The following is a 55,089-nucleotide window of genomic DNA, read 5'->3' as shown; positions in this document are numbered from 1 at the left end:
CCGTTGCCTGCCCTTCGATGATATCCGCATGATCGAAAGGCGGCACCATGACGCCGTCGATCTGTTCGACATGTTCACGGGCCGCCTGATAGCACTGATCGAAGAAATCGCCGAAGAGCTTGATGGTGATGAACTCACCGCCGAAGATACGGGTCTTGTCGATCTTCTGCTGCGGCGTTGTAACAGGCATGTAGACGACACCCGGCACACCGAAATGGCGGCAGACGAAGGCAAAGCCCTGGGCATGATTGCCGGCGGATGCGCAGACGAAAGTCTTTCCCGTACCGCCCTCGGCAATCACCTTGCGAAAGAAATTGAAGGCACCGCGGATCTTGTAGGAGCGAACCGGCGTCAGATCTTCACGCTTTAGCCAGATATCGGCGCCATAGCGGGCGGAAAGATGCTCGTTCAGCTGCAGCGGCGTTGCGGGGAAGAGGCCACGCATGGCCTCTGTGGCTTCGAGAACACTGTGTTTGTCCACGGTCTATCCGTCCTTCTTCAATCGCCCTCGCTATGACACAGGAAAGATGAGCAAAGAAAGCCTCTTTATCGCGCTTTCGGTCCTGCAATGGCGAGATTGGCCGCACCGAACAAGTCATTAACCATTTATGCCCCTGACTGTCGAAACCCCTAAATCTGTGAATTGACAGCCAAGCCCCCCCTGCGTCCAATATGACACAGCCATCATGATGATGGTTAGAGGCCCGCCTTAAATCCGATCCGTCGGCTACGGCGGGCTTCGCTTATCCATGTTGGCATTAACTTATACTTGCGCATAGGATTGAGAATCGCGCGAAAGATGTTTATCCCAGTTTTGCTCGAGGGGAGAACATCATCATGCGCCTCATGCGCCTAGCTGTAATCGCTTTCACTCTTGCGGTGCTTGCTTCCTGCGCCTCGCAGGAAAAAAGCTTCGAGAAAAACATCCCCATTATGAAGGAAAGCCCGACGGCACGAGCGCAGGTCATCGACAAGTGCATGTCGCAGCACCTGCCACCGGAAACGCTGGATGAAATCGCTTTCTACGTCAAATCTCAAAGAAGCGACGCAAAGCGACTCTTTTGTCAGCGACTGATGAACGGTGTGGTATCGGGAAAGATCAGCTATGCCGATTTTAAGGCCATGTTCCAACAGAAGAAGGTGACACCGGCGCTTGTCAGTGTTCTCAAGGGTCACTGAGCCGAGCATGTCAGGCTCACGCTGATCGGCCCCTCCTGCAAAACAAGCCTTGACTGAATCACTCAAGTGCTTGATGGGAAAAGGCACGCGGACGTGGCGAAACTGGTAGACGCAAGGGACTTAAAATCCCTCGGCCTTTGGCTGTACGGGTTCGACCCCCGTCGTCCGCACCAAAATCAAATTCCATCAAAATCCTAATGAAAAAGGCGTAGCCTTCGCCGCGCCTCTTCCACATTTGCAAGACTTTCAAATCAAGCTGTGAGCTTGGCCGCGATCTTGGCGACATGGGCGCCCTGGTACTTTGCGGCTTCCAGTTCGATTTCGGAAGGCTGGCGCGAGCCGTCGCCGTTGGTGATAGTGGAGGCGCCGTAGGGGGAGCCGCCCTTGACTTCTTCCGTGCCCATCTGACCCTGGAAGGCGTAAGGGAGACCGACGACGGCCATGCCGTGGTGGAGAAGCGTCGGGATGAAGCCGAGGATGGTGGATTCCTGGCCGCCGTGCTGCGTTGCCGACGAGGTGAAGACCGAACCGACCTTGCCGACGAGCTTGCCGCCGAACCAGAGGCCGCCGGTCTGATCCCAGAAATTGCGCATCTGCGAGGCGACGGTGCCGAAGCGCGTACCGGCACCGACGATGATGGCGTCATAGTCTGCCAGTTCATCCGGGGTTGCGATCGGGGCTTCCTGATCGAGCTTGAAGTAGGAGGCCTTGGCGACCTCTTCCGGAACGAGTTCCGGAACGCGCTTGACGGTGACTTCGGCACCGGCCGACTTTGCGCCTTCCGCGACGGCATAAGCCATCTTCTCGATATGACCGTATGAGGAATAATAGAGAACCAGAACCTTAGCCATAAGAACGTCTCCCGTTTGTTGGACGCGTTGAATGTCGGGGAATGTTGTATCAGCGATGCGACAGGGACGCAGCCCCCACGCTCAGAACGCAGTGTTCATCCTGCGTAGACGGAGTTCACTTGCAACATCTTGTGATGACTGGCTGCCGGCCAAAACGAGCGTTTGCATTCGCCGTAAACAGCGCTACCTATTTCGGACCTTTTTGCGAACGCGCGGATTGCGCATTTTCCTGGATGTCTTCATGTCGAACGAAACCATTGTCACAGCCGCCATGCTCGCCATCGGCGACGAACTGCTCTCCGGCCGGACGAAGGACAAGAATATCGGCCATCTCGCCGATGTGCTACTGCTGGCCGGCATCGACCTGAAGGAAGTCCGCATCGTCGCCGATGATGAGGACGCGATCGTTTCGGCGCTGAATGCCTTGCGCGGTCAGTATGATTACGTCTTCACCTCAGGCGGCATCGGCCCGACGCATGACGATATCACCGCCGATGCCATCGCCAAGGCATTCGGCGTGGCCTGCGAGCACGAGGCCGAAGCCATGAGAATCATGGGGGAAATGTATGCCCGGCGCGAAATGGAATTCACCGAGGCTCGCCAGCGCATGGCCCGCATGCCCGTAGGATCGAAGCATATCGCCAATCCGGTCTCGACCGCCCCCGGCTTCAACATCGGCAATGTCTATGTCATGGCCGGCGTACCGCAGGTCTTTCAGGCGATGCTCGACAATGTCATCCCGACACTCAGGACCGGCGCAAAGGTGCTATCAACAGCGATTTCCTGCCCCTATGGCGAAGGCGAGATCGGCACGCCGCTCGGCCTCATCCAGAAGGCGCACCCTGAAACCAGCATCGGCTCCTACCCGCGCTATGTCGGCCAATTCTTCTCGACCGAGATCGTCGTCAGGGGCCGCTCGGCGGAATTGGTCGAAAGTGTCGCAGAGGAAGTGCGCGCAATGATCGAAGCCATCCGGCAGTCGAAAGCCAAGGAAAATCAGTCAGCTGAGGCCTGACGTTTAACGAAGGTGTGTACTTTCCCGGGAACTCTGAGACCATTCAGAGCATTATCTTGTAGCGGAATGCTGATATCATGATCCGATCCAACCCTTCCGCATGGGAGATCTCTTCATGTCCTACAAAACGATAGTGACCGTTCTCGACAATCCCGACAATACGCGCATCGCTGCCGCGTTTTCGGCGGCACTCGCAAAGGAGCAGGGCGCGCATGTCGTCGGGCTTCATGCGGAAATTGTCTCGACCGTCCCGCTGGTGGCGCCGATGGAGATTCCAGACCCTGTTGCGGTTCAGGCGCTTCAGGACGTCGCCCATAATCAGGCGGTCGAAATCGAACGGGCGTTCCGCTCGAAGATGGAGACCGCCGGTCTCGACTACGAATGGCACAGCTTTGCCAGTACGGTCGGCTACGGCACCGAACCGCTGATCGAAAGTGCCCGCAGCGCCGATCTGCTGGTGGCCGTGCAGCCGGACCCCTCGAAATATGCCGACACGCAGGTTGATGTCGAAACCTTCCTGTTCGATAGCGGCCGGCCGGTCCTGTTGATCCCCTATATTCTCAAGGAGCCGAAGCCCGTCCGCCGCGTGCTGATCGCCTGGAACGGCTCCAAGGAAGTGGCCCGCGCCACCTTCGACGCCCTGCCTTTCCTCAAGGCTGCGGATTCAGTCGAGATCCTTTCTGTCAGCACGTCGGAAAAGGACCCGCATCCGTCCAAGGAAACCGGCGTCCGGATAGCCGCGGCGCTGACACGCCATGGCGTTCGCGCCAAGTTCGAAACGGCAGCCTGCACCGGCAAATCGACGCCGTCGCAGGTCATCGAAAACCGCCTGGCGGATGACAGCATCGACCTGCTGGTCATGGGTGCCTATACGCATTCTTGGCTGTGGCAGATGATCTTCGGCGGCACGACGCGCACCCTGCTGCAATCGATGACGGCAATGACGTTGCTGGCCCGGTGAGCGGCTGAAAGCTCGAATCCTGTGTCAACCGGTGCAAATGTGCATCGGTTGCGCCCCTTGCAGCTATTGCCTTTTGCCCGTAAATCCAGCAGAAAGCAGCGACCGATGACAGAATTCCCGCCAGGGAACCGTTCGCGCGGTCGAAGGGGCATGATCCCGAAAAGCTCAGGCTTTTCCCGGATGAGATCCTGTTCAAGCAGATAGCAAGCGAATCGTGTTCCGGATTTGGTTCTTGGTCCGCGCCCAGCGCGGGGTCTGCTCAGGGTCGCCGGCGCTGCCGGTGTGTTATTATTCCATGCCCCGGAGCTTTCTGCCATGTCCCTGCCCGATAAAGCCTTTCCCGTATCCTGGGATCAGTTCCATCGCGATGCGCGCGCGCTTGCCTGGCGGCTTGCCGGCCTCAACCGTGAATTCAAGGCAATCGTCTGCATCACACGCGGCGGCCTCGTGCCGGCCGCCATCATCTCTCGCGAGCTTAACATCCGGCTGATCGAGACGGTCTGTGTCGCCTCCTATCACGACTATTCCAGCCAAGGCGAAATGAACCTGCTCAAGGGCATCGCACCGGAGCTATCAGTCAATGGCGGCGAAGGCGTCCTTGTCATTGACGATCTCACCGATACCGGCAAGACGGCTCTAGAAGTCCGCGCCATGCTGCCGAAGGCGCATTTTGCCTGCGTCTACGCGAAGCCGACCGGCGTTCCCACGATCGACACCTTCATCACAGAGGTCAGCCAGGATACCTGGATCTACTTCCCGTGGGACATGGGCTTCACCTATCAGGAGCCAATCGCCAAGGGCCATCGCGGCTGATCTCCCGCTGCCGGCGCGCGAATCAGTCACGATTCATGCGCTGTCGCGAAATATGATTCGGATAGTGGTAATAGAGGTGGGCGCTACGGCGCCCACTAGATTTAGTGGGCGTCATAAAGCCGAGAAAGCGTGAGATTCAAGGCTTTCCGCGCGAATCATGATGCGCGACTGCATGAATTTGCCGCGCTGCCAATGGCATCGAGGTCACGGTCACAATTTTGTCGCTTTCGACACCGCCGTTGATGATACTTGCTGCGCCAACAGTCGCGCGAAGGTCGAGCATCCCTCCTCAAGCTCTTGAATCTCTTGGCCTACTGGCGTTTCCCCAGTTTCCACAGGCGAGCCCACAAGATATTGTGGTTAGCAATCCATTACAAACCACCCCTTGACGGAATCGGGTCTTTCAAAGTTAATGGACGACGTTGCGGCGGCGACTGGACCAGGCGGGGTTACGAGGGCTGGTTCTCAATTCGAAATCGGATTTGGATTCAAGGCGATTCACCTGTGCAGGTGGCCCGCCGGGAGGATTTTTGTGTCGATCTCGATGCGGCCGAAAAAACACATGCGGGGACTGGCGGCAATAAGCTGTTAATACTATATTTAGTGTTTGCAGCCACCATCACCACAAGATACAGGAAAGACATCTCCGGGTGACACCTCCTGTCAGAAAGCGGATCAGAGACTGGCTGCGCGTTGAATTCGCGATGCCGGAATGAGAATTTTTGCGCCCTGTTCTCATGCGGGCGCGCACCAACGAATGAAGGATTGGGACCATGCGCATCGAACGTCGTTTTACGAAGGCCGGCCAGTCACCCTATGCGGATATCGAATTCCGCAAGGCGACGAGCGAGATCAAGAATCCTGACGGTTCGATCGTGTTCCGCCTCGAAAACATCGACGTACCCGCGCAGTTCTCGCAGGTTGCCGCCGACATTCTCGCGCAGAAGTATTTCCGCAAGGCCGGCGTGCCCGCCAAGCTGAAGAAGGTCGAGGAAAACGACGTTCCTTCCTTCCTGTGGCGTTCCGTGCCCGATGATGCGGCCATGAAAGATCTGCCCAAGGATCAGCAGAGCGGCTCCGAAACCGATGCCCGCCAGGTCTTCGACCGCCTTGCCGGCACATGGACCTACTGGGGCTGGAAAGGTGGCTACTTCTCGTCGGAGGAAGACGCCTCCGCTTTCCAGGACGAGCTCGCCTATATGCTCGCCACGCAGCGCGTCGCTCCGAATTCCCCGCAATGGTTCAACACCGGCATGCACTGGGCCTATGGCATCGATGGCCCCGGCCAGGGCCACTATTATGTCGATCCCTTCACAGGCAAGCTCACCAAGTCCAAGTCGGCCTATGAGCATCCGCAGCCGCATGCCTGCTTCATCCAGTCGGTCGAGGACGATCTCGTCAACGAAGGCGGCATCATGGACCTGTGGGTTCGCGAAGCCCGCCTCTTCAAATACGGCTCCGGCACCGGCTCGAACTTCTCGATGCTGCGCGCCGAGGGTGAAAAGCTTTCTGGCGGCGGCCGTTCTTCCGGCCTCATGAGCTTCCTGAAGATCGGCGACCGCGCTGCCGGCGCCATCAAGTCGGGCGGCACGACCCGCCGCGCCGCCAAGATGGTTGTCGTCGACATCGACCATCCGGATATCGAGGACTACATCAACTGGAAGGTCAAGGAAGAGCAGAAGGTTGCCGCCCTCGTCACCGGTTCCAAGATCGTCGCCAAGCACCTGAAGGCGATCATGAAGGCGACCGTCAATTGCGAAGGCGACAATAACGATTGCTTCGACCCGGCCAAGAACCCTGCCCTGAAGCGCGAGATTCGCGCCGCCAAGAAGGATCAGGTTCCGGAAAACTACGTCCAGCGTGTCATCCAGTTTGCACGCCAGGGCTACACGGATCTCGAATTCAAGACTTACGACACGGACTGGGATTCGGAAGCCTACCTCACCGTATCGGGTCAGAACTCCAACAACTCTGTCTCCATCAAGGACGACTTCCTGCGTGCCGTCGAGAATGATGGCGACTGGAACCTGACCGCCCGTAAGGACGGCAAGGTCGTCAAGACGCTGAAGGCTCGCGACCTCTGGGAATCCATCTCCTATGCCGCCTGGGCATCGGCCGATCCGGGCCTGCACTTCAACACGACGATGAACGACTGGCACACCAGCCCGGCTGCCGGCCCGATCCGCGCATCCAACCCGTGCTCGGAATACATGTTCCTCGACGACACGGCCTGCAACCTCGCTTCGCTGAACCTGATGACCTTCAAGGACGCAGCGACGAAGCGCATCAACATTGCCGATTACGAACACGCCGTCCGCCTCTGGACCGTCGTTCTCGAAATCTCCGTGATGATGGCGCAGTTCCCCTCGCGCCGCATTGCAGAACTCTCCTACGAATACCGCACGCTCGGCCTTGGCTACGCCAATATCGGCGGCCTGCTGATGTCGTCGGGCATTCCCTATGACTCGGACGAAGCTCGCGCCATTGCCGGCTCGCTGACCGCGATCATGACCGGCATCGCCTATGCGACCTCGGCCGAGATGGCATCCGAACTCGGGACCTTCCCGATGTTCAAGCCGAACCGCGAAAACATGCTGCGCGTCATCCGCAACCATCGCCGCGCCGCTTACGGCGAGACTTCGGGCTATGAGAGCCTGTCGGTCAATCCGCTGGCGCTGATCCACGCCGACAATCCGGACCAGGATCTCGTCGCCCATGCCAAGGCCGCCTGGGACAAGGCGCTGGAACTCGGCGAAAAGCACGGCTACCGCAACGCCCAGGCAACCGTCATCGCGCCGACCGGTACGATCGGCCTCGTCATGGATTGCGATACGACCGGCATCGAGCCGGACTTCGCCCTGGTGAAGTTCAAGAAGCTCGCCGGCGGTGGTTACTTCAAGATCATCAACCGCGCCGTTCCGGAAGCGCTGCGCACGCTCGGTTATTCCGAAAGCCAGATCGCAGAGATCGAGGCCTATGCTGTCGGCCACGGCAACCTGAACCAGGCTCCGGCCATCAACCCATCGACACTGAAGGCCAAAGGCTTTACCGCTGAGAAGGTCGAGGCCGTCAATGTTGCGCTGAAGAGCGCCTTCGACATCAAGTTCGTCTTCAATCAGTGGACGCTCGGCGCCGACTTCCTGAAGGGCACGCTGAAGGTGTCCGACGAGCAGATGGCCGACATGAGCTTCAACCTGCTCGATCATCTCGGCTTCTCCAAGAAGGACATCGAAGCCGCCAACATCCATGTCTGCGGTGCGATGACGCTGGAAGGCGCGCCGTTCCTCAAGAACGAGCATCTGGCCGTCTTCGATTGCGCCAACCCCTGCGGCAAGATCGGCAAGCGTTACCTCTCGGTCGAAAGCCACATCCGCATGATGGCGGCAGCGCAACCATTCATCTCGGGCGCTATCTCCAAGACGATCAACATGCCGAACGAGGCGACCGTCGAGGATTGCAAGAACGCCTACATGCTGTCCTGGAAGCTCGGCCTCAAGGCGAACGCGCTCTATCGCGACGGCTCCAAGCTCAGCCAGCCGCTGAACGCATCACTGATCGAGGATGACAGCGATGAGGATGCGCTGGAGGAATTCCTGCAGGCTCCGGCCGCCGCACAGGCCGTCACCATCACGGAAAAGATCGTCGAGCGCGTGATCGAGAAGGTCGTGCGTACGCAGGAAAAACTGCCGAGCCGCCGCAAAGGTTACACCCAGAAGGCCAAGATCGGCGGGCATACGATCTTCCTGCGCACCGGCGAATATGACGACGGCCGTCTCGGCGAAATCTTCCTTGACATGAACAAGGAAGGCTCAGCGCTTCGCGCCTTCATCAACAACTTCGCCATCTCCGTCTCGCTCGGCCTGCAATATGGCGTGCCGCTCGAAGAATATGTCGACGCCTTCACCTTCACAAAGTTCGAGCCGGCCGGCATCGTCACGGGTAACGACGCCATCAAGAATGCCACGTCGATCCTCGACTACGTGTTCCGCGAACTGGCGATCTCCTATCTCGGCCGTCACGATCTTGCGCATGTCGACACGTCCGACTTCAACAACACGGCGCTTGGCCGCGGTGTTTCCGAAGGCAAGGCCGATGTCGTCTCCAAGGGCCTGACCCGCGGCTACAAGCCGACGCTGGTTCCGACATCGGGCGAGCGTCCGGCAGCCGAAGCCAAGGGTTCGGCAACAGCCGCCCCTGCCCGCGCCGCCTCGCTCGGTACGGTAACGGCTTTCGCCGGCAACACGGTCCGCAAACTGGAGCCGGCAAGCTCCGTCTCGACCTCCGAAGTCGTCGCTTTCAAACGCGATTATGAGGAACGTGCGAAGGAATTGGCCGAAGAGATCGCGGAGGAAGTCATCGCCGAATCCGCGACGGGCCTCTTCACCGATAACGCGGCAAGCGAAGCAGCCAATGCCAAGACGGAGGCCAAGAAGCTCGAATCCGAACGCCGCGCCCGCTCCATCATGCAGGGCTACACCGGTAACATGTGCACCGAGTGCCAGAACTTCACGATGGTCCGGAATGGAACTTGCGAGAAGTGCGACACCTGTGGAGCTACGAGCGGCTGTAGCTGAGTATCGGTACGTGCGAAAGTCTGGGAAGCCAATGGGCTAGCCTCAGGCGATTGAGTAAATTCCAATTGGCACTTTCCGGGCACTTCGGTGTCCGGAAAGTGCAAAGATGAACAAAACAAGAACATATATTCAGTGGATTACTGCCGACAAATGCTTTTACCAACGCCGATGTCGCTCTTCGTGCGCTTGTACGACGCATGTTTCCTTGGCTTCAGTCTGATAACAGCCGCTATCGGCCTGTGACATCGTTCCGTATCTGCAGCGGCATACCAACGCTGGCAGACGTTGCCGATCGCGTTGCAATGGGCGCCCAAAGATTTGCCTTTGATGGCTCGAAATAATCTTTCTCGTCTGCCGCCATGGCGGGAGCAAGCGGTCCGAACCGCATCAATGCAGTGAATTGAATTGTGCCGCGTCGTGCCCGTTCAGCTCGCGCCATTGCAGAGGCGTCAGCCCCTCCCAGTCGCGAAACGCGCGATAGAAAGAACTGCGATCCTGATAACCTAGAAGACATGCGACCTCGTCGATGTCGGTGGACGGATTGGACAGCAATTGCCGCCCGAGTTCCTGGCGCGCTTCCGACAGAAGCTCGCGGAAGGTCTTGCCCTCTTCGGTGATGCGCCGTTGCAGCGTTCGCTCGCTCATGTTGAGATCCTGCGCTATCTGCGACAACTCCGGACGCCCGCTTGCAAGCGATCGCTTGAGGACGACTTTCACCTGGTCGCCAATGGAACTGCGGGCCTGCAGTTCACCCATAGCGGCAGCAAGCGCGGGCGTGAGGATTTCCAGGAGCTCGGGATTGTGGCCCGGAAACGGGCGGTCAAGATCGACCGATTTCAGGATGAGCTTGTTCTGCGGAGCACCATATTTCACAGGACACCCGAAAAAGAGCCGATACAGATCGCTCTTTGGCCCGGAGCGCATGAACTCGACCCGAACCGGCGTCAGGGGTTGGCCAGTCCCGTGGCGGCCAAGCTCGATCAGGAAGGCGAAGGTAACGTCGGTGGCGATCCCAGGCTCAAGCTCGGTTGTGTAAACCCAGTTGGTTGCGATCGAAACTTCGCCTTTGTCCTCATGGAAACTCAACTGCTCGGGCGTGCAGAGCCGCTTGAAGCGCGCAACCCGGTAAAGTGCATCGCGATAATCCTTGGCGTGAAAGGCGGCCAAAGTCGATGGTGGATGAACCGCCGTGTCTGCCTCGCGGACGAGCCGAAGTCCGAGTGCAGGCTCCGGCGCCAACTCCTCAAGTGCCCTGAAGATCGCGAAATACTGCGCGGTCGTCACCATGCCGGTCTCGCCCAGATGCAGCGTAGCGGGCAACCGGGCCTGCCGCAGCACCGCGGAGGGTGGCAAGCCGATCCGCTCGACCACACGCCAGAAGGCCTGAGGCACCTTGCATTTGTCTGCTGGCATCACACTCATCTCAGCCAATCCTCTAAGTCTGCTCTCGCAGAGGTACGCTGGTCTGTCATCCGCTTGCGGCAATGTTAGCGCATCTGGCTCATGATGATGCGATCAAACATCCGATCACCGAGCCATTTACGGATCGCAATCATCGGCTTGGCATATTTACCGGCGACGTAGCGCGTCCGCGGCCTTCTCGCATGCACGGCAGCCGAGACGACATCTGCGATCACCTTCGGATCGGTGCCGCGCCCATGGCCATAGGTCGCCCTCGTGATCTTGGCGACCACCTGCGAGACCTTGGCATAGGGACCTGACCCGGAGCGCTTCACAAGGCCGTCGGCGACCACGTCGCCAAATCCCGTCTCGATCAGGCCCGGTTCGACGACAACGACGTCGATGCCGAACGGGGCCAGTTCCAGCCGAAGGCTGTCCGACCAGCCCTCGAGCGCATGCTTGGCGGCATGGTACCACGCGCCAAGCAACGTATAGATCTTGCCGCCCATCGAGGTGATGTTGACGATGGTGCCGGAACCTCTCTGGCGCATCGCGGGCAAGAGAAGCTGAGTCAGGCGAGCCGAGCCGAAGACATTGACTTCGAACTGATATCTCGCCTCGTCCATGGCGATGTCTTCGACCGGTCCATACAGTCCGAATCCTGCATTGTTGACAAGGACATCGACGCCTCCGCTTTCGGCGAGAATGATTCCCACGGCCGCCTTGATCTCGTCGTCGTCAGACACGTCCATCTGTAGGGCACGTGCCCCAAGGCGTTCGAGATCCAGCATCTTATCGACGCTGCGCGCCGCTACATAGACCCTGAAGCCATCGCTGACGAGACGCTTGGCGATTTCCTTGCCCATCCCGAATGACGCACCGGTCACGAGCGCTGTTTTCTTGCGTGTAATGCTCATATCTGCCTCTCTGTTCGCAAGATCACAAATATAAGCTCGCCAGCGATCGATCATTGACGGAAGATGCCATCGCTGTTGCATATTACGCCAATCGCGAGTGTATGCAAAAGAGAACCAGCAGCACTTCCAAGCTCCCACATCCAAAAGGGACGTAACAAGGTCAACTTGTTCAGCCGCTAAACTCGCGCTAATTAGCATTGCCCAGCGCCTGCAGAGAGAGCAAGTCGGGCACTAATCATGCGCCAGGATATCGCCAATGGGATGGGAAGCACTCGCGCAATGGGGTGAGGACGCAGTTCGCCTCGAAGCACTCACCGGTGGGGTTGCCAACGATGTATGGAGCGTTCGTATCCATGGGGAAATTGCCGTCGCCCGTCTCGGTTCCAGGTCAGATGCTGATCTTGGTTGGGAAACCGCCCTGCTCCAGCACCTCGATCATGAAGGCATGACCGTTCCAGTGCCGATCCCGACGATGGATGGTCGGCTGTTCGTGGATGGTCTGGTGGTGATGAAATACCTTGAGGGCGGACCGCCGGAGACAGGGGCCGATTGGCGTCGGGTTGCCGACACCCTGCGCGAGCTGCACCGGCTGACGCAGGGCTGGCCTCAACGGTCCGGCTGGAAATCGTCGACCGACCTCCTGCATGCCGAAGCCGGAACGAGGATCAATCTTGCCGCAATGCCGCCCGAAGGTGTTGCTCGATGTCGAGCAGCATGGGCGCGTCTCGTCGGGCGTCAGACATGCGTCGTCCATGGAAATCCCAACAACCCTGGCAATATCCGTATGACGGCTAATCGCGTCGCGTTGATCGACTGGGACGAGTCCCATGTTGACGTTCCGGACCTTGACCTCGTATTGCCTGACAACGCTGCCGATCTCACCGATGATGCTTATGATATCGCCGCACAAGCATCCGCAGCATGGGAAGCTGCTGTCTGTTGGCAGGACGAATACTCGGTCAAGCGGCTTGCCGAAGTTCGAGCGGTCTAAGCGATGTCGGCGGCTTGACGGAAGCTCCCGGCTTTATCGCCGTTCACGTCAAAGCATCCCAATTGCCCGATTTCGGCCACGAAACCGGCGGGAAATGATCCATTTTCATTGAAATTGTTGCTGCAGCAATATGCAGCAACAATCGGTCTGCCGAGCCTCAAACCCGTCATGCACGGTGCCCGGCCTTTCGACGCATTTTATCGCTGAATCCGGCCCTTGCGGTATCGGAGATAGCAGTTCAATCGTGTGAGGCACCGCTTTGAAAACCGGCAGCGATATCAAGAGCATTCAATATCTGCGGGCGATCGCCGCAATTTCCGTTCTTTGCTTCCATGTCTGCGAGGCATACGGCCTAGACTTCAAGTTCGGAGCGGCTGGGGTCGATATATTCTTCGTCATCAGCGGCTTTATCATGTGGGTCACGACCGATGGAAGATCGCTCGGTCCGCAGGAATTCATGTGGCGCCGGCTCATCAGGATCGTGCCGCTTTACTGGATTGCGACGGCGGCAACCTTCGTCGTCGCCGTGCTGAAACCACAATTCTTCTTCGACACCAATTCGAGCATCGAGAACTTGATCGGCTCGCTGTTTTTCGTGCCCTTCATGAAGGACGAAGCATTGCATCCCGTCGTCGAGCAAGGATGGACGCTCTCCTACGAGATGTTCTTCTATCTCATCTTTTCGATTTCACTGCTTCTGCCTGAGTTCAGACGGCTATGGTTCCTCATGGTGGCCCTGGGGACCATCGTGATTGGGCATTATCTGCTGCCTTCCGGCTATCTCAGTGTTTTCACGCAGCCGGTCATTTTGGAATTCGCCGCCGGCATCGTCATCGGGCGCCTGTGGAAACAGGGCTTTCGGCTGCCTTTTCCCGCCGCCATCGGCTTGATGATCGTCGGGGTCGTGCTGCTAGTCGCGAGCGACCCGTTGATCCATCTGGAGCGGGCTGTGCGCTGGGGCATACCGGCAGTGTTGCTGCTGTCAGGCGCCGTTTTCGCGGAGCGGGAACGAGGCGTGCCGCAGCTGGCGTTCCTGCATTTCCTGGGAGATGCCTCCTACTCCATCTATGTTTGGCACGTCCTGACCGGCATCCTGGTCACAGCGCTGCTTTTGCGCGTCGGAGTGCCGCACGATATGCAGCCTATGCCTATAGCATTGGGTTCGCTGGCCTTTGCCATCGTTTGCTACTTGGGCATCGAGCGCCCGATGCAGCGAAAAATGCGATCGTCGCGCCCGCGGCCGGTCTATCGCAGCTGACGCATGAAAGTGGCCGAACAGATCTAAGCGGACCGAAACGCATCAAACTGAATTGCATGCAATCGCCATAGGAATCGACCACTCGAGAAAACTTACGGCACCGCTCCGGATACTTTTGCCGTCCCATCGATCACCGGGCAGGATGGCGGCACCGGTCGATCAAACAAAATGGCAATGCCGCAATCCGAGGTGAACATCGCCTCGTCGTCATGCCCTACGCCGGGCACCTCGACGACCTTCTGATTGAGATCGGATGGATGCCGCTTCTTCATGTAGTCGAAATAGGTGAGCCCCCGTGCAAGCCGATAGGATCCTTGCGCCATCGCCCCGCAGGAGCGGTCGATGAAGTGGGTATAGGGATTCGTATCAGCCTGGCCTAGCAGATAGACCACGTTGCGCGCGGCATATCTCGTTTCGAGAAGCTTCGGATCCTGCGAGGATATGTATGGTGGAGCGCCGGCGAGCCCGTATCGCCATTGCGTCGCCTTCGGGCAGGAAGCCAGCCCCGCCTGCCGATCCGGCAAGGCCGGCCGCTCGCTGTCGAAATAGACATAGCTCGACGGATTGGCGACGAGATAGCGAACGGCGATGCCGGCACTCGTCAGATTTTCCGCCTCCCGTCCGACGACGGCATAACGCTGGACCAATTGCGCTCCTGCCGAGTGCCCCATCACGACAATGGTCTTCAGCGAAGGATACAGGCGACGATCGGTAAAATGCCGCAGCAGAGCATCGAGCGCAGAGAAGGAGCTAATCGGTGCCGGCTGACGCGCGGCGTCTCCACTTTTCCAACCGTTCTGCGTCCAGGCCAGCGTCTGCGCAGACAGCGAGAAGGCATTCACATCCGGTCTTATGAGGAATTGCGGCGCGACCACCATCGTACCGTCGGCGAGATCGCCGGCCTTTGCGAGCAGCTCCTGCCCGGTTGCGTAATAGGCATCGGCGTTTCGGAGCGTGCCGTGGACTATGATCAGCACCTTCGTCACGTCAGGCGACGCCGCTTCGATCGCATGATCCGCGTAAACCGGCAGCTCTCCCTTCCCCTCGGACGTATCGAGAAGCAGGCGCTGGTCCGCGACTTCCTTGACGGGTTCTTCGAGCCGCGCGTGTTGGGAAGCCGCATCGGCCGACTGGCCTTCGCCTGACATGCCGATGGCGATCAGTGCTGCGATCGTCAGTCGGGCGCAAACCCGGCCCTGAATGCTTCTCATAATCTTCATCTGTAAAAACTCGGCTGGGACGGATGACAATGAATATAGCGACTTGCAGCCAAGCGGAAGACAGCCGGCGATCCGATCAAGAGCCGACCCTGCTGGAAGATATGCTGCTTGAACGAGCGCGTGGACAAGAATCCGTCGTCCCGGCAAAAGTTTCTCTTCCGCATGGCAAGTGGGCCTCCCAGAAGTTGTCGCCTCTGAACGTCAGTTCGCCATCGATCTCAATTCTCTGCTCGAAAAGCTGCGACAGAGACGATAACCCGTGGCATAAGGCGCCCGAAACACTTTCTTCGGGCCCCGCGTAATCATGATTCGTATCGAGAATATCAGCAAGCAGAACAGCCATCGCATCCTCTTCATCGAGGCATCCGCGGCGCTTAACAGAGGCGAGAGCGTCGGTCTCGTGGGGCCGAACGGCGCTGGCAAGACGACGCTTTTCCGCATGATCACCGGACAGGAGCTGCCGGATGAAGGGCAAGTTTCCGTCGATAAAGGCGTCAGCATCGGCTATTTCAACCAGGATGTCGGCGAGATGGAGGGGCGCAGTGCCGTCGCGGAAGTGATGGAAGGCGCCGGTCCCGTCAGCGCCGTTGCCGCAGAACTTCGCGAACTCGAAGCTGCTATGAGCGATCCGGACCAGGCCGACAGGATGGATGAGATCATCGAGCGCTATGGCGAAGTGCAGGCGCGCTATGAAGAGCTCGACGGCTATGCGCTCGAGGGCCGCGCTCGCGAAGTGCTGGCGGGTCTGAGCTTCAGCCAGGAGATGATGGACGGCGATGTCGGCGCGCTGTCTGGCGGCTGGAAGATGCGTGTGGCACTTGCCCGCATCCTCTTGATGCGCCCCGACGTCATGCTGCTCGACGAACCGAGCAACCATCTGGATCTTGAGAGCCTGATCTGGCTCGAATCCTTCCTGAAGGGCTACGAAGGCGCGCTGCTGATGACCTCGCACGACCGCGAGTTCATGAACCGCATCGTCACCAAGATCATCGAAATCGATGCCGGTAATCTCACCAGCTATTCGGGCGACTATGAGTTCTACGAGCAACAGCGCGCTCAGAACGAAAAGCAGCAGCAGGCGCAATTCGAACGCCAGCAAGCCATGCTTGCCAAGGAAATCAAGTTCATCGAACGCTTCAAGGCGCGCGCCTCGCATGCTTCGCAGGTGCAGAGCCGCGTGAAGAAGCTGGAAAAGATCGATCGCGTCGAGCCGCCAAAGCGCCGCCAGACCGTCGCTTTCGAATTCCAGCCGGCGCCGCGCTCGGGGGAAGACGTCGCCGTGCTGAAGAACGTCCATAAGAAGTATGGCAGCCGCACCATCTATGAAGGACTGGATTTCATGGTACGCCGCCGCGAGCGCTGGTGCATCATGGGTATCAATGGCGCCGGTAAATCCACCCTCCTGAAGCTGGTTGCCGGCTCGGCACAGCCGGATGAGGGCAGCGTGGCGCTCGGCGCCAGCGTGAAGATGGGTTATTTCGCCCAGCATGCCATGGATCTGCTGGATGGAGAGCGCACCGTATTTCAGCAACTCGAACATGATTTTCCGCAGGCAGGCCAAGGCTCCCTGAGAGCCCTTGCCGGCTGCTTCGGCTTCTCTGGCGACGATGTCGAAAAGAAGTGTCGCGTGCTGTCGGGAGGCGAGAAGGCGCGGCTCGTCATGGCGATCATGCTTTTCGATCCGCCGAACCTTTTGGTGCTCGACGAGCCGACCAACCATCTCGATCTCGACACCAAGGAAATGCTGATCGAGGCGCTGTCGCAATATGAGGGCACGATGCTGTTCGTCTCGCACGACCGGCATTTCCTGGCAGCGCTCTCCAATCGCGTTCTGGAGCTGACGCCGGAAGGCATCCACCAATATGCCGGCGGTTACACCGAGTATGTGGAACGGACCGGTTACGAAGCACCCGGCCTCAGAAGCTGATGACAGGCCGAACGAGCACTATTGCGTGTTCGTCGAGGGCGCGGCACCGGCATTGATGATCGCAACGGGCGTCGTCCTGCCGCGCACGCGGATTTCGATGCGGCGGCGCGCTTCGACGGCGCCGCGCTGTCCTGAGGTGACGGTGTCGCCGGGCAGGATGAGCTGCGCGGCGGACATCGGCAGGATGGTGGCATCCTTCAGCTTCGGATTGGCCTTGAGCACATTGGCAACCGCAATGGCGCGAGCAAGGCCGAGACCGGCATTGTCGGCCGGCAGCAGGGCCGAGACCGGCAGCTTGCCATCCATCGCGCCGATGATCGTATCGTCGAGATTGGATTTTTCGCGCGCCACCGGCTGCTCGTCCGTGTGGCCGATCACCTCGACGATATTGGCGCCATAGAGGCTCAGATTGCTGGCGATTTCGTCCGTGATCGTCGTGCTGAGAAGCTGAGCGAAAGTGCCTGTCAGTTCGGCGCTGCCCGATTGGAAATAGTTTTTCTTGGCATCATCGAGATTGATGATGGGCGGCCAGTCGTGTGCGCCCTTCCCACCCGCGTTGCCGGCCAAAAGCTTGTTGACCTCATCGGGTGCCGCCGCCAGCGAGACGCCATGTTCCCTTAGAACGGCAGCAACCTTAGAAAGCGATTGCAGATCGGCCGTTGTCGCGCCCTGATCCGCCATGCTGTCGAGTGTCTCTTTCGCCAGCACCAGCTCCCGCCATTGCTTGTCCACCACGGCCTTATCGGCAGCGGAGAGATCGCCGGAGACGACCTTGGACTGGAGAAGCACGATCTCGGCCGCCTGCTCCGCGCGCTTCTTCTCCAGCACCGCGACTTGCAGCTCGGCCTTCTCAAGCTTCCGCTCGGCCTCGTAGCGCTTGTTTCTCTCCGACGCGATCAAGGCGGCGGCTACGAGCAACAGGCAGAAAACCAGAAGCAGCATGGATTCGGCCATCGTCAGGCCAAGGATGAGGCCACGATTATAGCCCTTGTGCTCCAGTCTCGGCTTGTTGTCCGGGCCTCCAGCTACCATAGATGCCACCAGCGTTTTCGCGGCACGACTTCAGGCTCAGCAGCGATATCACCATTAAGCTTCGGCAGTGGCGTTTGCCCCATCGCTTCGGCCACACGACCGAGCGCCAGCTCGATATTGCGCAATGGCTGTAATTGCGCCTCTGACATCTCCTTGATAGCGGCAATCGCCGGTGCCAGCTCGGCGCGCACGACATCCTCGGGCGAACGGATTTCTTCCAGCTTCTTGCCGACATTCTCGACAGCGGTGCCGAATGTACCGATGATCTCGGACAGCTGCGATGTCGTCGCCGTCAGCTGCGCGGCCGCGTCGTTGATCGGCGTCACTGCCTGCTTTGCCAGCATTTCAAGGATCTTGTTGATTTCCTGGCCGTTACGCTCGGCTTGCCGCGCGATCTCCTCGAATCCTTCCGACAGCATCTGATTGCTGACGCGCCGGTAGTGCGAGAATTCGCGCGACGACGAGTCGAGTTCGGTGCGGACACGCCGCGTCATCTCGGCAAGTTCATGGCGCATGCTGCGCTCGATATCGATCGGGTCGCGCCGCATCTGGTTGAAGAGGATGCGCAGCGTCACGCCGGCAATGGTCGAAGTGACAGCGATGCCGAAATTGCGAACGATGGTCTCGATCGATGTTTCGCCGGCAAAGAGATAGAGCGATACGCCGAGGCTCGACAGGGTGAAGAGGAAACCCATGTAATAGAGGTTGTCACCCGCCTGCTCATTGTGCAGTCGGAACCCGGCAACGGCCAGCGATACGATGAAGTAGATCCCCATCAGCACCAGCGGCACACCGGTGACGATGGGCAGTGACCAGCCCATGAGCTTCGAAGACCAGATGAAGATCATGCCGCCGACGGTGATGGAGGCGAACAGCACCATCGGCCCATAATCCCGGATGAGATATCTGGCGTCGGTATTGGCCATCAGCGTATCCCCTCCAGCCGCACGAAGCCGCCAAAATCACCCTTGTTGTTCTTGATCCATTGCGCCCAGAAGTTCGCAAGATCCTCCATGCTGAACTTCATGTTCGGCCTTTGAAAGGCGAGGATCTTGACCGTGACGCCGTCCAGTGACGTGCGGAAACGGTCATCTGCGGCGCTTTGCTGGTATTTCTGATAGGAGACGCCATCTCGGTAATTGGAGAAGGTGGCCGTATGCTCGATCATGTCGGAAGCGATGTAAAGGCGCTTGGGGATGCCACCTGGTGCATTGGCGAAGACCTCCAGATTGATCTTCTGAATGGCGGCCATGATCGGCGACAGCCGGCCAGACTCGCCCGCCGTCAGCTTGCCGGCAATTTCGGCAAGCGGCTTTTGGAAGCCCTTTTCCCAGCGCGCCTGCGCCAGCCGCGGATTGCTGGTCCATTCGTCGACATTCGCTCCACTTCCAGGATTGCAACCGTGGAAGGTCTGGATCAGCTCCCCTTCCTCCTCGGTGAGCGCATAGATATCGATGGCGCCGCCGATGGGCACACCCGCGACGATCTTCTGGAACTGGTTGCGCAGATCGAGTGCCGTCGTGTCTGATATCGGATCGGTGACATCGAGCAGAATGGCCGTTTCCGCCTTCGGGCCATCCACCGGGCAGAGCGAAGCTTGATCAACGGCGATGTTCCCACTCGCCTTGTAGCGCAGCCAGCCGTATGCACCAACGATCCCGAGGGACAGGACGGCAAGACAAACCGTTGCAATGATGAGACCGGCGGATCCGCCGCGCCGGCTACGCCGCTTGCGTCGCGCCAAGGATGCTCTCCGGGAAAAGATTATCGAGCTGATGGTATTTTTCGATGGCGCGCTCAAATTCGTCGCCGATCCGCTTGATCTGCTCCGAAAGCTCCGCCTGGGCACTCTGGATGCGCGAGCCCAGCACCTTGTCGTCCCATTCCTCTTCAGTGCGGATGACAGGCGTCAGACGCTCCATCTTATAAGCAGTTTTGAAGTAGGATGGTTCCGGCTCGGTGCGCGCGGCGCGGTTCGCATCGCGATAAGAGGTGAGCAGCACATTGGCAGCTCGCTCGAGATGGTTCTGGTGTTCGGCAAAGAGACCCGCGGTCCTGGCGCGATGCGCGATGATGGCAGCCGTTTCCTGCCGGCGCAGCGAGAGGTCGCGGATGATCTCCTCGATCTTGCTGTTGTGCTCGTCGCGGATCTCGCGGAGATCTTCGATCAGATCAAGCTTGCGGTCGATGTAATTGTCTCTGGCCGCATCGAGCCGTTTCTGCACGCCGGCAAAGCCCGGATAGGGATCGGTCAAATAGCAGCCGTCGATGAAGGCGACGAGCGAGAACATCAGACCGATGGCAAAGAGCATCCAGGAGTTCAGCTCCTGCAACCCGAGCGGCGCGGTCTTAAGCCGCTGGATCACCTCGGCGCCGGCTCCGCTCAGAATCGTCGCGGAGACCTCGCGATAATGCGCCAGCGCAATGTTGATCCCGAGGGCAACGGCGATATAGGCGATAAGTCCCAGCAAACCCAGCAGCTTCAGCGCAAAGGAGCGATGCACCAGAAAACGGACGCAGAAGAAAGAAAAAATCAGCGCCATGCCGATATTCAGGAAGGCGAAAGCGGCCGCCTCGGTTACCCCACCGACGAGACCCTGCTCGCTTCCTTTGGCGAGAAAACTGCCGTTCATCACCATCTCGATGAGCACAAGGAAGACGATCAACGAGACTTTGAAGCCCCACGCCGCCCGGCTGGAAACCTTCGCGGCGCGCTGCAGCTTATGCCTGGCCTTGAAGCCCGCCATTTCATCCTCGGCGGTTTTCAGATTGCGGCGCAGGCCATGCAGCTCGTCGACGCCGCTTGCCACCTCCGCCTTGAAATCGGAGACACTGGAAGCGTTTGCCTGGCGGATCAGCCCGAATTGTCCTTCGAAATCGAGGTTGCGTAAGCGGCTATCGAAGGTCTGGAACTGGTCTTCGAGGATCTGGTAGGAACTCTTCTTCTCCGCCTCGACCCAGGCGACGATGCGCTGCTCCGTCTCGTCATGCGATTGCGCATCCGGCGGCGGCCGGTTCTGACGCCCGGCAGCGAAACCCTTTTCCTTCAGGTCGAGGGTCGTGCCCAGCTTTTCGATATCGACGACGGGAAACACATCCGTCGAGGCGCGGAAATCATGGCTGGTCTCCCGAACACTATCCCAGAGACGGTTGAGGGCTTCGAAACGCAACGATCTTCCCCGGCGAATTCATCAACTTAGAAAGGACAATTGAGAAATCGATACCGCACTGGTTGTCCACGGTCCAGAGCGATATGGCAGAGGTTAGGATGCGATTGTGGTAAAGACTAGCCCGAGCCCGTGTCGATCGGAAAACACTGATGTGAGCGAGGGCGACACTTCCACCTGATGGTGGACAGCTGCTATGCCATGGTCACGTTCGGCATTGCCTTCCAGAAACCTGCCCGTCGCAGCCCTTCCCGATAGATGTCACGCTGCCATTGCTCCTTGAACGGCACGACGGAAAGCCACCGATCGACATCGAAATCCGGGTTGGTTCTTTGGACGCGCCGAACAAAAAAGCCTGCCTTTTCCTCATGCCCGAGCATCGCCCAGCTCGCGGCGGAAATCCTGTCCGCCAGGCGTGCATTCGCCATTCGGCCGATATAATCGAGCGCAGCTTCGAAGCGGCCGAGCGTGTAGCTCGCCACGGAAGCAGTCCAAAGATAGGTATCGGGGCTTACCGGATTGAGCGCGATAGCGCTTTCAATCTTCGTCAGCGCGAGATCCGGCCGGGACGCGTGAAGCAAAGCTTCGGCATGGTCGGCAATGATGCCGGCATGGCCCGGATTAAGGGCTTCGGCCAGTTTCAAGGCCTCAATGCTCTCCTCACTCGCCTTCCGGAAGACCTTCGTCATGCCAAGCTCGCGATAGCCGTCGGCGATATCGCGCCGCGCTGCTATGGCCTGCATCGCATAGCTTTCCGCCTCGTCCAGCAAGGCCGCATCGCCACCGAAGGTCAGTACCCATTCCTTGGAATAGGTGCGGGCCATAGAGCTCAAGGCAGGCGCGAAGTGGCCGCCAGTGCGCAGCGCCATCTCAAGCTCCCCACGCGCCCTCTGCAGATCGGGTACGGAGAGGCGCTCAATGTAACGCTTGCCGGCGAGATAGCGCTGATAGGCCGCTGGATTTTCCTCGAAATGCGACCTCATCATCTCCCGCCGTTCGATCTGCCCTGCAAGCGATAGCACGATGTGACGTGCGACCGCCTGTCTCCGCTCTTCGGGCGAGGATTGTCCGAGGCTGATGCGCTCTGCCCAGATGATTTCATCGCTTGCGGCGTCGACCAGTTGCGAAAACAGCAGCGGTCCGTTGTCGCGCAGGCTAAGCCGCATCTCGAGAAGGTAGGAGCGATCCCATTGGTCGAAAGTTGCAACGGCACGTTCCCCAGCCCTGCCAACCCGGACCGCCGTGTAACGATCCGCAATCTGAAGACTGTCAAGCGCGCAGAAACCGATTGTGATATCGTTCACGAGGGATGAGGCATCATAATCTTTCCCTTGCCCCTCCGTGGAAGGCAGGAGCAGGAGGGGTATTTTCACCCGCGCTCGCGCAGTTGAAATCCGTTCATGATGGGCATCCCCGGCTCGAATTTCCGAAGCGTGTTCCCGCTGCGCAGACCATGAGGCCAGCAGCGCGGCACGTTGCGCAAAAATCTGCCTGAAGTGCTCCACCTCACCTTCCGCATCGAATATCCGCAACAGGATGCGATGAATATCGCGATCTTCGGGATCTATACCAAAGACCAGAAGTGCCGCCTCTCTCAGCAGAGCGACATCCGCCATCCCATTGGCTTCGGCGGCAGCGGCCTTCAGCGCCGCCTTCAGTGCCGACAAGTGCCTGCCGCTTTGCGCCTCCCGCCAATGAAAGAACACCGCGCTCTGGCAATCTATACCCTGCAGGAATTCCGCCGCGAGCGTCCTCGCCAGCGATTGCAATCTTGCAAAGATAGGTCCGCCATCGTCCGTGCTTGCAAACCAGAGATCGGAGATGGTTGGAGGCGCGTCGAGTTCGACGGCTGTCTCGCTGAAACGCAGAAATGACCTCCCGAGTGCTTCCTGACGAACCCTGACACGCGAAACCAGCTTGCGCAGATTGACCTGGGCACTGCCATTGTCGTCTCCCCACAAAAACCGGGCGATCGCGCTGCGCGACGCGCGCGAGGTTGGCTCCAGCATCAGATAGACCAGGATCAACAGGCCCTTTTCGGGAAAGGCGACCTCGTGACCATCGCCGTCCAAAAGCTTCAAGCCGCGAAATGTATGTAGTGAAAACATAATCTGCTCACAAAAACCGGGTGAAGCAGCGACGGCTGAGAAGGTATTTCCTTTACCTGTTAACCCCATTCGCGCTCGGACGAGTATGGTGAAATTTCGATAAGCCTGTAGTGTGTCGGAAGGTTTGGCGATTTTCAATTCCAATTGCCGACAATCTGATAAACCACTCGCCAAATCACGGGCTCGCCATATCTTGGCAGAGCATGCGACTTCTTTCGGAGCATCAAATCATGACGCCCTCTCCCTTCAAGAACATCTGTGTCTACGGCGCCGGCGCACTCGGCGGTGCGATCGCGGCCAAGCTCGCCTCCGCCAAAGAAGCGCAGACGAAGATTTCCGTCGTGGCTCGCGGAGCTCATCTGGAGGCCATTCGCGCTGGCGGCATAAGCCTCTGGGAAGCCGATGTGGATAGTCCCCTCGTCGCGCAGGTGACCGCGACGACCGATGCTGGCGAACTTCCGCCGCAGGATCTCGTCATCACCGGCCTCAAAGGACATCAGCTTGCCGCAGCTGTCCCCGGCATTGCAAAACTGCTGCATTCGGGCACCCGCGTCGTCATGATCCTCAACGGCGTTCCATGGTGGTATTTCCATCGGGACCGTCAGAGCGGCCATGCCGAATACCAGATGGAAGAGCTCGATCCGAACGGCGATCTCTGGCGCCTGATCGGGCCGGAGCGCATCATCGGCTGCGTTGCCTATCAGGGAGCGGAAGTCGTCGCACCCGGCGAGGTCAAACTCGCCAATAACGGACATTTCATCCTTGGCGAACCTTCCGGCGAGACGATGGGCGATATCGAAGCTATCGCAGCGCTGCTGCAGCAGGCCGGGGTCAATGTTTCGATTTCCTCGCGCATCCGCGACGATATCTGGAGCAAGCTCATGGGCAATGCCGCTTTCAATCCGATCAGTGCGCTCACGCGGGGTTTGATGTCCGATATCATGGACGATCCCGCGCTTGCGACTATAGTCGGCCAGGTAATGAGCGAGGTAAAAGCCGTTGCCGAGGCTTTGGGATCGCACATCGCCATGTCCGTGGAGGAACGTCTTGAGCGTTCCCGTCAGATCGGACCTGTGCGCACCTCGATGCTGCAGGATCTGCTTGCCGGCAAGGCGCTGGAAATCACGCCTCTCGTGGGCGTCGTCGTCTCGCTCGGAAAGCTCGCGAATATACCGACGCCGGTCTCGGCGACCATTCTGGCGCTGGTGACGCAGCTCGACCGCAAGAACCAGCAGGGCGCCGAGTAAGCGGCGGCCGACTACGCCAAATAGTTTTTCAATCCTCCGGCAGCGGTCCCCCGTGCCAGTTTCCGGAGGATCTCCGGACATGTCGGTTCTTTATATTTCACTTACGTCTTCGTCTTTGACTCCGAATGGATTTCCTATGGGGGCCGGCGTTACGCTTGCGGTGGAATATGGAGATAGACCCCCATGCTCGACACGCACGCCCCCAATCTTACGGAATCCATCCGCGTCCTCGTTCATAACAGCGATGAGAAGCATCATCGCGTTGCAGCACCGGCAGCAACAGCGAAAAGATCACGCAAGCGCCCGCTTCATTCGCGCCAGGTCCAGGAAAAGCGCACCTTTCAGGCGATGTTCGCCTTCGGAATGCTGCTCGGCGCTCTCGAGCTCTTCATCGTGCTGCATTACCTCTGAGATTTCACAGACATGAGTAGACCGACTTTTCGAAGGCGCATCGGCGGTGCGATCACCGCCCTTGTGACGCCTTTCCGCGACGGCGTTTTCGATGGCGTCGACATGATGGCCCATATCGAGTGGCAGTTGCTAAGCGGGATCGATGGGCTTCTCGTCTGTTCGCTGATTGGCGAAAGCCCGACGCTGACAGAGGCCGAGCGCACCCGCGCCATCGAAATCTGCATCGAGCTTTCGGAAGACAAGGTGCCCGTCATCGTCGCGACCGGAACCAACGACACGAGGACGACCCTGGAGGAAACGATACAGGCACAGCGCCTTGGCGCGGATGCAGCCTTGGTAACGGTGCCCTATTATTCCAAGCCGACGCAAAAAGGGATCGTCCACCATTTCGAGCAGCTGGCGGCGCAGACCGAACTGCCCATCATCATTCATAACCAGCCAGCGCATACAGGCGTCGATCTCGCTCCGGCAACAGTCGCGCGGCTTGCTGAAATTCGAGGGATTATCGGGATCGCCGACGGCGGTAGCGACATCTCACGCGTCGACGTCTGGCGGCCCCTTCTGCCGGAGCGGTTCGGCCTGTTTACCTCGAACGACGCCAGCGCAATCGGCTTCACGGCCGCGGGCGGTCATGGCTGCTTCTCGGGAGCTGCCAATATCGTTCCGCGGCTCTTTCAATCAATGCAGCATTCGGCCGCCTGCAGCAATGTCGGCGCGGCACAATCCATCGATGAACGGTTGCAGCCATTGTTCAGCGCGCTCGGCCGCGAAAGCGAACCGGCGACGGTCAAGCATGCCCTGTCACTGGTGAGAGATATCGAGGGGGAGGTTCGCCTGCCATTGGTCGGCATCGGGACAGAGACGGCCGCGGCCATCCAGGCGGCAATTGCCCCGTTTCAACTCGACGGCAGCGGCCGGTTTGCCTCGCGCCATGCCTATCGCCGTGGATTGTGAAATCGCTTCATCTCTATGAGATTTTTATATTTTTGCCATTTCAGGCGAATGGAAAACCTAGCAGCTCCCCCTTAGATTCAACAGCGTAGCACCGGAAATGGTCTTATCGGACCCATGGTGCTGGTGACACTGAAAGGAACTATGATGTCACGCCATACGCATGCCGGGCTATCCGCCGACCCTCTCCCACGCTCTCGTGCCGCCGCGTTTGCGCGCAACGAGCGGCCCTTCTCTTCGGACTCATTGCTGGACGGAATTCGCTCCGTTGCTCCGCGCCTCGGACTTGTCATCCTGATCGCTGCCGTTCTGCAAATGGCGCTGTATCTGACCGGACACTGAGTGAAATCGAAGAGATCCAAGAGGAAATAACAATGGCAAACGCACAGCATCTTCCCCGCCGCTCGGCTCACAGCCCGCTCGCTTCGGCGCCGGCGCGCTTCATCATCGGCCGTGACCGCCGCGGCAGCTGGATCGTTCAGGACCGGCAAGGCCTCGTTGGCGGCCTGTTCCGAAATGAAGCCGCCGCCCTGCACTTCGCTGCTGAAGAATGCAATCACAATCCGGCCGACATTTGCCTGGCACCGGAAGGTACCACCCTCGACCTCGATGGCTTTGCCCCCGCCTCGTCCAATCTGCACTGAATTTGCCGTTGGCAGGCTTCGACAATATCCCGCCGAACTCTTCCTTAACCGCCTTAAGGTACGCTTCCGGCCAGATATCTAAAGAACAGAAAGCCATGTCGAAGCCTGCCTTCCGCTACAGCCACTACGACCTCAAAGAGCAGCACGCCGGAACGGTGATCGAAATCACCCTCTCCGCCATTGCCAATGTCAGGCTGATGAATAGCTCGAATTTCGAGCGCTTCACCGAAACGCTGAAGCACCAGTTTCTCGGTGGTGTTGCCAAGAAATCGCCGATACGGCTGGTCATTCCGGAGGCCGGCCATTGGCATCTGGTGGTCGATATGGAAGGTCATAAGAGCCTGGCGGAATCGAGCGTCAAAATGGTAGACAGGGTAACCGTTCCACGCATGCAAAAAGCATAGCGGCAATCCGTCACCGCCAGGTGATATATGGACTAGCTCTCGCCACGCTCCTTGCGCAGCTTCGACCACCAATCCAGCCTTTTACGAATTTCCCGCTCGAAACCGCGCTCCGGCGGATCATAGAAGGTCTGGCGACCCATCTTCTCCGGAAAGTAATTCTGGCCTGAAAAGGCATCCGGCTCATCATGATCGTAGCGATAACCGTCGCCGTAGCCTTCGGTCCGCATCAGCTTGGTCGGTGCATTGAGGATATGCTTGGGCGGCAGAAGCGAACCGTTCTGCTTGGCGGCCTGGGTCGCAGCCTTGAAGGCCGTGTAGACGGCATTGGATTTCGGGGCGGTGGCGAGATAGACGCAGGCCTGCGCCAGCGCCAATTCACCTTCCGGCGACCCCAGATAATCATAGGCGTCCTTTGCGGCATTGCAGATGACGAGAGCCTGCGGATCGGCAAGGCCGATATCCTCCACCGCCATGCGCACCAGCCGACGCCCTAGATACAGAGGATCTTCGCCGGCATCGAACATGCGGGCGAGGTAGTAGAGTGCCGCATCCGGATCGGAACCGCGTACCGACTTATGCAGCGCCGATATCAGATTGTAGTGACCGTCCTGCGCCTTGTCATAGACGGGCGCGCGGCGCTGGACGATCTTGACCAGCATATCGGGATCGAAAAGCTCATCCTTGCGGGCAGCGCGCCAGACCTCTTCGGCCAGCGTCAGCACCGAGCGGCCATCGCCGTCGGCCATGCGGATCAGGCTGGCGCGAGCATCCTCCGTCAGCGGCAGCGGCTTGCCTTCCACCGTTTCGGCGCGGCGCAGCAGTTCTTCGAGGCTCTCCTCATCATGCGAATGGAAGGTCAGGACACGGGCGCGGGAGAGAAGAGCGGCGTTGAGTTCGAAAGAGGGATTCTCCGTCGTCGCCCCGACAAGAATGACGGTGCCGTCTTCCATCACAGGCAGGAAGCTATCCTGCTGGGCGCGATTGAAGCGATGAATCTCGTCGACGAATAGCAGGGTCTGGCGGCCATCCATGCGGCGCAGACGTGCCGCCTCGAACACTTTCTTCAGATCGGCGACGCCGGAGAAGATTGCTGAAATCTGCTCAAAGGCGAGCCCCGCCTCGCCCGAAAGAAGCCTTGCAACCGTCGTCTTGCCGGTTCCGGGCGGTCCCCAGAAGATCATCGATCCCAGTGAACCCGCCTCGATCATCCGGCGCAGCACGCCGTCCTCACCGGTTAAATGTTCCTGACCGGTGACTTCAGCCAATGTTTGCGGCCGCAAACGATCGGCCAGAGGCCGCTTGTTGGCGACCTCTTCCGGTATCCGCGGTGCAAACAGGTCATCACTCATCGGAAGAACTGCCTGATACGCTGGCCGTCGCGCTCGATCTCGACACGCCAGAAACTAGGGTTTGAGGTGACGGTCTTCTGAAGGATTTCCGTCGTGTTGATCGCCACCCCGTTGATGGAAATGACGATATCGCGGGCGGCAAATCCAAGCCGGTCGGCCGGCGAATTCGGCTTCAGGCTTTCGATGACGACACCTGAAGAATCCGGCGGCATATGCAGGTCATCGGCAACCCGCGGCGAAAGATTGGCAACGGTCGCGCCGGAGAAGGGGTTGTTGCCCTCGATCACCCGCTCGTCACGCGGCGTGGATTCGGGCGCGGCGGCGAGCGTCATCGTGGCCTGATGCTCCTTCCCATTGTCGAGCACCGTCAATGCCACCGTCGCACCGAGACCGGCCGTTGTCAGACGATAGCCGAGCGCATCGGGATGTTCGATGGAGATGTTGTTCAGCGCCGTAATCACCTCGCCAGGCTTGAGGCCGGCCTTGGCTGCAGGTCCGCCATCGACCACCTTCGTCACCAATGCACCGCGTACCTTGTCGAGGCCGAGTGCTTCGGCGACATCGGATGTCACCGGCTCGAAGGAGGCGCCGATATACGGGCGCTCGAAGGCCTTGTCGCCACGATCGGCAGCGGCGAGGAAGACTTTGACCAGATTGGCCGGGATCGCAAAGCCAATACCATTGGAGCCGCCGCCCTGAGAGAAGATCGCCGTATTGAGCCCGATCAGCTCGCCGGTCATGTTGACGAGCGCGCCGCCCGAATTGCCGGGGTTGATCGAAGCATCGGTCTGGATGAAGAAACCGACCTCGTTCTTGACCTGGTTGCGGGCGAGCGCCGAGACGATGCCGCTCGTTACCGTCTGCCCGACGCCGAAGGGATTGCCGATCGCAAGCACGAGATCGCCGACCTCAATGCCGTCGGAATTGCCGAGCGGCAGAACCGGGAAGCTCTCGTTCTTCGACTGGATCTTCAAGACTGCGAGATCGACGCGATCGTCTTTCAGAACGACCTTGCAGGGAAATTCGCGGCCGTCCGAAAGCGCGATCTTGATGTCGTCAGCGCCGTCGACGACGTGGTTGTTGGTGATGACAGTGCCATTCGCCTCCACGATCACGCCGGAACCCAGCGATGATTGCTTCTCGGTGCGATTCGGCATGCGCTGGCCGAAAAACTGCTCGAAGAAGGGATCGCCGGCGAAAGGCGACTGACGCTGCACAACACGCTCGGCATAAACATTCACCACGGCGCCAGAGGTCTGCTTGACCAGCGGAGCGAAGGAAAGCTGCATCTGCGTCTGGCTTTGCGGCAGCGTCTTTGCCGTTTGAGCCTCAGCGGAAAGCGGCATCGCCATGACGAGGGCAATCATCGAAACGGCAGTGCGCTTCAGGAGGACATGCATGGAAATTTCCCTTTTTAATGCTCTTTAAACAACCTTGTAGCGCCCGACGCTAGAAAGAAAAGAGGGCGGAACCATGAAGCATAAATGGACGTTGGCGACGATAAAAAACAGGCTCGATGAACAAAAACATGCTGTCATGCATTTCGCGTTGGGAATCGTCAAAGGGAACCAGACATGCGAGTGAACCATCTTGCCGCCGCCACCTTCCTCATCTCTGTAGGCATGGCCGGAGCCTCTCACGCCGCCAGTTTCGATTGCGAGGCGCAGAACCTGAAGCCGGATGAGAAGACGATCTGCGACGTTCGCGCCCTTAACGATGCCGACGTGAAGATGGTCACGACCTTCGACCTGCTCTCGGGCCTTCTTGCTATGGGCGCGCGGGGCACGATGCAGGACCAGCAGACCGAATGGCTGAAGAAGCGGCAGGCTTGCGAGGCGGATGTCGCCTGCTTGAAGACCTCCTATGAGGAGCGCCTTAAAGTGCTGAACGACACCTACAAGCAGATCAATCGGCCGCTGTAAGAGTTTGGTTTGAATGGCGTAAAGGTTTTCGCTGAGATGCCCCCTCGCCCCGCCTGCGGGGAGAGGGAGAGGGAGAGGGAGAGGGCAAGCGCAGCGACAGCCAAACTCCGCCGCTGCGATAAAGCTCGAAAGCCCCTCATCCGTCCTCTCGCGGTCGAGCTCCGCTCGACCGTTCGAGTCCACCTTCTCCCCGCTGCGCGGGGCGAAGGGCTTTGTTATTTCCCACCCAGATCGCGAACCGCGCCGCGGTCAGCACTGGTCGCGAAGGCAGCATAGGCCTTCAACGCCGTGGTGACGTTGCGCTTGCGCACTTCCGCCGGATGCCAGCCCTTGGCATTCTGGGCTTCACGGCGAGCGGCAAGTTCCTTGTCATCGACACGCAGGCTGATGATACGGTTCGGGATGTCGATATCGATCATGTCGCCTTCGCGCACCAAGCCGATCGTGCCGCCATTGGCCGCTTCGGGCGATACGTGCCCGATCGACAGGCCCGAGGTGCCGCCGGAGAAGCGGCCATCGGTGATCAGCGCGCAGGCCTTGCCGAGGCCCTTCGACTTCAGATAGCTCGTCGGATAGAGCATTTCCTGCATGCCGGGGCCGCCCTTCGGGCCTTCGTAGCGGATGACGACAACGTCGCCGGCCTTGATCTCGTTGTTGAGGATGCCTTTGACGGCTGCGTCTTGGCTTTCGAAGACCTTGGCCGGGCCGGAGAACTTCAGGATCGATTCATCGACGCCGGCCGTCTTCACGATGCAGCCATCGAGCGCCAGATTGCCCTTGAGGACGGCCAGACCGCCATCCTTGGAGAAGGGATGCTCGACGGAACGGATGACGCCCTTCTCGCGATCGGTGTCGAGCTCCTCCCATCGGGCGTTCTGGCTGAAGGCAACCTGGGTCGGAATGCCGCCAGGAGCCGCGCGGAAGAATTCGCGCACCGTCTCGCTGTTGGTGCGGGTGATGTCCCAGCGATCGATGGCATCGCCGATCGTTTCGGAATGCACCGTCGGGCAATCGCGGTTGATGAGACCGCCCTTATCGAGCTCGCCGAGGATCGACATGATGCCGCCGGCGCGATGCACGTCTTCCATGTGAACGTCGTTCTTTGCCGGTGCAACCTTGGAGAGGCACGGTACGCGGCGCGAGAGCGCATCGATGTCGGCCATTGTGAAATCGACTTCGCCTTCATGCGCGGCGGCCAGAATGTGCAAAACCGTGTTGGTCGAGCCACCCATGGCGATATCAAGCGCCATGGCATTCTCGAAAGCCTGTTTGGAAGCGACCGAACGCGGCAGGATCGACGCATCCTCCTGCTCGTAATAGCGGCGGGCAAGATCGACGATCAGGTGGCCGGCTTCGACGAAGAGGCGCTTGCGGTCGGCGTGGGTGGCAAGCGTCGAGCCGTTGCCCGGCAGCGACAGGCCGAGCGCTTCGGTCAGGCAGTTCATGGAATTGGCCGTGAACATGCCCGAGCACGAGCCGCAGGTCGGACAGGCGGAGCGCTCGATGACCTGGACATCCTCATCGCTGATCTTGTCGTCGGCGGCGGCAACCATGGCGTCGACGAGATCGAGCGCATGCTTCTTGCCGTGTAGGACGACCTTGCCGGCCTCCATCGGACCACCGGACACGAAAACAGTTGGAATGTTCAGGCGCAGCGAGGCCATCAGCATGCCGGGGGTGATCTTGTCGCAGTTGGAGATGCAGACCATGGCGTCGGCGCAATGGGCGTTGACCATGTATTCGACGCTGTCGGCGATCAGCTCGCGCGAGGGCAGCGAATAGAGCATGCCATCATGACCCATGGCGATGCCGTCGTCGACGGCGATGGTATTGAATTCCTTCGCAACACCGCCGGCCGCTTCGATCTCGCGCGCGACCAGCTGGCCGAGATCCTTGAGGTGGACGTGGCCGGGCACGAACTGGGTGAAGGAGTTGACCACCGCAATGATAGGCTTGCCGAAATCGCTGTCCTTCATACCCGTCGCACGCCAAAGGCCGCGCGCGCCGGCCATGTTGCGGCCGTGGGTGGTTGTTCTGGAACGATAAGCTGGCATGGTGTCTTCCTCGTCATCCTGGAAATTGTGCGGCGTCGGACATCGGCCAAGGATTTCAGGCCAAAAAGCGCCGGCAACTCCGCTTTTTGGAATTGTCCTAATCCAATCGTGCAGTACTGTCACTATCAACTCAAGCGAATCCGGTACGCTGCCGGGCAACGGCCATATCCGGACAAACAAGTCGCTCGACCAAAGTTGGGAACGAAACGGCCCCATGACAAGCGCACACAAAAAGTTGCTTTCACTTCCAAAGAAATGCCAGCCTAAAAGTGTAACAAAACCTGTGTCCGTTGCGTATCGCTCATATCGAAGCTGTTATCGCATAGAGGAATTGTTCCATGGCCGCCTATCGCCCGCCGAAAATCGCATCCTCAGAGATTACACCCCGCTCGATCTATCTAAAGCGTCGCGAGTTCCTGACGGCGGCAGCGGCCGGTGTTGGCATGGCGGCAATCGGCAGCAAGGCGGCGCTGGCCGAGGCGCTGACGGCGACCAAGAGCAATTATACGGTCAATGAGAAGCTGACGCCGCTCAAGGACGTCACCACCTACAATAATTTCTACGAATTCGGCCTCGACAAGTCCGATCCGGCCAGCCTCTCGGGCAAGTTCAAGCCGCGTCCCTGGACGATCAAGGTCGATGGCATGGTCAACAAGCCCGGCACGTTCGATGTCGATGCGCTGATCAAGGAGTTTCCGCCGGAAGAGCGGGTTTATCGCATGCGCTGCGTTGAAGCCTGGTCGATGGTCATTCCATGGGATGGTTTCCAGCTTTCGGCCCTGCTCGACAAGGTGGAACCGCAGGGGAGCGCCAAATATGTTGCCTTCGAGACGGTGGTGCGGCCCGAAGAAATGCCGGGGCAATCGGGCCTCCTGCAATCCCTGAACTGGCCGTATGTCGAGGGCCTGCGTCTGGACGAGGCGCGCAATCCGCTGACGCTGCTTGCCGTCGGCCTCTATGGCGAGACCCTGCCGAATCAGAATGGCGCGCCTATCCGACTCGTCGTGCCGTGGAAATATGGCTTCAAGGGGATCAAGTCGATCGTCCGCATCACGCTCACCGACAAGCAGCCGCTGAACACATGGCAGGCGACCAACAGCCAGGAATATGGCTTCTATGCCAACGTCAATCCGGCCGTCGATCATCCGCGCTGGAGCCAGGCGACCGAACGGCGCATCGGCGAAGGCGGCTTTTTCGGCTCCAACCGCCACCCCACCCTGCCCTTCAACGGCTACGCCGATCAGGTCGCCAGTCTCTATAGCGGCATGGACCTCAAGGTGAATTTCTGATGGCTTTCTCCTTCGCTCTTCCCAAGCGCTGGCAGCCCGCCTCCGTCTGGGCGCTCTACGCTGTCGGGCTTTTACCGGCCGCCTGGGAATTTTATCTCGGGGCGACGGATCAGCTCGGCGCCGATGCCGTCAAGACGTTCGAGCTATTCTTGGGGCTATGGGCGATCCGCTTTCTGCTTTTGACGCTTGCAGTCACGCCGCTTCGCGATCTCTTTGGCTGGAACTATCTGCGCTATCGCCGCGCGCTCGGCCTGCTTTGCTTCTATTACGCGCTGATGCATCTGACGGTCTATATGGTCCTAGACCAGGCGCTGGACGTACAGGCCGTCGTCAATGATGTGCTGAAGCGGCCCTTCATCATGTTCGGCATGGCAGGGCTTGTCATGCTGCTGGCTTTGGCCGTGACGTCGAATAATTTCTCGATCAAGCGTCTCGGCAAGACATGGATCTGGCTGCATCGCCTCGTCTACATCATCGCCGCCTGTGGTGCCCTGCACTTCGCGTTATCGACTAAGGTGCTATCCGTGGAGCAGTTCATCTATATCGGCCTGCTGATCGCCATGATCCTCTACAGATCCTACCGGCCGATCATGATGGAAAGGCGACGGGCAGCACGCAAGCCGGCTACGGCTTCTAGTTCCAGAGCGGCCTGAGAACGGCCGCTCTACCTTTCAAGCGAAGTCATTCCGCAGCGCTGGCGATCTTGGCTTGGCCCTGTTCCTGCACTTCGACGGTCGCCGTGAGGCCGGCGATGAGCTTCGTGCCATCGGGTACCTTGTCGAGCGCGATGCGCACTGGCACACGCTGCGCCAGACGCACCCAGCTGAAGGTCGGCGTGATATTGGCGAGCAGGCTGCCGGAGGTGCGTTCGCGGTCCTCGATGCCATAGGCGATGCTCTCGACATGACCGGTCAGCTTCTCGGCCTGCCCCATCAAGTGGATATGAACCTCGTCGCCGATCTGGATGCACGGCAGCTTGGTTTCTTCGAAATAGCCTTCGACGCGCAGGGAATCGCTGTCGATCAGAGCCACCTTGGCAGTGCCGGCGGAAACATAGTCGCCCGGACGCAGGCTGAGGTTCGAGATCGTGCCGTTGACGGTAGCGCGAACTTCGGAGCGATCGAGATTGAGTTGGGCGAGTTCGCGATTGGCAATCGCCTGGCGAACGGCAGCTTCATCCTGCTGCACGGTGGTCAGCGCCTGCTCCTTCTGCTGCAGGGAGGCGGCATCACCAAGGCGCGCCTGACGCGCGCTTTCGCGCTGAGCCTGCTCGAGAGCCGCCTTGCTGCTGGCAAGGGCTGCATCCGCCTGTTCGAGAGCGATGGCGAAACGATCGCGATCGACGCGGAAGAGGATATCGCCCTTCTTGACGGTCTGGTTGTCCTTGACGAGGACCTCGCTCACCAGGCCGGAGACGTCAGGCGCGATGCCGACGACATCAGCCCTGAGGCGCGCATCGCGCGTCCACGGTTCATCCATGTAATGGCCCCAGAGGTGACGGCCGACATAGACGGCGGCAATAACGAAGATGAGAGTGACGGCCACACGGCCGATGAGTTTTAACGCGTTCATGTGAAGTACCAACGGGAGACTGAGGAGACGGCGCCGAGGAGGAGGACGTAAAGCGCGAGATCGAAGAGACCGCGATGCCAGACCAGAGTGTAGACTCCGATCCATGCGAGCAGACGTCGAAGGATGATGACGGCAAACAGCGTCAGGAGCATGAGGACGAGAAGGCGCGGGATATAGACGCCATAAAGATCGAATTCTGCGGGCATGATATTACTCGGCGGCAATAGGATGAGGTTGCGTTGTATCGGCGACGGGCGGTCGCCAGCTCGTCGGCGGTTCGGCATGGGGGAAGAGCGCCCGGCGAAGACCGACCAGTGCATCGAGGCTTGCCCGAGCGGAATCTCGCTTTTCCCGCGCAACCGCTTCGAGGCTATGGTCGATCGACACACGCAGTTCGTCGGCCGGATCCACCGCCCGTTTTGTCTTCAGCCGCGAACGATAGAAATCCGACACGCCGATCAGCACTTCGCTGACCGAGGCAGCGGCAGCTGGTTTCAGTTGACCACGCTCTTTTTGAAGCATCAGCACGTTAAAGCCGAGACGCACATCTGCGTAACCGTCGACCTTTTTCAGTTCGCGGTCCTCGATGCCTGCAAGGCGGGGCACGAGCTGGCCCAGGCGGTCGAGGATGCGGCCGGAGAGCCGTTCATGATCGGCGCGGCGGATACCGGCGGCAGTTTCGGCCAGATCTCTCCAGCCAGCCCGGACCAACCGCCAGGCGGCAAGCTCCGAACCGAATGGGCGGGTGAGCAAAGTCCAGACCAAGGCAAAGCCAACACCGGCTAGAGCCGCGATCGCACTGTTGGTGAAGCTGGCGAAATCGGCGGTGTAACGATCCTGCAGCGCGATGAAACTTGCGCCGTTCACCGCCAGCAGCATGCCGAGCATGTTGGTCTGCGGGCGGGTAATCAGCAGCCCCATCACCAGGAAAGGCGGAGCAAAGACCAGCACCAGCATCTCGAAGCCGGAAATCGACGGCAATACGCCGAAGATATAGACACAGGCGATGACCAGGCTCACCGCGGTCCAGATAAACATGGTGGTGATGAAGGGCGCGGGACGATCGAGCGCGGCGAAAAACGAGCAGGCAACGGCCACCATGGCGATGAAGCCGGCACCATCCGCCCAGCCGGAATAGATCCAGAAGAAGCAGGCGACGGCAATTCCGGCGATGACGCTACCGGCCGAGAAAGCAACCGGGCGTAATCATAGTGCCTGCTGCGACCGACGACATTGCGATAGCGGAAGGCGGGGCGCCAGGTACCGACCTGCTGTCCTGAGACTATTTGGGCGCGCAGCGTCAGGCAATCCTGCCATAAGTCGACAATTTCCTTGAGGCGGGCGAGAGCGCTCGATCGGACGAGATCGTCCCAGCCGATATCGAGGTCGTTCTGCTGCAACTCCTCGATCTTCCGCGACAAGGTCTCAGCGGTCTCATCGACCTTGCCACGACCACCCTGCCCCAGCCAATCGGCCACCTCGTTCAAAACAACGACCAATTCCTGCGGTAGCGGCTTGCCACCAGCCTTCAAGGCGTGCAGGCGGTCGGCAAGTGAGGAGAAGAGCGGCAGCAGCATCAGCAGGCGGCCGCGCAACTCGCGCGAATGCCTGACGATGTCGCGGCTGCCGGCATCATAGCGCAACTGGCTGATGACGAGATCCAGGCCGGAAACGTCAGCAGCAAGCTTCTGCCGCTTCAAGGGAGTTGCCGGCGAAGCGCCCTCGCCGCGCAGGATCTCGTCGGCCCAGGTGCCGGCATCATCCAGCCAGGAACCTATGCGCTGGCCGAGGACAGTACCGACGCTGCTCGGAAAGACGACGGCGCTAACCACGCTCGCACAGACGATGCCAATGAGAATTTCCTCGGAGCGGGCAAGTGCGACATCGAAAATGGTCTCGGGCGATCCGACGGTCGGCAGCGCGATCAGCGGCAACGTATAGCCAGCCAGCATGAAGACGTAGCTGCGCGAGGTGCGGTCGAGCATCGAGATGAACAGCAAGGTGCCGGTCCACAGCGCGACAACGATCGAAAGCAGTTCCGGCGCGTTGACAAAGAGCGGGATGAGGATCACCGACGCGGTGGCACCGATAAGCGTGCCGAGCGCGCGGTAAAGCCCCTTGGAGCTGGTTGCGCCGGCAAGAGGATTGGCGACCACATAAACAGCGGCCATCGCCCAATAGGGACGCGGCAGATCGAGCGACAAGGCGATGAACAGCGCCATGATCGCAGCCATGAAGGCTTTGACGGAAAATAACCACTCGCGCCAGGATGGAATGCTCATAAGACCTTCTCCGGCTCCGGTTCGACGGCCTTGGATGCCTCAAACTCCTCGAAAGCCTTCAGGACGCGAACCGCGGCTTCGATATCCGCAGGGTCGACATTGGCGAGGATCTTGCCACGCAGCTCATCAAGGACGTCTTCCATCCGAGAGGCCAGCTTTTCGCCTTCCGGCGTCAGCCACAGGCCTTTCGCGCGCCGATCCGTCGGATCATCCTTGCGAATGACAAGATCCATGCTTTCGAGCTGATCGATCAGCCGAACAAGGGACGGACCTTCGATACCGACACAGGTGGCGAGCACCACCTGCCGCACGCCTCCCCCCAGGCGGCCGATCCATAGCAGCGGCGCGGCCACCGCCTCGGATATGCCATGGGAGCTCAGCGCAAGATCGACAGCCCGGCGCCATTGGCGGCCGGTGGTCAGTAGATTGGCGGTGAAGAGACGTTGTAGAGCGTTTGACGAGTTCATGAGAACCTATTAGCACTAAACTAATTAGGATTCAAATTATTATCATCAAAAGCGCCATCCCAAATGGGAAATGCAGCTATGCACTCGACGATAACCAAGACAGTAAAGAGGCCGAGATTGCAGGCGTGCAGATCGGCCCAGCCACTCGACCCGTCTTTCATCGATCGCCGTTGCTCAGATAGGAACATATCATTCTGATGAGCTCCCGCTTCAGTTCCGGCGAGCCCAGCACATGCTTTCGAGCTGCACTGTGGATCACTCCTTCCACCGCACCGGATAGCAGTTGCGCGAGAACATCGTCGGAGGGACCGTCGCGGTCATTGCGATGCGTGGCGACGAAAGCTTTGTAGTGAGCGTGATATTCTGCCAGGAAGGCATCGTGTGCCAACCTCGAACCATCGTGGCCCGGAGCCTCATCCAGCAGCACCCTGTGAAGCTCCGGGTTCACATTGTGAGCGTCGATCATGCCTTGCACGAGCCCCTCCGCACGCTGCGGCAACGGCAGTGTACCGGCCATCGTTTTGCGCATGACCGTAAGGACCTCATCGAAATGACGACGCCTGACGGCTTCGACCAAGGAAAGCTTGTCAGGGAAATACTGATAAAGCGAGCCGATGCTGATACCGGCAACGGCCGCCACAGTATTGGTCGTGAAGCCGGCCCATCCGCGCTCCCCTAAAACGCGAGCACCCGATTCGACAATCGCATCGACCGTTGCCCGCGAACGCGCCTGGCTCGGCTCTTTTCGCATCGGCGAACGCGGTTTCCTAATGCGAGTAGACATGCGGCACCCATTCCATGAAAATGTGAACAGATTACTCGCATTTCATCGACCGACGAAAGAGTGTTTCATCATGAGCGAAATATCATTGCTGCAAACTCTGTTCCGCTATCAGGCCTGGGCGAATGAGGAATTGCTCGACGCTATCGGTCGCCTCGATCCTGCCCGCCACAGCAAGGAACGTCATCTCTCCATACGCCTGATGAACCACTCGCTGGTCGTCGGTCGCATATTCGCGGCGCATCTCACCGGAAGGGAGCACGGCTACTCGGACGACAATACGCCGGAGACGCCCTCCCTACCCGATCTTCGCCAGGCGCTGGCGGCCTCGAATCAATGGTATCTGACCTATGTCGAGACCATCAGCCCGGAGCTTCTGTCAGCTCCGGTACCGTTCGTCTTCACGGATGGCGACAATGGCTGCATGACGCGCCAGGAGATGCTCGTTCATGTCGTCACGCATGGAGGCTACCACAGGGGCGAGATCGGTCGGCTTCTGACGCAGCTTTCCATGACACCGCCCTGGGACACACTTGCCGTACATCTTCATCGCAGCGAACCCGCGCGCAGGCTGGCAATGGCGGCTGAATGAGCCACCGGGGCGGTTTTGGCTTTTCACAACGGCCTGGGCTTCGACAGTGCGCAATCGAGCGCCAGCGCCAGCGCGATGCCGACGGCATAGGCGACGATATTCCAGGGCGAGAACACCCTGCCCAGCAACAGGGCTCCGGCGGCGGTCAATCGAAAAGCATCGAGATCAGGCGTGTGCCAGAGCCTGAAAACCTCCACGGCGACCGCGATGAGCAGCGCAGCCACGGCAATCCTGAAACGCCCCTGTGACACGAAGATTGCCGCCAGGAGCCAATAGACCATCGCTCCCCACAGTAATGAGCCGCCATATTTGACGACCATGAAAGGCAGATTGATCGCATAGCCATAGCGCCGCAATGCAAGACCGCTGGCGATGGTCACCAGTAGCGACACGACCAGAAGCAGTCTCTCACGCGTCAATTTTCGCTGCATGTCCCACGACACTCCCTGCCCCTGATGGACCTGAGTCGACTGCGATTCAGCAAGACTGATTGCGATACTCCAAAGCAATCAGGAATATTGGAAGACCGTTCGCGCGAGCACAAACGACAAAAGGCCGGATGATCGCTCATCCGGCCTTCTATATTTAATCTGAAGCCTGGCCTTAAGCGGCTGCGGCTTCTTCTTCAGCAGCAACGCGAGCCTTGTCGGCTGCGCCCTTGGCGTTGACGTCGCGATCGACGAACTCGACGACTGCGAGAGCGGCATTGTCGCCCTGGCGGAAGCCGGCCTTCATGATACGCAGGTAGCCGCCGTTGCGGGTGGCGTAGCGGGTTGCGATCGCATCGAACAACTTCGAAACGACAGCAGCGTCGCGGATCTGCGAGATGGCCTGACGACGAGCGTGCAGGTCGCCGCGCTTGCCGAGGGTTACCAGCTTCTCGACGATCGGACGAATTTCCTTCGCCTTCGGGAGCGTGGTGACGATCTGCTCATGGGTGATGAGCGAAGCTGCCATGTTGGCGAACATCGCCTTACGGTGGCTAGCGGTTCTATTCAGCTTGCGGCCGGCTTTACCGTGGCGCATGGCTATTCTCCTTCACTTGCAGACATCGTTCGCCTGCAGTTTGTTGGTTAGTATTGGTCTTCGTAACGCTTGGCGAGATCTTCGATGTTCTCGGGCGGCCATGCCGGCACTTCCATGCCGAGGTGCAGGCCCATGGAAGCGAGAACTTCCTTGATTTCGTTCAGCGACTTGCGACCAAAATTCGGCGTGCGGAGCATTTCTGCTTCGGTCTTCTGAATGAGGTCGCCGATGTAGACGATGTTGTCGTTCTTCAGGCAATTTGCCGAGCGAACGGACAGTTCCAGCTCGTCCACCTTCTTGAGGAGCGCCGGGTTGAAAGCGAGTTCGGTGACTGCTTCTTCTTCGGCTTCCTTCTGCGGCTCGTCGAAGTTGACGAACACGCCAAGCTGATCCTGGAGGATGCGAGCCGCGAAAGCGACGGCATCTTCACCGCTGATCGAACCGTCGGTTTCGATCGACATGCTCAGCTTGTCGTAGTCGAGAACCTGTCCTTCGCGGGTATTTTCAACCTTGTAGGACACCTTCTTGACCGGCGAATAGAGGCTATCGACCGGGATGAGGCCGATCGGAGCGTCTTCCGCACGATTGCGCTCGGCGGGCACATAGCCCTTGCCGTTGTTGACGGTGAATTCCATGCGGATTTCGGCGCCCTCGTCGAGCGTGCAGATAACATGCTCGGGGTTGAGGATTTCGATATCGCCGACCGTCTGGATGTCGCCAGCAGTTACGACACCTGGGCCCTGCTTACGGACGACCATGCGCTTGCTGTCATCGCCGTCCATCTTGATGGCGATTTCCTTGATGTTCAGCACGATGTCCGTCACGTCTTCCCGGACGCCCGGGATAGAGGAGAACTCATGCAATACGCCGTCGATCTGCACGGCCGTTACAGCGGCACCGCGCAGAGAGGACAGCAGAACGCGACGCAGCGCGTTGCCGAGGGTGAGACCAAAGCCACGCTCCAGCGGTTCGGCCACGAGCGTTGCCTTCGTACGGCCGCTCGAGGTGAACTCGACCTTGTTGGGCTTGATCAGTTCCTGCCAGTTTTTCTGAATCATGTTTTTGCCTTCCGTTCGTTGCCACCATCCAATCGTGGCAACCGAGCTTGAGTAACACCAAGCCGGGCGCATCTACCCCGGCCGGTGTCGTGAGTGGCGATGATCAGACGCGACGCTTCTTGCGCGGGCGGCAACCATTGTGCGGGATCGGGGTCACGTCGCGGATGGACGTGATCATGAAACCAGCAGCCTGGAGCGCGCGCAGAGCGGATTCACGACCGGAGCCCGGACCGCAAACTTCAACTTCGAGCGACTTCATGCCATGTTCCTGAGCCTTCTTGGCGCAGTCTTCGGCAGCGATCTGGGCGGCGAACGGGGTCGACTTGCGCGAACCCTTGAAGCCCTTGGCACCAGCGGACGACCAGGCAATCGCGTTGCCCTGTGCGTCGGTGATAGTGATCATCGTGTTGTTGAAGGTCGAGTTGACGTGTGCGACGCCCGACGTGATATTTTTACGCTCGCGACGACGAACGCGTACGGCTTCCTTGGCCATGTTAGTCCTTTCTTGGATCTCTGCACCGCCGTAATGCCAGCGGCTACACCGAAGCGGCGCCCACGGAGCACCGCTTCAAACTCAAAAGAGGCCGGCGGACCGCCAGCCTCCCAAATCCGGTTGCCCGGAAATTACTTCTTCTTACCGGCGATCGCCTTTGCCGGGCCCTTGCGGGTGCGGGCATTGGTGTGCGTGCGCTGGCCGCGAACCGGCAGGCCGCGGCGATGACGCAGACCACGGTAAGAACCAAGGTCCATGAGACGCTTGATGTTCATCGCGGTTTCGCGACGCAGATCACCTTCGACCTGATAGTCACGGTCGATGGTTTCGCGGATCTGCAGAACTTCGGCATCCGTCAACTGGTTGACGCGACGCTCGGCCGGAATACCGACCTTCTCGCAGATTTCCTGAGCAAACTTCGGTCCGATCCCGTGAATGTAACGAAGCGCAATAACTACGCGCTTTGCAGTCGGGATGTTGACGCCAGCGATACGAGCCACGCCTGTTCTCCTTGCATTCCTTTTGCCTTGGCAAAGGTCTTGTTATGCAGCCCGGGAGCTGCTTGTTCAATGTGCGTCCGCCACATGTCAAAACGACCGTACCCGGACTTCCCGTTGGAAATCCGCGCCGATCGCATAGCATGTCGCGAGTTGGCGCGGTGTTTAGCGGAATCAGCGCAAAAAAGCAACCGCTCCGGCAAGTTTATTTTAAGCTATCTAAAGCTTAGCCAGGATAGCCTCTATGCTCTCGGTCACATGCTCGATATCGGCCATGCCGTCGATGCTCTGCAACTTACCCTTGGCATAGTAGTAACCGATCAGCGGCGAGGTCTCCTTGTAGTAGACCTGAAGACGAGTCGCCATGGTTTCGGCATTGTCGTCCGGGCGGCGCTTGAAATGCGTCGAGCCGCATTTGTCGCAGACACCCGCATTTGCAGGAACCTTGTCAGTGTCGTGATAGACGCTGCCGCAGTTCGAGCAGGAATAGCGGCCTGAGACGCGGCGAATCAGTTCGGCATCATCGACCTTGAGCTCGATAACGACGGAAAGCTCGAGGCCTTTCGCATTGAGCATCTTTTCGGTTGCATCCGCCTGCACCAGCGTGCGGGGAAAACCGTCGAGGATGAACCCCCTCGCGCAATCCGGCTGGTCGATACGCTCGGAAACGATCGCGTTGACCACCTCGTCTGGAACGAGCTTGCCAGCCTTCATCAAGGCGTCGGCGCGCTTGCCGACTTCCGTGCCGGCCTGAACGGCCGCGCGCAGCATGTCGCCGGTGGAAAGCTGCGGAATGCCATGCTTTTCCACGATGCGCTGGGCCTGGGTCCCCTTACCTGCTCCCGGCGGCCCTAAAAGTATGAGTCTCATCGCCCCCTCTTTCCTCCACGCAACTTCGATTTCTTGATCAGGCCTTCATATTGCTGTGCGATCAGGTGACCCTGAATCTGCGCCACCGTATCCAGCGTTACGCTAACCACGATCAGAAGCGAAGTGCCACCCAGAGACAAGGGAATACCTGTCTGGGATACGAGAATTTCGGGCAGGATGCAGACGAAGACAAGATAGATCGCGCCGATGACCGTGATGCGGGTCAGCACGTAATCGATATATTCGGCAGTGCGCTCGCCCGGACGAATGCCCGGAATGAAGCCGCCATGCTTCTTCAGATTGTCGGCCGTGTCCTTCGGATTGAAGACCAGCGCGGTGTAAAAGAAGGCAAAGAAGGCGATCAGAGCAGCGTAGAGCACCATATAGACGGGCTGTCCGTGGCCGAGTGCTGCAACGATGGAGGTAACCCAGGTCGGCAGCGCCGTATTGTTACCAAGACCGGCAGCCGTTGCCGGCAGCAGCAGCAGCGACGATGCGAATATCGCGGGGATAACGCCCGAAGTGTTAAGCTTCAGCGGCAGGTGCGACGTATCGCCCTGGAACATGCGGGTGCCAACCTGGCGCTTCGGATACTGGATCAGCAGGCGACGCTGCGCGCGCTCGACGAAGACGATGAGCGCAATGACCAGAATGGCGACGACCAGCACGGCCAGAATAAGAGGCGTGGAAAGCGCGCCGGTGCGGCCGAGTTCAAGAGTGCCAGCGAGCGCGGTCGGAAGACCTGCAGCGATACCGGCAAAGATGATCAACGAGATGCCGTTGCCGATACCGCGCGACGTCACCTGCTCACCGAGCCACATCAGGAACATGGTGCCGCCCAGCAGCGTTATGACGGTGGAAATGCGGAAGAACCAGCCGGGATCGACGACGACGCCGTTGCCATGCTCCAGGCCGATCGCAATACCATAGGCCTGCAATGCGCCGAGCAGCACCGTGCCGTAGCGGGTGTACTGGTTGATGATCTTGCGGCCCTGCTCGCCTTCCTTCTTCAGGTTCTCGAGCGAAGGAACGACCGACGTCATCAGCTGAACGATGATCGAGGCGGAAATATAAGGCATGATGCCGAGCGCGAAGATCGCCATGCGCTGCACGGCGCCGCCCGAGAACATGTTGAAGAGGCCGAGAATGCCGCCCGACTGATTCTGGAAAGCCTGGGCATAAGCGGCAGGATTGAGGCCAGGAAGCGGAATGTGGGTGCCGAGCCGGTAGACGAGGAGAGCGCCGAGCGTAAACCACAGGCGCTTCTTGAGATCCTCGGCTTTGGCAAAGGTCGAAAAATTGAGGTTGGACGCCAATTGTTCCGCTGCAGAAGCCATGCAAATCTCCGCATCACCAATTCCGGCATAGTCGGCCGAGTCCGGAATCGGTCTGTAAATTGTTCAAAAGCCGGGCTTCGGACGGATTGCGCTGCAATCGGGCGCCTCACCCTTGGTTCCCGTTATCGATCGGAAAGACACTTGCCGCATCGATCAGATTCGTGAGGCTCACATATGGGAGCAAAATCGCCCGAAGTGAAGTCACTTCGGGCGATTGTTGATAATATTATTCTGCGGCAGCAGCGAGCAGCTTGACGGAACCGCCAGCCTTTTCGATCTTCTCGACTGCAGACTTGGAAGCGCCTGCAACTTCAAGAGCAAGCTTCGCCTTCAGTTCGCCGTCCGAGAGAACCCGAACGCCGTCCTTGACGCGGCGAATAACGCCAGCTGCCTTGAGGGCTGCTGCATCAACAGTGCTCTTGGCATCGAGCTTGCCAGCATCGACGGCCGCCTGGATGCGTGCCAGCGATACGACAACGTAGTCGGATGCGAAGATGTTGTTGAAGCCGCGCTTCGGCAGACGACGGTAGATGGGCATCTGACCGCCTTCGAAGCCGTTGATCGCAACGCCCGAACGGGACTTCTGACCCTTCACACCACGGCCACCGGTCTTGCCGGAGCCGGAGCCGATGCCGCGGCCGAGGCGCTTGCGGCTGTGGGTCGAGCCTTCGTTATCCTTGATTTCATTCAGTTTCATAGCGAATTACCTCCGGCTCACTTCTCGTCGACAACGCGAACGAGATGCTGGACAGCACGGATCATGCCACGAACAGCCGGAGTATCTTCCAGCGTGCGGCGACGGTGCATCTTGTTCAGTCCGAGACCGATCAGCGTCTTCTGCTGAACATCCGGACGGCGGATCGGGCTGCCAATCTGCTCGACCGTAACGGTCGCCTTAGCTTCAGCCTTCTTGGTCGTCTTGGCCATAGGTCAAACTCCCTTATTCTTCGGAGGCGTTGCCCGAAGCGGCGCGGCGAGCCTGCAGGGTGGCATACTTGATGCCGCGCTGAGCTGCGATGTCCTTCGGGTGAACCTGGTGCTTCAGGGCGTCGAACGTGGCGCGAACCATGTTGTACGGGTTCGACGAACCGGTCGACTTGGCAACGACGTCATGAACGCCAAGCGTTTCGAAAACGGCGCGCATCGGACCGCCGGCGATGATACCGGTACCGACCTTGGCCGAGCGCAGCAGAACCTTGCCGGCGCCATGACGGCCATGGACGTCGTGATGCAGCGTACGGCCGTCGCGCAACGGTACGAAGATCATGTCGCGCTTGGCGCTTTCGGTTGCCTTGCGGATGGCTTCCGGCACTTCGCGTGCCTTGCCATGGCCGAAGCCTACGCGGCCCTTCTGGTCGCCGACGACGACGAGAGCGGCGAAGCCGAAGCGACGGCCACCCTTAACAACCTTGGCGACGCGATTGATCGCGACCAGCTTGTCGACGAATTCGCTATCGCGCTCTTCACGGCTCTGACGGTCTTCCCGCGGAGCCCTCTTTTCCTGTGCCATTGTCCTCTTCCTTTTTCTTTTCCGGGTGCAACGGGCAAACAAAACGAAGACCGCATCAACCTCCTAACGGAGATTTGCGGTCCGGTGAATATCCGGCCGGCATCCTAGGGATCACCGGCCGGAAATCTGATTAGAAGGTCAGGCCGCCTTCGCGGGCTGCTTCAGCCAGGGCCTTGATGCGGCCGTGGTAGATGAAAGCGCCGCGATCGAACACGACTTCCTTCACGCCGGCCTTGGAGGCGCGCTCTGCAACGAGCTTGCCAACGAGGGCTGCGGCTGCGGTATCGGCACCGGTCTTCAGAGAACCGCGCAGATCCTTGTCGAGGGTGGAGGCAGCCGCGAGGGTCTTACCAGCCACGTCATCGATGATCTGGGCGTAGATGTTCTTCGACGAGCGATGAACCGACAGGCGCGGACGGCCATTGGCCACCGACTTGATTTGGCGGCGCACGCGGTTGGCGCGACGCGCAAGTGCTTCTTTCCTGCTAGCCATTTCGCGTGTTCCTTACTTCTTCTTGCCTTCTTTGCGGACAATCCGCTCTTCGGCATACTTCACACCCTTGCCCTTGTAGGGCTCGGGGCCGCGATATTCGCGGATTTCAGCGGCAACCTGGCCGACCTGCTGCTTGTTGATGCCGGTGACGACGATTTCCGTCGGCTTCGGCACAGCGATCGAGATACCCTGCGGCGGCTCATAAACCACGTCGTGGCTGAAGCCGAGCGCGAGCTGCAGGTTCTTGCCCTGCATGGAGGCACGGTAGCCGACGCCGTTGATTTCGAGCTTGCGCTCGTAGCCGTCCTTAACACCCTTGAAGATGTTCTCGATCATCGTGCGGGACATGCCCCACTTTGCGCGAGCATCCTTGGAGTCGTTGAGCGGCGTCACGACGATTGCATTGTTTTCCAGCTTGAGACCGATTTCGTCGTTAGCGACGAAAAACAGCTCGCCCTTGGGGCCCTTGGCAGTCACTTTTTGGCCATCAACCGTGGCCGTGATCCCTGCAGGTACCTGAACGGGCTTCTTACCGATACGAGACATTTTTCAAACCTGTCTGTTTCGAAGGAGATATCTCTGTCCGATCTTAGAAGACCGAGCAGAGAACCTCGCCACCAACATTCTGTTCGCGAGCCTGGTGATCGGCCATCACACCCTTCGGGGTCGAAAGGATGGTGATGCCGAGACCGTTCGCGACCTGCGGAATGGACTTGACCGAGACGTAAACCCGGCGGCCCGGCTTGGACACACGGCCGATCTCGCGGATCACCGAAGCGCCTTCGTAGTACTTGAGTTCAATGTTGAGCTCAGACTTGCCGTTGCCAAAATCGACGACGGAATAGCCACGGATGTAGCCTTCAGCCTGGAGCACATCGAGAACGCGTGCACGGAGCTTGGACGCAGGCGTCGAAACCGACGACTTGCGGCGCGAAGCGCCATTGCGGATGCGGGTGAGCATATCGCCCAAAGGATCAGTCATAGACATCTAATCTGCTCCTTACCAGCTGGACTTGACGATGCCCGGCACCTTGCCGAGATTGCCGAGTTCACGCAGCGCGATACGCGACATGCGCAGTTTGCGGTAGTAGGCGCGCGGACGGCCAGACACTTCGCAACGGTTGCGAATACGGGTCTTCGATCCATCGCGCGGGAGCGATGCCAGCTTCAGAGTGGCCTTGAACCGGTCTTCGATCGAGAGAGACTGGTTCATGATGATTGCCTTGAGAGCAGCCCGCTTCGCGGCCTGGTTGGCAACCGTATTGCGGCGGCGCTTGTTCTTTTCAACTGCGCTTGTCTTCGCCATATCAGGGTTCCTTTTCTACGCTCGTCGTTACGGTTATTGACGGAACGGGAAGTTGAACTCTTTCAGAAGAGCCCGTGCTTCGTCGTCGGTCGTCGCCGTCGTGCAAACGATGATGTCCATGCCCCACATCTGATCAACCTTGTCGTAGTTGATCTCAGGGAACACAATGTGCTCCTTGATGCCCATGGCAAAATTGCCACGACCGTCAAAGCTCTTCGGGTTCAGGCCGCGGAAGTCGCGAACGCGCGGAAGCGCGATGTTGACCAGACGATCCAGGAACTCGTACATGCGGGCGCCGCGCAGGGTAACCTTCGCGCCGATCGGCATGTTTTCGCGGACCTTGAAGCCAGCGATGGAGTTGCGTGCGCGGGTGATGACCGGCTTCTGGCCAGCGATGGCCGCGAGGTCTGCAGCGGCAACGGTCGGCTTCTTCGAATCAGCCGTCGCTTCGCCAACACCCATGTTGATCACGATCTTGTCCAGCTTCGGGATCTGCATCTCGTTAGCGTAGGAGAACTGCTCCTGCATGGCTGCACGGATGCGAGCAACATATTCCTTCTTGAGCCGCGGCTCGTACTTTGCCTCAGCCATCGATCACTTCTCCCGAGGTCTTGGCCACACGGACCTTCTTGCCATCCACAACCTTGAAACCGACGCGGGTCGGCTTGCCGTCCTTGTCGACGATCGCAATGTTGGACAGGTGAAGCGGGGCTTCCTTGCTGATGATGCCGGCTTCCTGGTTCTGCGTCTGGCGCTGATGGCGCTTGATGACGTTGACGCCACGAACGACCGCACGGTCTTCCTTCGGCAGCACTTGAATGACTTCGCCGGTACGGCCCTTGTCCTTACCGGTCAATACGACAACCTTGTCGCCTTTACGGATCTTCTGCATCGCTCCGCTCCTTACAGTACTTCTGGAGCCAGCGAGATGATCTTCATGTGGTTCTTGGCGCGAAGTTCGCGCGGAACCGGTCCGAAGATACGGGTGCCGATCGGCTCTTTCTTGTTGTCGATGAGGACTGCTGCGTTGGTATCGAAGCGGATGACGCTGCCATCCGGACGACGGATGTCCTTGGCGGTACGAACAACAACCGCCTTCATCACGTCACCCTTCTTCACACGGCCGCGCGGAATAGCTTCCTTGATCGAAACGACGATAACGTCGCCGATCGAGGCATACTTGCGCTTCGAGCCGCCCAGCACCTTGATGCACATGACACGACGTGCGCCGGAATTATCCGCCACGTCGAGGTTTGTTTGCATCTGAATCATGTCAGGTCGCCTTCTTGTTGTTACCGGAATGGTTGGGCCAATCGACCCCCTACCCCGGCTTATGGACTAGTGTCTTGTCTGATTATGCCTAGGCTTCGGAACCACAATGGGTTGCCTCAGCCGGCCATCAATAAAGCAAAAGAACGCCCGTTCGCGAGCGTCCTGCTTCCAAGCTCGTGCTTCATACAGATATTTCGCCCAAGCGCAAGGGCCTGAGCGAAATTCTGTTACTTGGACTGGGCGGAAATGACCGTCCAGGTCTTGTCCTTGGAGATCGGTGCGCATTCCTCGATGGAAACGACGTCGCCGGTCTTGTACTGATTGTTTTCGTCGTGAGCCTTGTACTTCTTGGAACGACGAACGGTCTTCTGGAGCAGCGGGTGAGCGAAACGACGCTCAACGCGAACAACTACCGTCTTCTCGTTCTTGTCGCTGACCACGACGCCCTGCAGAATGCGCTTCGGCATGTTATTTTTCCTTTAGGCCTTTGCTTCTGCCGCCTTCTGGCGGGCAATGGTTTTTACGCGAGCGATGTCCTTGCGGACTTCATTGATGCGCGAGGACTTCTCGAGCTGGCCGGTCGCCTTCTGAAAGCGCAGGTTGAACTGCTCCTTCTTCAGCTTGGCAAGCTCGTCCTTGAGTTGGTCGGCGCTCAGGGCGCGAACATCTGCGGCTTTCATGAGCTTCTTCCTTACTCTGCAATGCGCTGAACGAAGCGCGTCTTGACCGAGAGCTTGGCAGCGCCGAGGCGCAGAGCCTCACGAGCGATTTCTTCGCTCACACCGTCGATCTCGAACATCATACGGCCGGGCTTGACCTTGCATGCCCAGTATTCGACAGAGCCCTTACCTTTACCCATACGGACTTCGGTCGGCTTTGCGGTTACCGGAACATCCGGGAACACGCGGATCCATACACGGCCGGCGCGCTTCATATAGCGCGTGATCGCGCGGCGGGCCGCTTCGATCTCGCGAGCGTTGACGCGGTTAGGCTCCTGCGACTTCAGGCCGAATTCGCCGAACGCCAGATCAGAACCACCCTTGGCAACGCCCTTGATGCGGCCCTTGAATTGCTTGCGGTACTTCGTACGCTTTGGCTGCAACATTTTCTTATTCTCCGAACTTATCTGCCACGTACGCTATCAAGCGTTGTCGCGGCGACGGTCTCTATCGCGATCGCGGCTAGCCGGACCCTGGGCGTCGCCTTCGAGCGCGCGGCGTTCGGAGGCCATCGGATCGTGCTCAAGGATTTCGCCCTTGAAGATCCAGACCTTGATGCCGCAGATACCGAAAGCGGTTTCTGCTTCAGCCGTACCGTAGTCGATGTCGGCGCGCAGCGTATGCAGCGGCACGCGACCTTCGCGGTACCATTCCGTACGAGCGATTTCTGCACCGCCGAGACGGCCGGCGCAGGTGATCTTGATGCCTTCGGCGCCAAGACGCATCGCGGACTGAACGGCGCGCTTCATCGCGCGACGGAAAGCAACACGGCGTTCCAGCTGCTGAGCGATCGACTGGGCAACCAGCGTCGCGTCGATTTCCGGCTTGCGAACTTCAACGATGTTGAGGTGCGTTTCGGAATTCGTCATGTCCGACAGCTTCTTGCGGAGCTTGTCGATGTCAGCGCCCTTCTTGCCGATGATCAGGCCCGGACGAGCCGAGTGGATCGTGACGCGGCACTTCTTGTGCGGACGCTCGATGACCACCTTGGAGATACCAGCCTGCTTTAGTTCGTTCATGACGAACTTGCGCATCTTCAGGTCTTCGTGGAGGAGCTGGCCGTACTCGGCATTGTCCGCGAACCAGCGGCTATCCCAGGTACGGTTGATGCCAAGACGAAAGCCGATCGGATTGATTTTCTGACCCATTATGCGGCCTCCCCTTGAGCTTCCACTTCACGAACGACGATCGTCAGGTGCGCAAACGGACGCTCGATGCGAGATGCGCGGCCACGACCACGAGCGTGGAAACGCTTCATGACGATCGACTTGCCGACGTAAGCTTCCGCAACGACCAGCGAGTCAACGTCGAGATCGTGGTTGTTTTCTGCATTGGCGATCGCAGATTCGAGCGTCTTCTTCACGGCGCCAGCGATACGCTTGCGCGAGAATTCCAGCTCTGCGAGCGCGCGGTCAACCTTCTTGCCGCGGATCGAAGCCGCGACTAGGTTGAGCTTCTGCGGGCTGACGCGGAGCGTGCGCGCAACTGCCTGCGCCTCGTTTTCCTTCAGCCGGCGTTCGGTTTTTGCCTTGCCCATTGTTACTTCCTCTTCGCCTTCTTGTCCGCACCGTGACCATAGTAGGTACGGGTCGGGGCGAACTCGCCGAACTTGTGTCCGACCATGTCTTCATTGACGCTGACCGGAATGTGCTTGCTGCCGTTGTAGACGCCGAAGGTGAGACCAACGAACTGCGGCATGATCGTGGAGCGACGGCTCCACATCTTGATTACTTCGTTACGTCCGCCTTCACGCACCTTCTCAGCCTTCTTGAGAAGATAGCCGTCAACAAACGGACCTTTCCATACTGAACGAGCCACTTGAGACTTCCTCTCTTACTTCTTGCGCTGATGGCGCGAGCGCATAATCATCTTGTCGGTCGACTTGTTCGACCGCGTACGCTTGCCCTTGGTCGGCTTGCCCCATGGGGTCACCGGATGGCGACCACCGGAGGTGCGGCCTTCACCACCGCCGTGCGGATGGTCGACCGGGTTCATGACAACGCCGCGGTTATGCGGCTTCTTGCCACGCCAACGCGAACGACCAGCCTTACCGTCGTTGATGTTGCCGTGATCCGGGTTCGAAACCGCACCGATCGTGGCAAGGCAGGTGCCGTGCACGAGGCGCTGTTCGCCCGAGTTCAGGCGAAGGATCGCCATGCCCTGGTCGCGGCCGACGAGCTGAGCGTAGGAACCAGCGGAGCGAGCGATCTGACCGCCCTTGCCCGGCTTCATTTCCACATTGTGGATGATGGAGCCGACCGGGATGAACTGAAGCGGCATGGTGTTGCCAGGCTTCACGTCCACTGCCTTTTCCGAAGCGATGACCTTATCGCCCGAAGCAAGACGCTGCGGAGCAATGATGTAGGCCAGTTCGCCGTCCGTGTACTTCACCAGAGCGATGTAAGCGGTACGGTTCGGATCGTATTCGATACGCTCGACGGTTCCCTCGACGTCGAACTTGCGACGCTTGAAGTCGACCAGACGATAGCTGCGCTTGTGACCACCGCCCTGGAAACGGACGGTGATGCGGCCGGTGTTGTTACGGCCACCCTTGGAGGTGAGGCCTTCGGTCAACGACTTGACCGGCTTGCCCTTGTAGAGCGAGGAGCGATCGACAATGACCAGCTGACGCTGGCTCGGGGTCGTCGGATTGAATGTTTTCAATGCCATTTTCTTATTCCTCAGAGACCGGTGGAGACGTCGATCGACTGGCCTTCGGCAAGCGTCACAACAGCCTTCTTCACGTCCTTCTGCTTGCCGACGAGACCCTTGAACCGCTTGGTCTTGCCGAGGCGCAGCAGAGTGTTAACGGCCGTAACCTTGACGCCGAAGAGCGCTTCGACGGCAGCCTTGATTTCCGGCTTCGTCGCGGTCTTGGCAACGTTGAAAACAACCTGGTTATTGTCCGAAAGCAGCGTGGACTTTTCGGTGATCGCAGGAGAAACGATCACATCGTAATGGCGAAGATCCGTCACTTGAATCGCTCCTCTAGAGCTTCAACTGCAGCCTTGGACAGCACGAGCTTGCCGCGGCGCAGGATGTCATAAACGTTGATGCCCTGAACCGGGAGAACATCGATATTCGGGATGTTCTGGGCTGCGAGCTTGAAGTTGCTGTCGAGTTCAGCACCGCCGATGAACAGAGCGTTCGTCAGGCCGAGCGTCTCGAAAGCGCCAGCGAGTGCCTTGGTCTTGGCTTCGGTAGCGACGAGATTGTCGATGACAATCACATCTTCAGCCTTGAACTTGGCAGAGAGAGCGTGACGCAGGCCGAGGGCGCGAACCTTCTTCGGCAGATCATGCTCGTGGCTGCGAGCGACCGGGCCGTGAGCCTTACCACCGCCGCGGAACTGCGGAGCGCGAGCCGAATGGTGACGAGCGCGGCCCGTACCCTTCTGCTTGTACATCTTGGCGCCGGTGCGCGCTACGTCCGCGCGGCCCTTGGCCTGATGCGTGCCCTGCTGCTTCTTGGCGAGCTGCCAGCGAACGACGCGAGCGAGAATGTCTTCACGCGGCTCGAGGCCGAAAATCGCATCAGAAAGGGAAACCTTCCCGGCGTCTTTGCCCTCAAGGGTCTTGACGTTGAATTCCATTGGTTTGGCTCCCTTACTTCGCTGCCGACTTGACGGCGTCGCGCACGATGATCCAGGCACCCTTGGAGCCGGGAACCGCACCCTTGACCAGGATCAGACCGCGATCTTCGTCGGTCGATACCACTTCAAGGTTCTGCGTCGTGACGCGGGTCTGGCCCATGTGACCAGCCATCTTCTTGTTCTTGAACACCTTGCCCGGATCCTGGCGCGAGCCGGTCGAACCGTGCGAACGGTGCGAAACCGACACACCGTGCGTGGCGCGCAGACCGCCGAAGCCGTGGCGCTTGATGGCGCCGGCAAAGCCCTTACCGATCGTCGTGCCGGTCACGTCGACGAGCTGACCCGCCGTGAAGTGACCTGCGTTAAGCTCGGTGCCGACTTCAAGCAGATTGTCTTCCGTGACACGGAATTCTGCGAGCTTGGCCTTCGGCTCTACGCTTGCGACGGCGAAATGGCCGCGAAGAGCCTTCGTCGTGTTCTTAACCTTAGCTTGGCCGGCACCCAGCTGAACTGCGGTGTAGCCATTCTTTTCAACTGTGCGCTGGGCTACGACCTGGCAGCCTTCCATACGCAATACGGTAACCGGGACATGCTCGCCGGCGTCGTTATAGACGCGGGTCATTCCCACCTTCTGTGCAATCACACCTGAACGCATCGGTTCAATCCTTCTCACTCAGCTCGACGACCGGAGGCCTTAGAGCTTGATCTCAACATCGACACCGGCGGCGAGATCGAGCTTCATCAGCGCGTCTACCGTCTGCGGGGTCGGGTCAACGATGTCGAGGAGGCGCTTATGCGTGCGCATCTCGAACTGCTCGCGGCTCTTCTTGTCGATGTGCGGGGACCGGTTTACCGTAAACTTCTCGATACGAGTCGGAAGCGGAACGGGGCCCCGGACGCTTGCACCGGTGCGCTTCGCCGTCGACACGATCTCGCGCGTGGAAGCATCGAGAATCCGGTGATCGAACGCCTTCAGGCGAATGCGGATATTTTGGCCGTTCATTCGACGTTATCCTTGTGTTTGTTATCTCGCGTGCCTTTCGAAAAGGCACGGTTTGTTCTGTTTCCTAAGGCGGACCACCGGTTTCAAAGATCGAGAGGGACGCCGACTGCGGCATCCCTATCCACTCTTTAGGCCTTTCGGCCCACCTTATTGTTAATTTCATTGGCCGCTTCGTTATCCGAAGCAGCGCGCAAATCGCGCTCGCGCGCCATTTGCAACATTTCTATGTCATAAGCAAGCGGCTAGTGCCGCTTGCATCATAATAATGTCATCGAATCGGCCACTCGGATGGAGTGGCCGTCTTCGAATTACTCGACGATGGATGCCACGATGCCAGCGCCGACGGTACGGCCGCCTTCGCGGATGGCGAAGCGAAGCTTTTCTTCCATCGCGATCGGAACGATCAGCTCGACGTCAACCGTGACGTTATCGCCAGGCATAACCATTTCCGTGCCTTCCGGAAGCGTCACGATGCCGGTCACGTCAGTCGTACGGAAGTAGAACTGCGGACGGTAGTTCGTGAAGAACGGCGTA

Annotated in this window: 64 protein-coding genes, 1 tRNA gene and 1 pseudogene (1 of these 66 only partly in view); 19 read left to right on the top strand and 47 right to left on the bottom strand. The window is 59.2% G+C overall.

The features are described from left to right. Positions 1-481: the 5' portion of a threonine ammonia-lyase gene (gene ilvA / locus PH558_RS14340; RefSeq protein WP_285205054.1), read on the bottom strand. It extends 770 nt beyond the left edge of the window; 481 of the gene's 1,251 nt are visible here — the first part of the coding sequence; the start codon lies at positions 479-481; its stop codon lies beyond the left edge, outside the window. Between the two features lie 356 nt (positions 482-837). Here ilvA and PH558_RS14335 point away from each other — a divergent pair, with 356 nt between their 5' ends. Together PH558_RS14335 and PH558_RS14330 are read left to right on the top strand one after the other, a co-directional pair. After that, positions 838-1,179 carry a hypothetical protein gene (locus PH558_RS14335; protein WP_285205053.1) on the top strand — a complete coding sequence of 114 codons (342 nt, stop codon included), beginning with the start codon at positions 838-840 and terminating at the stop codon, positions 1,177-1,179. A gap of 87 nt (positions 1,180-1,266) precedes the next feature. Then, positions 1,267-1,352, top strand: a tRNA-Leu gene (locus tag PH558_RS14330). A 78-nt stretch (positions 1,353-1,430) separates the two neighbouring features. On the opposite strand, the gene wrbA is transcribed toward PH558_RS14330, so the two are convergent. Then, a complete protein-coding gene (wrbA, locus tag PH558_RS14325; RefSeq protein ID WP_285205052.1) occupies positions 1,431-2,030 on the bottom strand; it encodes an NAD(P)H:quinone oxidoreductase type IV in 600 nt (199 codons plus the stop codon). Positions 2,031-2,271: 241 nt separating this feature from the next. Between wrbA and PH558_RS14320 the strand changes: the two genes are divergently transcribed. The 4 genes from PH558_RS14320 to PH558_RS14305 all read left to right on the top strand — a co-directional run bounded on the left by PH558_RS14320 (position 2,272) and on the right by PH558_RS14305 (position 9,393). Further along, positions 2,272-3,045, top strand: coding sequence for a competence/damage-inducible protein A (locus PH558_RS14320; RefSeq protein WP_285205051.1), 774 nt, complete (start codon positions 2,272-2,274; stop codon positions 3,043-3,045). Positions 3,046-3,160: 115 nt separating this feature from the next. Then, on the top strand, positions 3,161-4,006 hold the full coding sequence (locus PH558_RS14315) for a universal stress protein (protein WP_285205050.1): 846 nt from the start codon (positions 3,161-3,163) through the stop codon (positions 4,004-4,006). 315 nt (positions 4,007-4,321) lie between these two features. Beyond that, positions 4,322-4,819: a xanthine phosphoribosyltransferase gene (gpt, locus tag PH558_RS14310; RefSeq protein WP_069611931.1), complete on the top strand. Its 498-nt coding sequence runs from the start codon at positions 4,322-4,324 to the stop codon at positions 4,817-4,819. Positions 4,820-5,592: 773 nt separating this feature from the next. Next, positions 5,593-9,393: a vitamin B12-dependent ribonucleotide reductase gene (locus PH558_RS14305; protein WP_285205049.1), complete on the top strand. Its 3,801-nt coding sequence runs from the start codon at positions 5,593-5,595 to the stop codon at positions 9,391-9,393. A 387-nt stretch (positions 9,394-9,780) separates the two neighbouring features. On the opposite strand, the gene PH558_RS14300 is transcribed toward PH558_RS14305, so the two are convergent. After that, a complete protein-coding gene (locus PH558_RS14300) occupies positions 9,781-10,815 on the bottom strand; it encodes an AraC family transcriptional regulator (RefSeq protein ID WP_285205048.1) in 1,035 nt (344 codons plus the stop codon). A 65-nt stretch (positions 10,816-10,880) separates the two neighbouring features. Further along, complete coding sequence (locus PH558_RS14295) at positions 10,881-11,711, bottom strand: oxidoreductase (protein WP_285205047.1); 831 nt, start codon at positions 11,709-11,711, stop codon at positions 10,881-10,883. A 256-nt stretch (positions 11,712-11,967) separates the two neighbouring features. On the opposite strand from PH558_RS14295, the gene PH558_RS14290 reads away from it, so the two are divergent. Continuing rightward, the gene (locus tag PH558_RS14290) at positions 11,968-12,702 is read left to right on the top strand and encodes a phosphotransferase enzyme family protein (protein WP_285205046.1); all 735 of its coding nucleotides are present in this window, start codon (positions 11,968-11,970) and stop codon (positions 12,700-12,702) included. Positions 12,703-12,961: 259 nt separating this feature from the next. Beyond that, the gene (locus tag PH558_RS14285; protein WP_285205045.1) at positions 12,962-13,960 is read left to right on the top strand and encodes an acyltransferase family protein; all 999 of its coding nucleotides are present in this window, start codon (positions 12,962-12,964) and stop codon (positions 13,958-13,960) included. A gap of 92 nt (positions 13,961-14,052) precedes the next feature. Here the strand turns inward: PH558_RS14285 and PH558_RS14280 are convergent, their stop codons facing one another. Beyond that, positions 14,053-15,171: an alpha/beta fold hydrolase gene (locus PH558_RS14280; RefSeq protein WP_285205044.1), complete on the bottom strand. Its 1,119-nt coding sequence runs from the start codon at positions 15,169-15,171 to the stop codon at positions 14,053-14,055. A gap of 313 nt (positions 15,172-15,484) precedes the next feature. Here PH558_RS14280 and PH558_RS14275 point away from each other — a divergent pair, with 313 nt between their 5' ends. Then, complete coding sequence (locus PH558_RS14275) at positions 15,485-17,107, top strand: ABC-F family ATP-binding cassette domain-containing protein (protein WP_285205043.1); 1,623 nt, start codon at positions 15,485-15,487, stop codon at positions 17,105-17,107. Positions 17,108-17,125: 18 nt separating this feature from the next. Here PH558_RS14275 and PH558_RS14270 read toward each other — a convergent pair whose 3' ends face one another. From PH558_RS14270 to PH558_RS14250, 5 genes are all read right to left on the bottom strand, one after another. Beyond that, entirely contained in the window at positions 17,126-18,139 is a 1,014-nt protein-coding gene (locus PH558_RS14270; RefSeq protein WP_285205042.1) for an OmpA family protein, read from the bottom strand. After that, a complete protein-coding gene (locus PH558_RS14265) occupies positions 18,133-19,065 on the bottom strand; it encodes a hypothetical protein (RefSeq protein WP_285205041.1) in 933 nt (310 codons plus the stop codon). Before PH558_RS14265 ends, PH558_RS14270 begins: the two co-directional genes overlap by 7 nt. Then, entirely contained in the window at positions 19,065-19,883 is an 819-nt protein-coding gene (locus PH558_RS14260) for a hypothetical protein (RefSeq protein ID WP_285205040.1), read from the bottom strand. The genes PH558_RS14265 and PH558_RS14260 overlap by 1 nt, the downstream gene beginning before the upstream one ends. Further along, on the bottom strand, positions 19,861-21,309 hold the full coding sequence (locus PH558_RS14255; RefSeq protein WP_285205039.1) for a hypothetical protein: 1,449 nt from the start codon (positions 21,307-21,309) through the stop codon (positions 19,861-19,863). Before PH558_RS14255 ends, PH558_RS14260 begins: the two co-directional genes overlap by 23 nt. A 191-nt stretch (positions 21,310-21,500) precedes the next feature. After that, positions 21,501-23,414: a hypothetical protein gene (locus PH558_RS14250; protein ID WP_285205038.1), complete on the bottom strand. Its 1,914-nt coding sequence runs from the start codon at positions 23,412-23,414 to the stop codon at positions 21,501-21,503. Positions 23,415-23,644: 230 nt separating this feature from the next. Here PH558_RS14250 and PH558_RS14245 point away from each other — a divergent pair, with 230 nt between their 5' ends. From PH558_RS14245 to PH558_RS14220, 6 genes are all read left to right on the top strand, one after another. Beyond that, positions 23,645-24,661 carry a ketopantoate reductase family protein gene (locus PH558_RS14245; protein ID WP_095436255.1) on the top strand — a complete coding sequence of 339 codons (1,017 nt, stop codon included), beginning with the start codon at positions 23,645-23,647 and terminating at the stop codon, positions 24,659-24,661. Between the two features lie 183 nt (positions 24,662-24,844). Continuing rightward, on the top strand, positions 24,845-25,072 hold the full coding sequence (locus PH558_RS14240; protein WP_285205037.1) for a hypothetical protein: 228 nt from the start codon (positions 24,845-24,847) through the stop codon (positions 25,070-25,072). A gap of 12 nt (positions 25,073-25,084) precedes the next feature. Further along, positions 25,085-26,026 carry a 4-hydroxy-tetrahydrodipicolinate synthase gene (gene dapA, locus PH558_RS14235; RefSeq protein ID WP_285205036.1) on the top strand — a complete coding sequence of 314 codons (942 nt, stop codon included), beginning with the start codon at positions 25,085-25,087 and terminating at the stop codon, positions 26,024-26,026. 144 nt (positions 26,027-26,170) lie between these two features. Further along, entirely contained in the window at positions 26,171-26,365 is a 195-nt protein-coding gene (locus tag PH558_RS14230; RefSeq protein ID WP_285205035.1) for a hypothetical protein, read from the top strand. 32 nt (positions 26,366-26,397) lie between these two features. Beyond that, complete coding sequence (locus PH558_RS14225) at positions 26,398-26,667, top strand: hypothetical protein (protein ID WP_285205034.1); 270 nt, start codon at positions 26,398-26,400, stop codon at positions 26,665-26,667. 95 nt (positions 26,668-26,762) lie between these two features. After that, positions 26,763-27,071, top strand: coding sequence for a DUF1883 domain-containing protein (locus PH558_RS14220; protein WP_095434681.1), 309 nt, complete (start codon positions 26,763-26,765; stop codon positions 27,069-27,071). 32 nt (positions 27,072-27,103) lie between these two features. Here PH558_RS14220 and PH558_RS14215 read toward each other — a convergent pair whose 3' ends face one another. Both PH558_RS14215 and PH558_RS14210 read right to left on the bottom strand, forming a co-directional pair. Further along, positions 27,104-28,420 carry a replication-associated recombination protein A gene (locus tag PH558_RS14215; protein WP_095434680.1) on the bottom strand — a complete coding sequence of 439 codons (1,317 nt, stop codon included), beginning with the start codon at positions 28,418-28,420 and terminating at the stop codon, positions 27,104-27,106. Further along, the gene (locus PH558_RS14210; RefSeq protein ID WP_095434679.1) at positions 28,417-29,820 is read right to left on the bottom strand and encodes a DegQ family serine endoprotease; all 1,404 of its coding nucleotides are present in this window, start codon (positions 29,818-29,820) and stop codon (positions 28,417-28,419) included. Before PH558_RS14210 ends, PH558_RS14215 begins: the two co-directional genes overlap by 4 nt. A gap of 174 nt (positions 29,821-29,994) precedes the next feature. Here PH558_RS14210 and PH558_RS14205 point away from each other — a divergent pair, with 174 nt between their 5' ends. Next, positions 29,995-30,342, top strand: coding sequence for a lysozyme inhibitor LprI family protein (locus PH558_RS14205; protein ID WP_483314157.1), 348 nt, complete (start codon positions 29,995-29,997; stop codon positions 30,340-30,342). A gap of 215 nt (positions 30,343-30,557) precedes the next feature. On the opposite strand, the gene ilvD is transcribed toward PH558_RS14205, so the two are convergent. Then, the gene (gene ilvD, locus PH558_RS14200; RefSeq protein ID WP_095434678.1) at positions 30,558-32,396 is read right to left on the bottom strand and encodes a dihydroxy-acid dehydratase; all 1,839 of its coding nucleotides are present in this window, start codon (positions 32,394-32,396) and stop codon (positions 30,558-30,560) included. Positions 32,397-32,734: 338 nt separating this feature from the next. On the opposite strand from ilvD, the gene msrP reads away from it, so the two are divergent. Both msrP and msrQ read left to right on the top strand, forming a co-directional pair. Then, positions 32,735-33,685: a protein-methionine-sulfoxide reductase catalytic subunit MsrP gene (msrP, locus tag PH558_RS14195; RefSeq protein WP_285205033.1), complete on the top strand. Its 951-nt coding sequence runs from the start codon at positions 32,735-32,737 to the stop codon at positions 33,683-33,685. Continuing rightward, positions 33,685-34,338 carry a protein-methionine-sulfoxide reductase heme-binding subunit MsrQ gene (gene msrQ / locus PH558_RS14190; protein WP_285205032.1) on the top strand — a complete coding sequence of 218 codons (654 nt, stop codon included), beginning with the start codon at positions 33,685-33,687 and terminating at the stop codon, positions 34,336-34,338. The genes msrP and msrQ overlap by 1 nt, the downstream gene beginning before the upstream one ends. A gap of 28 nt (positions 34,339-34,366) precedes the next feature. Here msrQ and PH558_RS14185 read toward each other — a convergent pair whose 3' ends face one another. The 5 genes and pseudogenes from PH558_RS14185 to PH558_RS14165 form a co-directional block, all read right to left on the bottom strand. Further along, positions 34,367-35,257, bottom strand: coding sequence for an efflux RND transporter periplasmic adaptor subunit (locus PH558_RS14185; RefSeq protein ID WP_285205031.1), 891 nt, complete (start codon positions 35,255-35,257; stop codon positions 34,367-34,369). Next, positions 35,254-35,463: a DUF1656 domain-containing protein gene (locus PH558_RS14180; protein WP_285172824.1), complete on the bottom strand. Its 210-nt coding sequence runs from the start codon at positions 35,461-35,463 to the stop codon at positions 35,254-35,256. Before PH558_RS14180 ends, PH558_RS14185 begins: the two co-directional genes overlap by 4 nt. Before the next feature lie 4 nt (positions 35,464-35,467). Beyond that, a pseudogene (locus PH558_RS14175) lies at positions 35,468-37,539 on the bottom strand (FUSC family protein). After that, the gene (locus PH558_RS14170; RefSeq protein WP_285205030.1) at positions 37,536-38,006 is read right to left on the bottom strand and encodes a MarR family winged helix-turn-helix transcriptional regulator; all 471 of its coding nucleotides are present in this window, start codon (positions 38,004-38,006) and stop codon (positions 37,536-37,538) included. The pseudogene PH558_RS14175 and the gene PH558_RS14170 overlap by 4 nt, the downstream one beginning before the upstream one ends. Positions 38,007-38,163: 157 nt before the next feature. Beyond that, complete coding sequence (locus tag PH558_RS14165) at positions 38,164-38,757, bottom strand: TetR/AcrR family transcriptional regulator (protein WP_285205029.1); 594 nt, start codon at positions 38,755-38,757, stop codon at positions 38,164-38,166. A 103-nt stretch (positions 38,758-38,860) separates the two neighbouring features. Here PH558_RS14165 and PH558_RS14160 point away from each other — a divergent pair, with 103 nt between their 5' ends. After that, positions 38,861-39,379 (top strand): DinB family protein, encoded by a 519-nt coding sequence (locus PH558_RS14160; RefSeq protein ID WP_285205028.1) that lies wholly within the window; start codon positions 38,861-38,863, stop codon positions 39,377-39,379. Between the two features lie 23 nt (positions 39,380-39,402). Here PH558_RS14160 and PH558_RS14155 read toward each other — a convergent pair whose 3' ends face one another. The 29 genes from PH558_RS14155 to PH558_RS14015 form a co-directional block, all read right to left on the bottom strand. After that, on the bottom strand, positions 39,403-39,810 hold the full coding sequence (locus PH558_RS14155) for a ribosomal maturation YjgA family protein (protein WP_285205027.1): 408 nt from the start codon (positions 39,808-39,810) through the stop codon (positions 39,403-39,405). Between the two features lie 172 nt (positions 39,811-39,982). Next, positions 39,983-40,405, bottom strand: coding sequence for a 50S ribosomal protein L17 (gene rplQ, locus PH558_RS14150; protein WP_015339614.1), 423 nt, complete (start codon positions 40,403-40,405; stop codon positions 39,983-39,985). 47 nt (positions 40,406-40,452) lie between these two features. Beyond that, positions 40,453-41,463 (bottom strand): DNA-directed RNA polymerase subunit alpha, encoded by a 1,011-nt coding sequence (locus PH558_RS14145; RefSeq protein ID WP_047634789.1) that lies wholly within the window; start codon positions 41,461-41,463, stop codon positions 40,453-40,455. Positions 41,464-41,566: 103 nt separating this feature from the next. Next, positions 41,567-41,956, bottom strand: coding sequence for a 30S ribosomal protein S11 (gene rpsK, locus PH558_RS14140; RefSeq protein WP_004118426.1), 390 nt, complete (start codon positions 41,954-41,956; stop codon positions 41,567-41,569). 131 nt (positions 41,957-42,087) lie between these two features. Then, positions 42,088-42,456, bottom strand: a complete 369-nt coding sequence (gene rpsM / locus PH558_RS14135; RefSeq protein WP_004118424.1) for a 30S ribosomal protein S13 — start codon at positions 42,454-42,456, stop codon at positions 42,088-42,090. 216 nt (positions 42,457-42,672) lie between these two features. After that, a complete protein-coding gene (locus PH558_RS14130) occupies positions 42,673-43,323 on the bottom strand; it encodes an adenylate kinase (RefSeq protein WP_095434670.1) in 651 nt (216 codons plus the stop codon). After that, entirely contained in the window at positions 43,320-44,660 is a 1,341-nt protein-coding gene (secY, locus tag PH558_RS14125; RefSeq protein WP_075852346.1) for a preprotein translocase subunit SecY, read from the bottom strand. The genes PH558_RS14130 and secY overlap by 4 nt, the downstream gene beginning before the upstream one ends. 226 nt (positions 44,661-44,886) lie before the next feature. Next, positions 44,887-45,357: a 50S ribosomal protein L15 gene (gene rplO, locus PH558_RS14120; protein ID WP_069611904.1), complete on the bottom strand. Its 471-nt coding sequence runs from the start codon at positions 45,355-45,357 to the stop codon at positions 44,887-44,889. Between the two features lie 17 nt (positions 45,358-45,374). Next, on the bottom strand, positions 45,375-45,587 hold the full coding sequence (gene rpmD / locus PH558_RS14115) for a 50S ribosomal protein L30 (RefSeq protein ID WP_007690786.1): 213 nt from the start codon (positions 45,585-45,587) through the stop codon (positions 45,375-45,377). Between the two features lie 13 nt (positions 45,588-45,600). Continuing rightward, positions 45,601-46,170, bottom strand: coding sequence for a 30S ribosomal protein S5 (gene rpsE / locus PH558_RS14110; RefSeq protein ID WP_004118414.1), 570 nt, complete (start codon positions 46,168-46,170; stop codon positions 45,601-45,603). A 130-nt stretch (positions 46,171-46,300) separates the two neighbouring features. After that, on the bottom strand, positions 46,301-46,663 hold the full coding sequence (rplR, locus tag PH558_RS14105) for a 50S ribosomal protein L18 (protein WP_069611903.1): 363 nt from the start codon (positions 46,661-46,663) through the stop codon (positions 46,301-46,303). Positions 46,664-46,675: 12 nt separating this feature from the next. Beyond that, the gene (gene rplF / locus PH558_RS14100; protein ID WP_092715850.1) at positions 46,676-47,209 is read right to left on the bottom strand and encodes a 50S ribosomal protein L6; all 534 of its coding nucleotides are present in this window, start codon (positions 47,207-47,209) and stop codon (positions 46,676-46,678) included. 43 nt (positions 47,210-47,252) lie between these two features. Beyond that, positions 47,253-47,651 carry a 30S ribosomal protein S8 gene (gene rpsH, locus PH558_RS14095; protein ID WP_015339607.1) on the bottom strand — a complete coding sequence of 133 codons (399 nt, stop codon included), beginning with the start codon at positions 47,649-47,651 and terminating at the stop codon, positions 47,253-47,255. Positions 47,652-47,663: 12 nt separating this feature from the next. Further along, positions 47,664-47,969, bottom strand: a complete 306-nt coding sequence (rpsN, locus tag PH558_RS14090) for a 30S ribosomal protein S14 (RefSeq protein ID WP_004118406.1) — start codon at positions 47,967-47,969, stop codon at positions 47,664-47,666. Between the two features lie 33 nt (positions 47,970-48,002). After that, complete coding sequence (gene rplE, locus PH558_RS14085; protein WP_069611901.1) at positions 48,003-48,560, bottom strand: 50S ribosomal protein L5; 558 nt, start codon at positions 48,558-48,560, stop codon at positions 48,003-48,005. After that, complete coding sequence (gene rplX / locus PH558_RS14080) at positions 48,553-48,861, bottom strand: 50S ribosomal protein L24 (RefSeq protein WP_069611900.1); 309 nt, start codon at positions 48,859-48,861, stop codon at positions 48,553-48,555. The genes rplE and rplX overlap by 8 nt, the downstream gene beginning before the upstream one ends. Positions 48,862-48,872: 11 nt before the next feature. Then, positions 48,873-49,241: a 50S ribosomal protein L14 gene (rplN, locus tag PH558_RS14075; protein ID WP_003573790.1), complete on the bottom strand. Its 369-nt coding sequence runs from the start codon at positions 49,239-49,241 to the stop codon at positions 48,873-48,875. A gap of 227 nt (positions 49,242-49,468) precedes the next feature. Then, positions 49,469-49,708 carry a 30S ribosomal protein S17 gene (rpsQ, locus tag PH558_RS14070; RefSeq protein ID WP_015339604.1) on the bottom strand — a complete coding sequence of 80 codons (240 nt, stop codon included), beginning with the start codon at positions 49,706-49,708 and terminating at the stop codon, positions 49,469-49,471. 12 nt (positions 49,709-49,720) lie between these two features. Continuing rightward, on the bottom strand, positions 49,721-49,921 hold the full coding sequence (rpmC, locus tag PH558_RS14065) for a 50S ribosomal protein L29 (RefSeq protein WP_007690763.1): 201 nt from the start codon (positions 49,919-49,921) through the stop codon (positions 49,721-49,723). 11 nt (positions 49,922-49,932) lie between these two features. Then, entirely contained in the window at positions 49,933-50,346 is a 414-nt protein-coding gene (gene rplP, locus PH558_RS14060; protein WP_004118395.1) for a 50S ribosomal protein L16, read from the bottom strand. Between the two features lie 36 nt (positions 50,347-50,382). Then, positions 50,383-51,108, bottom strand: a complete 726-nt coding sequence (gene rpsC / locus PH558_RS14055) for a 30S ribosomal protein S3 (RefSeq protein ID WP_004118393.1) — start codon at positions 51,106-51,108, stop codon at positions 50,383-50,385. Further along, positions 51,108-51,497, bottom strand: coding sequence for a 50S ribosomal protein L22 (rplV, locus tag PH558_RS14050; RefSeq protein ID WP_285205026.1), 390 nt, complete (start codon positions 51,495-51,497; stop codon positions 51,108-51,110). The genes rpsC and rplV overlap by 1 nt, the downstream gene beginning before the upstream one ends. 2 nt (positions 51,498-51,499) lie before the next feature. Beyond that, positions 51,500-51,778, bottom strand: coding sequence for a 30S ribosomal protein S19 (rpsS, locus tag PH558_RS14045; RefSeq protein ID WP_037199970.1), 279 nt, complete (start codon positions 51,776-51,778; stop codon positions 51,500-51,502). Between the two features lie 15 nt (positions 51,779-51,793). Continuing rightward, positions 51,794-52,630, bottom strand: coding sequence for a 50S ribosomal protein L2 (rplB, locus tag PH558_RS14040; RefSeq protein WP_095434667.1), 837 nt, complete (start codon positions 52,628-52,630; stop codon positions 51,794-51,796). Positions 52,631-52,641: 11 nt separating this feature from the next. Then, positions 52,642-52,935 (bottom strand): 50S ribosomal protein L23, encoded by a 294-nt coding sequence (locus tag PH558_RS14035; RefSeq protein WP_015339600.1) that lies wholly within the window; start codon positions 52,933-52,935, stop codon positions 52,642-52,644. Continuing rightward, entirely contained in the window at positions 52,932-53,552 is a 621-nt protein-coding gene (rplD, locus tag PH558_RS14030) for a 50S ribosomal protein L4 (RefSeq protein WP_015339599.1), read from the bottom strand. Before rplD ends, PH558_RS14035 begins: the two co-directional genes overlap by 4 nt. A 13-nt stretch (positions 53,553-53,565) precedes the next feature. Then, positions 53,566-54,207, bottom strand: coding sequence for a 50S ribosomal protein L3 (gene rplC / locus PH558_RS14025; RefSeq protein ID WP_069611897.1), 642 nt, complete (start codon positions 54,205-54,207; stop codon positions 53,566-53,568). A 39-nt stretch (positions 54,208-54,246) separates the two neighbouring features. Next, positions 54,247-54,555, bottom strand: a complete 309-nt coding sequence (gene rpsJ / locus PH558_RS14020; RefSeq protein WP_003547547.1) for a 30S ribosomal protein S10 — start codon at positions 54,553-54,555, stop codon at positions 54,247-54,249. A gap of 308 nt (positions 54,556-54,863) precedes the next feature. After that, positions 54,864-55,089: EF-Tu C-terminal domain-related protein (locus tag PH558_RS14015; RefSeq protein WP_483314156.1), on the bottom strand; the 226-nt coding region annotated here is incomplete at its 5' end.

Origin of the sequence: Rhizobium pantanalense, assembly GCF_030182525.1 — a bacterium.
GTDB lineage: Bacteria > Pseudomonadota > Alphaproteobacteria > Rhizobiales > Rhizobiaceae > Rhizobium.
This window is presented reverse-complemented; position numbering and strand designations above follow the sequence as displayed.

Coding starts and splice junctions, on each gene's coding strand:
- PH558_RS14335 (WP_285205053.1), top strand. CDS start 838: ATGCGCCTCATGCGCCTAGCTGTAATCGCTTTCACTCTTGCGGTGCTT.
- wrbA (WP_285205052.1), bottom strand. CDS start 2,030: ATGGCTAAGGTTCTGGTTCTCTATTATTCCTCATACGGTCATATCGAG.
- PH558_RS14320 (WP_285205051.1), top strand. CDS start 2,272: ATGTCGAACGAAACCATTGTCACAGCCGCCATGCTCGCCATCGGCGAC.
- PH558_RS14315 (WP_285205050.1), top strand. CDS start 3,161: ATGTCCTACAAAACGATAGTGACCGTTCTCGACAATCCCGACAATACG.
- gpt (WP_069611931.1), top strand. CDS start 4,322: ATGTCCCTGCCCGATAAAGCCTTTCCCGTATCCTGGGATCAGTTCCAT.
- PH558_RS14305 (WP_285205049.1), top strand. CDS start 5,593: ATGCGCATCGAACGTCGTTTTACGAAGGCCGGCCAGTCACCCTATGCG.
- PH558_RS14300 (WP_285205048.1), bottom strand. CDS start 10,815: ATGAGTGTGATGCCAGCAGACAAATGCAAGGTGCCTCAGGCCTTCTGG.
- PH558_RS14295 (WP_285205047.1), bottom strand. CDS start 11,711: ATGAGCATTACACGCAAGAAAACAGCGCTCGTGACCGGTGCGTCATTC.
- PH558_RS14290 (WP_285205046.1), top strand. CDS start 11,968: ATGGGATGGGAAGCACTCGCGCAATGGGGTGAGGACGCAGTTCGCCTC.
- PH558_RS14280 (WP_285205044.1), bottom strand. CDS start 15,171: ATGAGAAGCATTCAGGGCCGGGTTTGCGCCCGACTGACGATCGCAGCA.
- PH558_RS14275 (WP_285205043.1), top strand. CDS start 15,485: ATGATTCGTATCGAGAATATCAGCAAGCAGAACAGCCATCGCATCCTC.
- PH558_RS14270 (WP_285205042.1), bottom strand. CDS start 18,139: ATGGTAGCTGGAGGCCCGGACAACAAGCCGAGACTGGAGCACAAGGGC.
- PH558_RS14265 (WP_285205041.1), bottom strand. CDS start 19,065: ATGGCCAATACCGACGCCAGATATCTCATCCGGGATTATGGGCCGATG.
- PH558_RS14250 (WP_285205038.1), bottom strand. CDS start 23,414: ATGTTTTCACTACATACATTTCGCGGCTTGAAGCTTTTGGACGGCGAT.
- PH558_RS14245 (WP_095436255.1), top strand. CDS start 23,645: ATGACGCCCTCTCCCTTCAAGAACATCTGTGTCTACGGCGCCGGCGCA.
- PH558_RS14240 (WP_285205037.1), top strand. CDS start 24,845: ATGCTCGACACGCACGCCCCCAATCTTACGGAATCCATCCGCGTCCTC.
- dapA (WP_285205036.1), top strand. CDS start 25,085: ATGAGTAGACCGACTTTTCGAAGGCGCATCGGCGGTGCGATCACCGCC.
- PH558_RS14230 (WP_285205035.1), top strand. CDS start 26,171: ATGTCACGCCATACGCATGCCGGGCTATCCGCCGACCCTCTCCCACGC.
- PH558_RS14225 (WP_285205034.1), top strand. CDS start 26,398: ATGGCAAACGCACAGCATCTTCCCCGCCGCTCGGCTCACAGCCCGCTC.
- PH558_RS14220 (WP_095434681.1), top strand. CDS start 26,763: ATGTCGAAGCCTGCCTTCCGCTACAGCCACTACGACCTCAAAGAGCAG.
- PH558_RS14215 (WP_095434680.1), bottom strand. CDS start 28,420: ATGAGTGATGACCTGTTTGCACCGCGGATACCGGAAGAGGTCGCCAAC.
- PH558_RS14210 (WP_095434679.1), bottom strand. CDS start 29,820: ATGCATGTCCTCCTGAAGCGCACTGCCGTTTCGATGATTGCCCTCGTC.
- PH558_RS14205 (WP_483314157.1), top strand. CDS start 29,995: ATGCGAGTGAACCATCTTGCCGCCGCCACCTTCCTCATCTCTGTAGGC.
- ilvD (WP_095434678.1), bottom strand. CDS start 32,396: ATGCCAGCTTATCGTTCCAGAACAACCACCCACGGCCGCAACATGGCC.
- msrP (WP_285205033.1), top strand. CDS start 32,735: ATGGCCGCCTATCGCCCGCCGAAAATCGCATCCTCAGAGATTACACCC.
- msrQ (WP_285205032.1), top strand. CDS start 33,685: ATGGCTTTCTCCTTCGCTCTTCCCAAGCGCTGGCAGCCCGCCTCCGTC.
- PH558_RS14185 (WP_285205031.1), bottom strand. CDS start 35,257: ATGAACGCGTTAAAACTCATCGGCCGTGTGGCCGTCACTCTCATCTTC.
- PH558_RS14180 (WP_285172824.1), bottom strand. CDS start 35,463: ATGCCCGCAGAATTCGATCTTTATGGCGTCTATATCCCGCGCCTTCTC.
- PH558_RS14170 (WP_285205030.1), bottom strand. CDS start 38,006: ATGAACTCGTCAAACGCTCTACAACGTCTCTTCACCGCCAATCTACTG.
- PH558_RS14165 (WP_285205029.1), bottom strand. CDS start 38,757: ATGCGAAAAGAGCCGAGCCAGGCGCGTTCGCGGGCAACGGTCGATGCG.
- PH558_RS14160 (WP_285205028.1), top strand. CDS start 38,861: ATGAGCGAAATATCATTGCTGCAAACTCTGTTCCGCTATCAGGCCTGG.
- PH558_RS14155 (WP_285205027.1), bottom strand. CDS start 39,810: ATGCAGCGAAAATTGACGCGTGAGAGACTGCTTCTGGTCGTGTCGCTA.
- rplQ (WP_015339614.1), bottom strand. CDS start 40,405: ATGCGCCACGGTAAAGCCGGCCGCAAGCTGAATAGAACCGCTAGCCAC.
- PH558_RS14145 (WP_047634789.1), bottom strand. CDS start 41,463: ATGATTCAGAAAAACTGGCAGGAACTGATCAAGCCCAACAAGGTCGAG.
- rpsK (WP_004118426.1), bottom strand. CDS start 41,956: ATGGCCAAGGAAGCCGTACGCGTTCGTCGTCGCGAGCGTAAAAATATC.
- PH558_RS14130 (WP_095434670.1), bottom strand. CDS start 43,323: ATGAGACTCATACTTTTAGGGCCGCCGGGAGCAGGTAAGGGGACCCAG.
- secY (WP_075852346.1), bottom strand. CDS start 44,660: ATGGCTTCTGCAGCGGAACAATTGGCGTCCAACCTCAATTTTTCGACC.
- rplO (WP_069611904.1), bottom strand. CDS start 45,357: ATGAAACTGAATGAAATCAAGGATAACGAAGGCTCGACCCACAGCCGC.
- rpmD (WP_007690786.1), bottom strand. CDS start 45,587: ATGGCCAAGACGACCAAGAAGGCTGAAGCTAAGGCGACCGTTACGGTC.
- rpsE (WP_004118414.1), bottom strand. CDS start 46,170: ATGGCACAGGAAAAGAGGGCTCCGCGGGAAGACCGTCAGAGCCGTGAA.
- rplR (WP_069611903.1), bottom strand. CDS start 46,663: ATGGCTAGCAGGAAAGAAGCACTTGCGCGTCGCGCCAACCGCGTGCGC.
- rplF (WP_092715850.1), bottom strand. CDS start 47,209: ATGTCTCGTATCGGTAAGAAGCCCGTTCAGGTACCTGCAGGGATCACG.
- rpsH (WP_015339607.1), bottom strand. CDS start 47,651: ATGTCTATGACTGATCCTTTGGGCGATATGCTCACCCGCATCCGCAAT.
- rpsN (WP_004118406.1), bottom strand. CDS start 47,969: ATGGCGAAGACAAGCGCAGTTGAAAAGAACAAGCGCCGCCGCAATACG.
- rplE (WP_069611901.1), bottom strand. CDS start 48,560: ATGGCTGAGGCAAAGTACGAGCCGCGGCTCAAGAAGGAATATGTTGCT.
- rplX (WP_069611900.1), bottom strand. CDS start 48,861: ATGCAGAAGATCCGTAAAGGCGACAAGGTTGTCGTATTGACCGGTAAG.
- rplN (WP_003573790.1), bottom strand. CDS start 49,241: ATGATTCAGATGCAAACAAACCTCGACGTGGCGGATAATTCCGGCGCA.
- rpsQ (WP_015339604.1), bottom strand. CDS start 49,708: ATGCCGAAGCGCATTCTGCAGGGCGTCGTGGTCAGCGACAAGAACGAG.
- rpmC (WP_007690763.1), bottom strand. CDS start 49,921: ATGAAAGCCGCAGATGTTCGCGCCCTGAGCGCCGACCAACTCAAGGAC.
- rplP (WP_004118395.1), bottom strand. CDS start 50,346: ATGTTGCAGCCAAAGCGTACGAAGTACCGCAAGCAATTCAAGGGCCGC.
- rpsC (WP_004118393.1), bottom strand. CDS start 51,108: ATGGGTCAGAAAATCAATCCGATCGGCTTTCGTCTTGGCATCAACCGT.
- rplV (WP_285205026.1), bottom strand. CDS start 51,497: ATGGGCAAGGCAAAAACCGAACGCCGGCTGAAGGAAAACGAGGCGCAG.
- rplB (WP_095434667.1), bottom strand. CDS start 52,630: ATGGCATTGAAAACATTCAATCCGACGACCCCGAGCCAGCGTCAGCTG.
- rplD (WP_015339599.1), bottom strand. CDS start 53,552: ATGGAATTCAACGTCAAGACCCTTGAGGGCAAAGACGCCGGGAAGGTT.
- rplC (WP_069611897.1), bottom strand. CDS start 54,207: ATGCGTTCAGGTGTGATTGCACAGAAGGTGGGAATGACCCGCGTCTAT.
- rpsJ (WP_003547547.1), bottom strand. CDS start 54,555: ATGAACGGCCAAAATATCCGCATTCGCCTGAAGGCGTTCGATCACCGG.